The following is a 55,947-nucleotide window of genomic DNA, read 5'->3' as shown; positions in this document are numbered from 1 at the left end:
CAGGGTCGCCAAGCCCGCCGCCTGCGGGAGCGACTGATGGCGGCGGCCCCGGACGCGTCGGCGGTCGACGCGGACGCCCGGGCAGCCCTGGAGGACCTCGCGGTGACCCTGGTCGGCGAGGTCGGTGCGCTCATCCGGGACGAGCGGCCGGACGGGCTCGGGGTGGCGCACACCAAGAGCACCGACCTCGACGTCGTCACCGAGATGGACACCCGCGCCGAGGCGCTGCTGCGCGAGCGGCTGGCGCAGGCGCGCCCCGACGACGGCATCCTCGGCGAGGAGGACGGGATGACCGGGGGCACGTCCGGGCTCAGCTGGGTCGTCGACCCCATCGACGGCACCGTCAACTACCTCTACGACCTGCCCGCGTATGCCGTGTCCGTCGCCGTGGTCGTGGGCGACCCCACCACGCCCGGGGCCTGGGCGCCGGTCGCCGGGGCGGTCGTCAACCCGCGCACCGACGAGGTCTTCCACGCCCACCTCGGCGGGGGCGCACGGCTCACCTCGCGCGGCCGCACCCGGTCGCTCGCGGTCGCCGCGCAGCCGACGCTGGACGGCGCGCTGCTGGCGACCGGCTTCTCCTACGACCGGCAGGTGCGCCGCAGGCAGTCGGCCGTGGTCGCCGACCTGCTCCCGCGGGTGCGGGACATCCGCCGCATGGGCGCGGCCGCGCTCGACCTGTGCCACGTGGCGGCCGGGCGGGTGGACGGCTACTTCGAGCGCGGCACCCACCCCTGGGACGTCGCTGCCGGCCTGGTCATCCTCGGCGAGGCGGGCGGCATCGCCTCCGGCGCCGACCCGGGCAGCCCGGCGTCCACCGACCTCGTGGTCGCCGCCAACCCCGTGCTGCACCCGCTCCTGCGGGCCGAGATCGCCCGTCTGACCAGCGCCGACCCGCGCTGAGGGCATACCCGTTGACGGGCGCGCGCGCCGATAGGGCAGAATCCGCGCGACACGTGCGAGCGCGGCACGGCCTCGGGCACAAAATCGTAGGCCTCGGCGTTCACGCACGACGAGAGAGACTTCAGAGGTGAAAGAGGCGAGATGGCGACTGATTACGACGCCCCACGCAAGAACGACGACGAGCTCAACGAGGACTCGCTCGAGGAGCTGAAGGCCCGGCGCAACGACAAGTCCTCGGGCAGCGTCGACGTCGACGAGACCGAGCAGGCCGAGGGCTTCGAGCTCCCGGGGGCGGACCTGTCCAACGAGGAGCTGTCGGTGCACGTGCTGCCCCGGCAGCAGGACGAGTTCACCTGCTCCCGGTGCTTCCTGGTGCACCACCGCAGCCAGCTGGCCAAGGAGGTCGGGGGGCTGCCGGTCTGCACCGAGTGCGCGGCCTGAGGCCCGTGCGCCCGCCATGGTCGGTGCGGGACCGGACCGGGGACTACCCTCGGTGACGATGCAGCCCGAGCCCCAGACCGTCGCCGTCGCCCTGCGGCGCCTGGACCCCGACCTCCCCGTCCCGGTCCAGGCCCGCCCCGGCGACGCCGGCGTCGACCTGCACCTCCGGGAGGACGTGCGGGTCGACCCGGGTGAGCGGGTCCTCGTGGGCACCGGTGTGGCCGTCGCGGTCCCGGAGGGGTATGCCGCGTTCGTGCACCCCCGCTCCGGGCTGGCCGCGCGGCACGGCCTGACCATCGTCAACGCCCCGGGGACGGTGGACTCCGGCTACCGCGGGGAGATCCTCGTCAACCTGCTCAACACCGACCGTCAGGAGCCGGTGCACCTGCGCCGGGGAGACCGCGTCGCCCAGCTCGTGGTCCAGCAGGTCGCCCGGCCCGTGTTCACGGTGGTCGACGACCTCGCGGACTCCCCGCGCGGTGCCGGCGGGCACGGGCACACCGGCACCTCCACCACCCTCCCGGCCACGGCCGGGCCGACCCAGAAGGACTGAGCCACCAGTGGCACTCTTTGGCCGACGCAAGACCAACCGCCTCAGCGACGAGGAGCTGCTCGACCTCGAGGACGGCGACGAGGTCGTCGTGCGGCCCGAGCCGGCCGAGGGCGAGCCCGGGGTGGACCGCGACTGGGTCCGGCACGAGGACGGCCCCTACGACATCACCGAGTGGCGCGAGCTGGACGGCCGCATCGACCTGGGGGCGCTGCGCATCCCGTCCGTCAAGGGCATGCAGATGCGTTTGGACATCGAGCAGGGCTCGGGCCGGGTCATCGGCGCCACCCTGGGCTTCGGCGCCTCGCAGGCGCAGGTCCAGGTGTTCGCCGCGCCGCGCACCGAGGGCATCTGGGACGAGCTGCGCGCCGAGATCGCCCGGGGTCTGGTCGACTCCGGCGGGGCGGCCGAGACCGTCGAGGGACGCATGGGCAAGGAGCTGCGGGCCCGCATGCCCGGGCGCGCCCCGGACGGCCGCGTCGCCTACCAGCCCGCCCGCTTCCTCGGGATCGACGGTCCCCGATGGTTCCTGCGCGTCGTCGTCGGGGGGCCCGCGGCCTCGGACGACAACCAGGCCCGCGGCATCCTCGCCTTCGTGCGCCGGATCGTCGTCGACCGCGGCGACGAGCCCCGTCCGCCGCGTGAGGTCCTGACGCTGACACCCCCGAAGGGCTTCGCCGAGGCGGTCGCCAAGGAGGCCGAGGCCCGCCGTGAGCAGCAGGCCCAGGCCCGCCGTGCCGCAGCGGCCGACGCCCTGCACAAGGCGCCCACCGCCGGAGGGTCCACGGACGCGACCTCGGTCGCCGGCGTGGGCCTGGGCGGGGGAGCAGCGGCCACCGACGCCGCCGAGCCGCCCCGCCACCGGGCGCCGGAGCCGGCCCCCACGGACGCGCCGCAGGCCCCCCGCAACCCCGACTTCACCTGATGGCCCCGCCCACCGCGCCCGAGGGCCCCCAGCGCCGCCCGGCACCGGAGACCGCGGCGGGGGCCACCCTCGAGGAGACCGTCGAGCAGGTCATCCGCCGCCGGATCGGGGAGGCCCTCGGCGGGTGGTACGGCTCGCTGGAGACGGCGCTGCCGACGGTGGCCTTCGTCACGACCTGGCTCATCACCGACGCCGTGCGGCCGGCGGTGGTCGCCGCGGCCGCCCTGCTCGTCGTGCTCACGGTGATCCGGGGCTTCGCCGGCGGGTCGTGGCGCTTCCTCGGCTCGGCGATCTTCGCGACCGCCATCGCCGCCTTCTTCGCGCTCCGCTCCGGCGAGGCGCAGGACGCCTTCCTGCCCGGGATTCTCGCCAGCGCCCTCTACGGTGTCGGGGCCCTGCTGAGCATCGTGCTGCGCTGGCCGCTGGTCGGCTTCCTCGTGGCCGTGGGCGACCCGCAGTTCGCCGAGCGTCCGGGAGCCTGGCGCCGCGACCCCGGGCTGGTGGCCGTGTGCGCCCGGCTCACGTGGGTCCTCGTGGCGCTGTTCGCGGTGCGCGTGGCGGTCATGCTCCCGCTCTACCTCGCCGGCGAGGTGGCGTGGCTGGGCATCAGCAAGATCGTGCTCAGCTGGCCGGCCTACCTGCTGGCCGTGGTCGTCATGGGGTGGATCCTCGCGACCGGTCGCACCGCCGCGCAGCCGCAGGACGAGGCGAGCGGGACCGCGGCGATCGACCCGGGCCAGGGTCGCTAGGGTGCCCGCGTCCGTCGCGGGCGCGGCCCCCGGGGTGGGGGACCTGCTCGACCTGCGCGTCGGCCCCGTCGCGCACGGGGGCCACTGCGTCGCCCGGGTGGGCGACACCCCGCACGGGCAGGTCGTCTTCGTCCGGCACGCGCTGCCGGGGGAGCGGGTGAGCGCCGTCGTCACCGGCAGCGGGGGCGGGGGGCGCTTCCTGCGCGCCGACGCCGTCGAGGTCCACGAGGCCTCCCCCGACCGGGTGCCGCCGCCCTGCCCCTTCGCAGGACCCGGCCGCTGCGGCGGGTGCGACTGGCAGCACGCCGACCTGGCCGCCCAGCGCCGGCTCAAGGCCGAGGTCGTCCGCGAGCAGCTCGTCCGCGTCGGCGGGTGCACCGAGCAGGAGCTGGCCCGCGCCACCGGCCCGGCAGGTCTGGTGTGCGAGGCGCTGCCCGGCGACCAGGAGGGCCTGCGCTGGCGCACCCGGGTCGAGGTGGCCCTCACCCCGCGCCACGACGGGGACGGGGTGGCTGCCGGGCTCAGGGCGCACCGCTCGCACCGGGTGGTCCCGGTCGACGACTGCCTCATCGCGGCCCCGGGCGTGGTGGGGACGGGCGTGTTCTCGGACCCGCAGGCGCTCGTGGACGCGGCCCGCGTGCCGGTCCGCCAGGGGCGACCGGCCCCGCGGGTGAGCGCGCTCGACGCCGTGGCGCCCGGCGCCGGCGACCCGGTCGTCGTGCCGCTGGTCCTGCCGGGCGACCCGCCCCGCCGGCGGGGCCGCCGCCCCGCCTCCCGCCGCGGGTCGCGCCAGGCCCCGGAGCCGCTCGGCCCGGTGCCCGAGGTGGTCGAGACCGTGCGGGGCCACGACTTCCGCCTGTCCGCGCGCGGCTTCTGGCAGGTGCACCCCGGCGCCGCCGCGGAGTTCACCGCGCAGGTGCTGGACTGGCTCGACCCGCAGCCGGGGGAGCGCGCGCTGGACCTGTATGCCGGGGTGGGCCTCTTCGCCGTCCCGCTCGCCGAGGCGGTGGGGGACTCGGGCGAGGTGCTGGCCGTCGAGGCCGACGTCGCCGCGGCGGACGCCGCCGGACGGCACCTCGACCCCTACCCGTGGGCGCAGGCCCACGCCGGCGCGACCGAGGAGGCGCTGGCCGGGCTCGTCACGTCCGGCGGGTCGGCCGACGTCGTCGTCCTCGACCCGCCCCGCAGCGGCGCGGGCGCCGACGTGGTGCGTGCGCTGGCGGCACTGCGGCCGCGGGCCGTGGTCTACGTCGCGTGCGACCCCGCCGCGCTCGCCCGTGACCTCGCGACCGCGCGGGAGGCGGGCCTGGAGCTGGCTGCGCTCCGGGTGCTCGACGCCTTCCCCATGACCCACCACGTCGAGTCCCTGGCGCTGCTGCGCCCGGCGCCGACGACGACCTGACGCGACGACGACCCGACGCGACGACCTGACGGAGGACCTCGTGCCCGACCTGGACCAGCAGCTGGAGTTCGGGGTGTTCCCCACCCCGGCGGCCGACCGCATACCGGAGCTCCTGGCGCTCGTGCAGGTCGCCGAGGTGGAGGGTCTCGACCTCGTGTCCGTCCAGGACCACCCCTACCAGGACGGCTTCCTGGACACCTGGACCCTGCTGTCGGTCCTCGAGGCCCGCACGACCACCATCCGGCTGGCCCCGAACGTCGCCAGCCTGCCGCTGCGACCGCCCGTCCTGCTGGCCAAGGCCGCGGCCTCGCTCGACCTGCTCACCGACGGGCGGGTCGAGCTGGGCCTGGGCGCCGGTGCCTTCTGGGACGGCATCGTGGCCGCCGGCGGCCCGCGCCGCTCGCCGGGGGAGGCGGTCGACGCGCTCGCCGAGGCGGTCGAGCTCATCCGGGCCTTCTGGGCCGGTGGCACCCTGCGGTTCCGCGGCGAGCACTACCGGGCGCAGGGGCTGCACGCCGGCCCTCCGCCCGCGCACGACATCCCCATCTGGCTGGGGGCCTACAAGCCGCGCATGCTGTTGCTCACCGGCCGCCTGGCCGACGCGTGGGTCCCGAGCATGGGGTATGCCGACCCGCCCGACCTCCCCGCGCTCGCGGCCGTGGTGGACGAGGCAGCGCTGGCGGCCGGGCGGCCGCCGGGTTCGGTGCGGCGGATCTACAACATCACCGGGCGCTTCGGCACCGGCGGCGGGTTCCTGCGCGGCACCCCGGCCCAGTGGGCCGAGCAGCTGGCCGAGCTCACCGTGACCGTGGGGATGAGCAGCTACGTCCTCGGCACCGACGACGCCGACGTGGTGCGCCGGTTCGCCGCCGAGGTGGCCCCGGCGACCCGGGAGCTGGTGGAGGCCGAGCGGGCGCGGAGGGCGACGACGTCGCAGGAGACGCCGACGGGGGCTGCGACGACGTCCCAGGAGACGCCGACGGGGGCTGCGACGACGTCCCAGGAGGCGCCGACGGGGGTGGTGCTGCCCGGGCGCGCCGACGAGGGCCGGGGGAGCGGACGGCATACCGTCGAGCCGACGCCGGACGACGGGCGCCGGCTCTCGCCGACGATGCCCTGGGACGAGCCGAGCCGGCCGGTCGCCCCGGACGGTGCGCCGGGCCCGCACCCGGAGCAGGCCCAGCACCTCAAGGACATCCACGACGGGCTGCGCGGAGAGCTCGCGCAGGTGCGCGACGTCCTCGACCAGGTGCGCCGCGGCCACCTCACCGTCGGGGCGGCCCGCTCGGTGGTCAACACCATGACGATGCGGCAGAACAACTGGACCCTGGGCGCCTACTGCGAGTCCTACTGCCGGATCGTCACCGGGCACCACACCCTCGAGGACCGCAGCGTCTTCCCGCACCTGCGCCGGGCCGAGCCCGGCCTGGAGGCGGTGCTCGACCGGCTGGAGGAGGAGCACGTCGTCATCCACGACGTGCTCGAGCAGTTCGACCGGGCGCTGGTGCGGCTGGTGGCCGAGGACGGCACCGGACGGGCCGGCGAGGAGGTCCTCCAGGGCGTGCAGTCCTCCCTCGACCTGCTCACCGACACCCTGCTGTCGCACCTGGCCTACGAGGAGCGTGAGCTCGTCGGACCGCTGAGCCGGCACGGGCTGTCCTGAGCCCGCCCGCCCCACCTGACGCGGCGGCGGGTGGTGGGGCAGGATGGGAGCACCGGGTGCGGCGCGCCTCGTTGCGTCCCCCACCCACGGTGAGATATCTTGATGTCAAGATAAATAGCCAGCCAGCGAAGGAGCGATCACGTTGAGCCCCAATCCGAACAGCTTCGAGGCCAAGGGCACGCTGGAGGTGGGCGAGGCCAGCTACGAGATCTACCGGATCGGCGGGCTGGAGGGCGCCGACACCCTGCCCTACTCCCTCAAGGTGCTCCTGGAGAACCTCCTGCGCACCGAGGACGGCGCCAACATCACCACCGAGCACATCAACGCGCTCGCCGGCTGGGACGCCGACGCCGAGCCGGACACCGAGATCCAGTTCACCCCCGCGCGCGTCATCATGCAGGACTTCACCGGGGTGCCGTGCATCGTCGACCTGGCCACCATGCGCGAGGCCATGGGCGACCTCGGCGGTGACCCGACCAAGATCAACCCGCTCGCCCCGGCCGAGCTCGTCATCGACCACTCGGTCATCATCGACGTCTTCGGCCGCCCCGACGCCTTCGAGCGCAACGTGGAGATCGAGTACGAGCGCAACGAGGAGCGCTACCAGTTCCTGCGCTGGGGGCAGACGGCGTTCGAGGACTTCAAGGTCGTCCCCCCGGGCACCGGCATCGTCCACCAGGTCAACATCGAGCACCTGGCGCGGACGGTCATGACCCGCGAGTCCGGCACCGACGGCGCCCTGCAGGCCTACCCCGACACCTGCGTCGGGACCGACTCCCACACGACCATGGTCAACGGGCTGGGTGTGCTGGGCTGGGGCGTCGGCGGCATCGAGGCCGAGGCCGCCATGCTCGGCCAGCCCGTGTCCATGCTCATCCCGCGGGTCCTCGGCTTCAAGCTCACCGGTGCGGTGCCCCCCGGCGCGACGGCCACCGACGTCGTGCTCACCATCACCGAGATGCTCCGCGAGCACGGCGTGGTCGGCAAGTTCGTCGAGTTCTACGGCGACGGCGTCACGCAGGTGCCGCTCGCCAACCGCGCGACCATCGGCAACATGAGCCCGGAGTTCGGCTCGACCTGCGCGATCTTCCCCATCGACGACGTGACGCTGGACTACCTGCGGCTCACCGGCCGCCCGGACGACCAGGTCGCCCTGGTCGAGGCCTACGCCAAGGAGCAGGGCATGTGGGCCGACCCGCAGAAGGAGGCCCGCTACAGCGAGTACCTCGAGCTCGACCTGTCGACGGTGGTCCCCTCCATCGCCGGGCCCAAGCGCCCGCAGGACCGCATCGAGGTCTCCCGGGCCAAGGAGCAGTTCTGCTCCGACCTGGAGAACTACGCCGAGCCGACGCAGCTCACCGGGGTGGACCACGAGCTCGAGGACACCTTCCCGGCCTCGGACGCCCCCTCGCACGACGCCAGCGACGCCGGGGTGGAGGCGGACCGGCCGGTGCGCTCGGGCCGGCCCAAGGACGGCGACACCCGCCGCGCTTCGAAGCCGGTCACGGTGACGATGGGTGAGGAGACCTTCGAGATCGACCACGGCATCGTCGCGATCGCCTCGATCACCTCCTGCACCAACACCTCCAACCCCTCGGTGATGATGGCGGCGGCCATGCTGGCCAAGAACGCCGTGGACAAGGGCCTGACCGTGGCCCCTTGGGTCAAGACGTCCATGGCTCCCGGCTCCAAGGTCGTGACCGGCTACTTCGACAAGGCCGGCATGTGGCCCTACCTCGAGCAGCTCGGCTTCCATCTCGTCGGCTACGGCTGCACCACGTGCATCGGCAACTCCGGACCGCTGGTGGAGGAGATCAGCCAGGCGATCAACGACAACGACCTCGCGGTCACCTCGGTGCTCTCGGGAAACCGCAACTTCGAGGGTCGGATCAACCCGGACGTGAAGATGAACTACCTCGCGTCCCCGCCGCTGGTCATCGCCTACGCCCTCGCGGGGACGATGGACTTCGACTTCGCCACCGAGCCGCTCGGGCAGGACGCCGACGGCGACGACGTCTTCCTCGAGGACATCTGGCCCGCGCCGGAGGACGTCGAGCGGACCATCTCGGAGTCCATCAGCCGCGACATGTTCACCGAGGACTACAGCGACGTCTTCGCCGGCGACGAGCGTTGGCGGGGTCTGGACACCCCGGACGGCGACACCTTCGAGTGGGCCGACGAGTCGACCTACGTGCGCAAGCCGCCGTACTTCGAGGGCATGGGCGCCGAGCCCGAGCCCGTGGAGGACATCGCGGGTGCGCGGGTGCTGGCGCTGCTCGGTGACTCGGTCACCACGGACCACATCAGCCCGGCCGGGTCGATCAAGGCCGACAGCCCGGCGGGGAAGTACCTCTCCGAGCACGGCATCGACCGCAAGGACTTCAACTCCTACGGTTCGCGCCGCGGCAACCACGAGGTCATGATCCGCGGCACCTTCGCCAACATCCGGCTGCGCAACCAGCTGCTCGACGGCGTCGAGGGCGGCTTCACCCGCGACTTCACCAGCGGCGGCGAGCAGACGACGATCTACGACGCCGCGCGGGCCTACGCCGAGCAGGACATCCCGCTCGTCGTCCTCGCCGGCAAGGAGTACGGCTCCGGCTCCTCCCGCGACTGGGCCGCCAAGGGCACGCGTCTGCTCGGCGTCAAGGCGGTCATCGCCGAGTCCTACGAGCGCATCCACCGGTCCAACCTCATCGGGATGGGCGTGCTGCCGCTGCAGTTCCCGCAGGGCGAGACCGCGGAGAGCCTGGGCCTGGACGGCACCGAGACCTTCGACATCTCCGGCGTCACCGCGCTCAACGACGGTTCCACGCCGAAGTCGGTCAAGGTCGTCGCGACCAAGGACGGCGGCGAGACCGTCGAGTTCGACGCCGTGGTCCGCATCGACACCCCGGGCGAGGCCGACTACTACCGTAACGACGGCATCCTGCAGTACGTCCTGCGCTCGCTGGTGAGCGCCTGAGGCGAGCACCGGCATACCGCACCTCGGCGCCCCGTCAGCCCTCGGGCCGACGGGGCGCCGCTGTCGTCACGGGCCGATGAGCGTCCTCAGAGCTCCCCGGTGCGGAGCAGCTCGCGGAGGTGGTCCGCCTGCCGCATCGCGAGCGCCACGATGGTCAGCGTCGGGTTGGCCGCGCCGCCGGTGGTCATCACAGAGCCGTCGGAGACGAAGAGGTTGGGCACGTCGTGCGCCTGACCCCAGCCGTTGAGCGGTCCGTCCGCCGGGTCGGCGGCCATGCGGCAGCTGCCCAGGTTGTGCGTCGCCGGGTAGGGCGGCGTGTGGTGCACCCCGAGGGCGCCGGCGGCCCGGTAGATCGTGTCGGCGGCGCGGTAGGCGTGCCGCCGCATCGCGATGTCGTTCGGATGGTCGTCGAAGTGGACGTGCGGTGCGGGGAGGCCCCACTGGTCCTTGACGTCGGGGTCCAGCGTGATGCGGTTGGACTCCTGCGGCATGTCCTCGCCGACCAGCCACATACCCGCCGTGTGGGCGTAGGCATCCATGAGCCGGGTGAACTCGCGTCCCCAGCTGCCGGGCTCGACGAAACTGGCCAGGAAGGCCGGGCCGAGCGACAGGGTCTCCATGTAGTAGCCGCCGACGAACCCGCGGGACGGGTCGTGGACCGCCTCGTCGGCGATGATGCCGGCCATCGTCTCGCCGCGGTACATCCGCACCGGCTGCTCGAAGCGTGCGTAGGCGGACCCGGTCAGGTGCCGCATGTAGTTGCGGCCGACCTGACCGGAGGAGTTGGCCAGCCCGTCCGGGTGCGAGGGCGAGTCGCTCATGAGCAGCAGTCTCGGCGTCTCGATGGAGTTGCCGGCGACGCACACGGCGCGCGCCGCCTGCCGGTGCAGGTTGCCGTCGGCGTCGAGATACTCCACCGCGTCGGCCCGTCCGTCGGAGCCGTGGGTGATCCGCACCGCCTGGCAGAGCGGGCGCAGCTCGGCGTTCCCGGACTCCAGGGCCCGCGGGATCTCCCGGACGAGCGTGGACCACTTGGCGCCGGACTTGTCCCCCTGGAAGTTGAACCCGTCCTGCACGGTGGCGGGGCGGCCGTCGTAGGGCTCGGCGTTGGTGGCGTAGGGACCGGTGGCGTAGTACTTGTAGCCGGCGCGCTCGGCACCGTTCGCGAAGACCTTGTAGTTGTTGTTCGCCGGCATCGGCGGCCGCCCGTGCCGGTGCGAGGAGCCCATCGCCTTCTCGGCCCGGTCGTACCACGGCTCTATCTCCTCGAGCGTGACCGGCCAGTCCAGCAGGTTCGCGCCCTCCACCTCGCCGTAGGTGCTGCGGGCGGCGAACTCGTGCGCCATGAACCGCGGCGTCGCCCCGGCCCAGTGCGTGGTGGTCCCGCCGACGGCCTTGACGATCCACGCCGGAAGGTTGGGGAAGTCCCGCGCGACGCGGTAGGAGCCGGAGGTCGTGCGCATGTCCAGCCACGCCATCTGGTTGAAGGCGGGCCACTCGTCGTTGGTGTAGTCGTCGGCGGTCAGGTAGGGACCGGCCTCGAGGACGACGACCTTGACCCCCTCGGTCGCCAGGTCGTGGGCGACGGTGCCACCGCCGGCCCCCGAGCCGATGACGACGACGACCGGCTCGTTGAGCGGGATGGGGTTTCCGTGCGTGCTCATCGCTGCTCCTCCACGTCGCGCAGTTCGGTTCGGGGCTCACCGTCGTACTCGGTGATCCGCGGCTCGGGCAGCCAGTCCAGGTCGTCGAAACCCCGGTTCAGGTAGCCGCCCTGGTCGAAGCTCGGCCCCTCGTAGCCGAGCAGCTCCCACACCTCGCGGTCGTCGTACAGCGCGACCACCGCCACCCCGCGGATCTGTCGGAAGTAGGGCTCGTCGGCGTACTCCCGCAGCAGCAGCGTCGCCGTCTCGTCGGAGGCCCCGAGGAAGTCGCCGTCGCTGATCGTGTCGAGCATGTCCAGGTCGGGACCCAGGGTGGCGGCCAGGCGCCGGTCGTCGGCGGTCGCCTCGACGACGGCGTCCGCGGTGCGCTCGTAGGGGCCGTCGGGGAAGCTGTCGTGCGGGTAGGCCAGCCGGAGCACGCGCACCAGGATCTGGCGTTGACGTGAGGTGAGCGTGGCCGGGCCGCCCCTGAGCGCGGAGCTGGTGTCCCGCCTGATCGTCGCCGAGTCCTTGTCCGCCATGTCGTGGTCCTCCTCGTGCCCGCCGCACCGCGTCGTGCGACGGCACCACGCTAGGTCCGCCCCGGCGGCGACGGCTACCGGCGTTCTCAGTCGGTGAGAACGTCGGTGTCGACCCGGCGGAAGTACGCGGCGATGTCGCCCGAGGCCACCCGCAGCCGGTGCTCGACCCGCAGGTCGGGGCCGTCGAAACGACGGGCGTCGGCGGAGACGGCGACGCACCCGATCAGGCCGCCGTCCGGTCGTCGGACCGCCACCGCGGCGCAGCTGCTGCCCGGGATGAACTCCTCGAACTCCCACGCGACTCCGCGCCGGGTGACCTTGGCCAGGTGCGCGTCGAGCACGCCCGGGTCGGTGATCGTCCGGGACGTCAGCCCGGGCAGCCCGTAGCGCGCCAGCTCGACCTGGCGCTCGGTCTCGTCCAGGTCGGCCAGCAGGATCTTGCCGAAGGCGGTCGCGTGCGGCGCCTGGTGGAAGCCGAAGGTCATCGGTTCCAGCCGAGGGCACTCGGGCGAGTCGGCGACGAAGATGAGCGCCAGGGTGGCGCCCCGCCGCACGGTGAGGTATGCCGCGCACCCGGTGGCGTGGTGCAGGTCGACGATCCGCTGCCGCACCTGGGCGGACAGGCCGATCTGCCGGTGCAGGGCCAGGCCCAGACGGTGCGGCTTGTAGCCGAGCTCGTAGCGCCCCTCGCCGCGCAGGTGGACCAGGTAGTCCCGCGCCACCAGGTCACCGGCCAGCCGGTACACCGTGGACAGCGGCAGGTCGAGGTCGTCCGCGAGCTCACGGGCCGAGGCACCGCCGCGGTCGGCCACCGACTCCAACAGGTCGAAGGTGCGCTCCACGGTGCGCGCACCGGTGTGCGACGTGCTCACCGTCCCATCATCGGCAGCGGCGGGGCTTGACGTCCACCCGGGAGCCCCCCACCATCGGGCCATGTACTTCATCGTGGTCAAGTTCCCCGTCAAGCCCGAGTCCGCCGAGCGCTGGTCCGAGATCGTCGCCGACTACACCGCCGGCTGCCGCAGCGAGGAGGGCAACATCTCCTTCGAGTGGTCCCGGAGCCTGGAGGACCCGCTGCAGTACGTCCTCGTCGAGGCGTTCACCGACGAGGGCGCGGCCAAGCACGTCGAGAGCCCGCACTTCACCGAGGGCATCGAGGCGATGCGCCCGCATCTCACCGGCACTCCGCAGATCATCTCCCGGCAGGTCGAGGGTGAGGGCTGGGAGCCGATGGGCGAGCTGCAGATCGACTGAGAGTGCCGGCTAGCTGAGGTCCTGCTGGGAGCGGCGCTCCACGGGCTTGCCGGCCGCCTCCCCGACGGCGGCGGCGTGGTCGGGGACCGGCAGCTGCAGGCGTCGGTCGGTGCGCTGGTAGCCGGTCGAGTCCGGACGCTCCGGCATGGTCAGCTCGGCCTGCTCGACCTGCTCGTAGGGGATCGTCGAGAGCAGGTGGGCGATCATGTTGATGCGTGCCGAGCGCTTGTCGTCCGACGGCACGACGTTCCACCGGGCCTCGGGGATGTCGGTGTGGACGAACATCTCGTCCTTGGCCCGGCTGTAGTCCTCCCACCGGGTCAGCGACTCCAGGTCGGTGGGGGAGAGCTTCCAGCGCCGCATGGGGTCCTCCATCCGGGACCGGAAGCGGCGCTCCTGCTCGTCGTCGGAGACCGAGAACCAGTACTTGCGCAGCAGGATCCCGTCGTCCATGAGCATCCGCTCGAAGATCGGGGTCTGCTGCAGCCACCGCCGGTGCTCCTCCGGGGTGCAGTAGCCCATGACCCGCTCCACCCCGCCGCGGTTGTACCACGAGCGGTCGAAGAGCCGGATCTCCCCGGCGGCGGGCAGGTGCTCGACGTAGCGCTGGAAATACCACTGCGTCTTCTGCCGCTCGGTCGGGGTCGGCAGGGCCACGATCTGGGCATCGCGGGGGGAGAGGTACTCGGTGACCCGTTTGATCGCCCCGCCCTTGCCGGCGGCGTCGCGTCCCTCGAAGACGATGACGAGGCGGTGGCCTGTCTCCTTGATCCAGGTCTGCATCTCGACGAGCTGCTCCTGGAGCCGGAGCAGCTCGGCCTCGTAGACCTTCTTGTTCAACCGGGGCACGGTGTCCTTCCCGCGCCCGCCGGTGGAACCACCGGTCTTCGTGGCACTTGTGCGCTGGGACATCTGCTCATCGTGCCAGCACGAGCGCCCGGCGGGAAGGGGTCAGCTCTCCAGCGGCTCGTGGTGGTCGCGACCGGGGACGCCGCGCCGCCAGTAGCCGTCCACCTGCAGCGCGCTGGGCTTCAGTGCCTCGCCGCCGACGCCGAGCTCGGCCGCCGCACGGCGCACCTGGACCATCGTGCCGGCCTCGCCCGCGGCCCACACGTAGTCGCCCGGCTCCGGGGGCAGGGACCGCAGCGACTCGGCGAGCGTGCCCTCCTCCTCGTCCATGAGCCAGGTGACGCGGGCGTCCGCGCGCTGGGGCAGGGGCACCAGGCAGGTCGCGTCCGGGACCTGGACCACGACCTCCAGGGGTATGCCCGCGGGCGCCTCCTCGAGCCAGCGGCCGACGGCGGGCAGCGCGGTCTCGTCCGCCAGGCAGACGTAGCGCCGGGCGTCGGCCGGCTCGGTCATCGACCCGCGCGGGCCGAGCAGGCCGACGACGTCGCCCTTCCGGGCGCCGCTCGCCCAGGTGCTCGCCGGGCCGGTGCCGTGCACGACGAAGTCGATCGTCACCTGCTGGGTCTGGTCCGCGTCGTGGACCCCGCGCACGGTGTAGTCCCGGGTCACCGGGCGCTGCGCGCCCTCGGGGAGGCTGGGCCGGTCGTCGACGACGGTCGGGAGCGTGAGCTCGCCGGTGGTCGGGTGCGGGAAGGCGACCTTGACGTGGTCGCCGACGGCCAGCCTCACCCAGGGGATCGGCGGCGTGCCGGCCTCGAGCCCGAGGGTGATGCGCCGCATCCGGCCGCCGAGCTGCTCGACGTGGCTGACGGCGGCGCGGCGGACGTGGAGCGGGTGGAGCTGACGGCTCCGCTGCAGGGCGGCGGTGGCGGCGCTGGTCATGGTGTCCCGTTCGTCGAAATAGCGAAGATCTGCGTGCTCATAATAAGGGAGGCGTGCTGTGGATGGCGAGCAGCGGGGCGTGGGCGGGTCGTCGTACACTTGTTCGCATGAGCAGCGGACCGCCCGGATGGCCCGACCGGGTCCCCCCGGCCGGGGTCGCCGGCTGGGAGCAGGCCGCGGTCTCCTGGCTGCTCGACCAGTGCCCGGCCGACTACCGGGCGTATGCCGCGTGGCGGCGCCACCCGGCGGCGCTCGCCTGGGTGGCGACCCGGCACCTGGAGGCGCAGCTGGAGGCGATGCGCGGGGCGTGGCGCGACGTACGCCCGGAGCTGGGGCCGGCGCTGCCGCCGGGCACCCTCGGCGACGTGCTGGAGTCGCTGGCCCGCGAGGGCCTGCGGCTGCGGGCCAACCACCGCGCCGCCGGCCTGCTGCTGGAGGCGCTGCGCCTGCGGGCGCCGATCCGGTGAGTCGTCTAGCCTGACCCGATGCCCCACCGGTTCAGCCAGTACGACGTCTTCTCGACCCGCACCGGGGACGGCAACCCGCTGGCGGTGGTCCACGACGCCGACGACCTCGACGCCGCGACCATGCAGCGCTTCGCCGCCTGGACCAACCTGTCGGAGACGACCTTCGTGCTGCGTCCCGACGACCCGGGTGCGGACTACCGCGTGCGGATCTTCACCCCGACGACCGAGCTGCCCTTCGCCGGGCACCCGACGCTGGGCAGCTGCCGGGCCTGGCTCGACGCCGGAGGCGAGTCGCAGCAGGCCGGCACCGTCGTCCAGGAGTGCGGCATCGGGCTGGTCACCGTGCGAGCACAGGACGGCGCCCTCTCCTTCGCGGCCCCGCCGCTGCTGCGCTCCGGGCCCGTGGACGACGACCTCGCCACCCGCGTCGAGCAGATCGTCGGCCGGCCGCCGCTCAGCCTCCAGTGGGGCGACAACGGGCCCGGTTGGGTCGTCGCCGAGCTCCCCGATGCGCAGGCGGTGCGGGACCTGCGGCCGCAGTTCGCCCCGGGCGAGCAGATCTACCTCGGCGTCTTCGGGTGCCAGGGACAGCACGTCGACGACGGCTACGAGGTGCGGGCGTTCTTCCCCGGCGAGCACGGCATCTGCGAGGACCCCGCCACCGGCAGTCTGAACGCCTCGGTGGCGATGATCCTGGCGCAGCGTGACCAGGGATGGACCCGCTACACCGCACGCCAGGGCACCGCACTGGGTCGCGATGCCCGCATCGACGTGCGGCGCGAGGGCGACCGGCTGTGGGTCGGTGGCCGGGTCGTGGCGGCCGTCACCGGGTCCGTGCACCTCTGAGGCCATGCCGCACCTCGCTCAGCGTGCGGCCAGCCGCTCCCGCAGCAGGTCACCGAAGGCCGTGACGTCGCCGCCCGTGCCCTCCAGGTCGTCGGCGTCGAGGAGGACGTCGTAGCCCTGCCGCTCGAGGTCGGCGACCAGCACCACCGGCAGCCCGGCCTGCAGCGCCGCCGCGCTCTGCGCCGCCGTCAGCTCGTTGCGGTGCCGCAGCTCGACGGTCGCGTCGAGCCGCGCCACGAGGGCGTCCCACTCCTTCTTCCGGCGCACCGGGGAGTGGGTGATGTCGCACAGGGAGCAGTGGGCGGTGCCGCGCACCTTCCCCCAGAGGTAGGCCGCCTCACCCAGCACCCCTCCGTCCGCGTCGTAGACGCCGATGACGACCGGGGCGGCACGCTGGCTCATCCCCGCAGCGTAGCCGCCCCACCGCCCGACCCAGCGGCGTCCCAGCCCCGGCTGCGTAGACTTGACCCTCGACCGCACCGTCGCCGACCCCGGAGGAGTCCTGTGGCCCTCATGCGCACGATCACCGGACCGTCCGACCTCAAGGGGCTGACGCAAGGTCAGGTGGTGTCGCTCGCGGAGGAGATCCGCGCATACCTCATCTCCTCGGTCTCCCAGACCGGCGGTCACCTCGGGCCCAACCTCGGGGTGGTCGAGCTGTCGCTCGCGCTGCACCGGGTGTTCGACTCCCCGCGCGACACGTTGCTGTTCGACACCGGGCACATCTCCTACGTCCACAAGCTGCTCACCGGGCGGCACGACTTCTCGACGCTGCGCAAGCAGGGGGGCCTCTCGGGCTACCCCAGCCGCGCCGAGTCCGACCACGACGTCGTGGAGAACAGCCACGCCAGCTCCTCGCTGTCCTGGGCTATCGGCATCGCCACCGGCCGCAAGCTGCGCGGCGAGACCGACCGGCACACGGTGGCCGTCATCGGCGACGGCGCGCTGACCGGGGGCATGGTCTGGGAGGCGCTCAACAACATCGCCGACCAGCCCGACCTGCCGCTCATCATCGTCATCAACGACAACGAGCGGTCCTACGCGCCGACCCGCGGGGGGATGGCCGACTACCTCGCCTCGTTGCGGGCGACCCAGGAGTACGAGCACGTCCTGTCCTGGGGCAAGCGTCAGCTGTCCCGCACGCCCATGGTCGGCCGCCAGGTCTACGACACGCTGCACGGCATGAAGAAGGGCCTCAAGGACATCGTCAGCCCGCAGGGGATGTTCGAGGACCTGGGCCTGAAGTACCTCGGCCCGGTCGACGGCCACGACGTCGAGGCGATGGAGACCGCGCTGCGCCGGGCGCACGACTTCGGCGGTGTCGTCCTCGTGCACGTGCTCACCGAGAAGGGCCACGGCTATGACCCGGCCACCGCCGACGAGGCCGACCGCTTCCACGCCGTGGGCAAGATCAACCCCGAGACGGGGCTGCCGCTGGAGGTCTCGGGGCGGTCCTGGACCGACGAGTTCAGCGACGAGCTGGTGCGGCTGGGCCGGGAGCGTGACGACATCGTGGCGCTCACCGCCGCGATGCTCATCCCGGTCGGGCTGCAGCCCTTCGCCGAGCGTTTCCCCGACCGGGTCTTCGACGTGGGCATCGCCGAGCAGCACGCGGTGGCGATGGCCTCCGGGCTCTCGTTCACGGGGATGCATCCCGTCGTCTGCATCTACGCGACCTTCCTCAACCGGGCCTTCGACCAGCTGCTCATGGACTGCGCGCTGCACCGCCAGGGGGTCACCTTCGTCCTCGACCGGGCGGGGATCACCGGATCCGACGGCGCCAGCCACAACGGTATGTGGGACCTCACCCTCGTGGGGATCGTCCCCGGGGTGCGGGTGGCCGCGCCCCGCGACGGCCAGCAGGTCGCGCTCGCGCTGCGCGAGTCGGTCGACATCGACGACGGCCCGTCGGTGGTGCGCTTCCCCAAGGGCAGCGTGGGGCCCCCGATCGAGGCGGTCCGCCGGGTCGGCACCCTCGACGTCCTGCGCGACGTCCCGGCCGAGGGGTCGACGGCCGACGAGGCGCCCGAGCTGCTGCTCGTCGGGGTCGGGTCGATGGCCGCCACCGCCCTTCAGGTCGCCGACAAGCTGCACGCCGAGGGTCGCCGCGTCATGGTGGTCGACCCGCGCTGGGTGCTGCCGGTCAGCCCGGACCTGCTGGAGCTGGCCCGGGGGGCGGGCCGGGTCGCGGTCATCGAGGACAACATCGTCGGTGGCGGCATCGCCAGCGCCGTCTCGCGGGCCTTCGACGACGCCGGTGTCGACGTCCCGGTGCACGGGTACGGCATACCCCAGGAGTTCCTGGACCACGGCTCGCGCGACCAGGTGCTGGAGCGGATCGGCCTGACGCCCGACGCCGTGGCGACGTCGCTGTCGGCCCGGCTGGTCTGAGAGGCCCCCGGGCCGTGGGCTCGGTCGCGCTGGTCCTCAACCCGGCCGCGCGCGCCGCCGACGCCGCGCGCCGGGCGGTCGAGGAGGCGTGCCGCGAGGCGGGCGCCCCGCCACCCCTGGTGCTGCTCACCACCCCGGAGGAGCCCGGCGCGGCGCAGGCCCGCGAGGCCGTGGACGCCGGGTGCTCCCGCGTCGTCGTGGCCGGGGGGGACGGCACCGTCCGCGAGGTCGCCGGCGTCGTCGGGACGCGCGCGACCCTGGGCATCGTGCCGATCGGCACCGCCGACCTGGCCGCCCGCAACCTCGGCCTGCCGCTCCGCAGCCCGCGGGCGGCGGCGCGGCTCGCGGTGTCCGGGCGCGGGCGCGAGGTCGACCTCGGTCGGGTGGAGCTCCGGCGCGCGGACGGCTCGGTGCGCACCCTGTCCTTCCTCGTCGTGGTCGGGGTCGGCCACGACGCCGAGATCCTCGCCGGCCTGTCGCCCACGGCCAAGGCCCGGACGGGGTGGTGGGCCTACGTCACCCCGGGCCTGCGGCGACTGGGCAGTCCGGGGATGCCGGTGCGGGTCCGGCTCGACGACACCGAGGAGCGGGCCGAGACCGCCTGGAGCGTGCTCGCCGTCAACGGTGGCCGGCTCCCGCTCGGCGCGCGCCTGGTGCCGGGCCGGGGGGCGCTCCTGGACGACGGCCTGCTGCACCTCGCCGTGGTGAGCCCGCGGCGGGTGCGGGACTGGACGTCGATCGGGGCCACCGGGCTGGGGCTCCGACGGCGGGCGCACCCCGCGCTGAGCTACCGCACCGGCACGTCCGTGGTGGTCGAGCTGCCGACGCCCGGCCCGGTGCAGGTCGACGGGGACGTGCTCCCGGATATGGTGCGGGTATGGATCGAGCTCCTGCCGGCGGCCGTGAGGGTGGCGACGCCGGGAGGGAACCGGTGAGCGCCAGCGTGCCGACCGAGCTGCTGGCCCGGCTCATCGGACCGTTGCACCGGGGACGGGTGACGCGCGAGGACCAGGAGGCCATCGTCGACACGATGACGGCCCTGGAGGGGGCCGCCTTCCACGACCTGAAGTACCGACTCAACGCCACCGGGGACCACCACGACCTGGAGCACCTGGTCTTCGACCACCTCGACGAGGACCTGCAGGACACCCTGCTGGAGCACATCGCCGCGCAGGCGAGCGACCAGCCCGCCTCCGACCTGCGGGTGCTGTGCGACATCGACGACACCGTCAAGAGCGCCATCCACGACGAGCGCTTCCCGCGCGGCACCGTCTACCCCGGCGTGGTCGCGCTGCTCACCGAGCTGGACAGGGGCGCGACCGCCGACCCGGGACGGGTGGGCGACCTCACCTTCGTCACCGCTCGCCCGGGTGGTCCGCTCGGGCTCGTCGAGCAGTACACCCGGGACGACCTCTCCGAGCTCGGCATGCCGACCCACACGGTGCTCGGGGGGTCGCTGCTCAACCTGCACACCAAGAACGCCATCGCCGAGCGCAAGCTCCAGAACATGGAGCGCGACCACCTGCTCTTCCCCGAGTGCCGCATGGTGTTCATCGGTGACAGCGGTCAGGCCGACGGCGACGTGGGCGCCGAGATGGCCGTCCGACCCCACGACCACGTCGTCGGGACGCTGCTGCACGACGTCACCGGCCTCGACGCGGCGGCACGCGACGCCTGGGCGCAGCGGCGGGTCCACGTCTTCGACACCTATGCCGGGGCCGCGGCGCACGCGGTGCGGCTGGGACTGCTGAGCCCCGAGCAGGGCCGCACCGTCGCGCAGGCGGTGCAGACCGAGCTCGGGGCCCTGGAGCTCGCGCAGGAGCAGTCCGTCCGGGTCGCCGCCCTGCTGGAGGCGGACCTGGCGACCCTGGAGTCCGTCAGTCGGGGATGACGTCCATCTCGTCGGGGTGCGGGCCGCGGCGGCCGTCCTCGCCCTTGTCCAGCCCGTCGACGGCGCTCATCTGGTCCTCGGTCAGCTCGAAGTCGAAGATCTCAAAATTCTGCTGCATCCGGCCCGGCGTCACGGACTTGGGGAAGATGATGTCGCCGCGCTGGAGGTGCCACCGGAGCGCGACCTGGGCCGGGGTGCGCCCGTGGGCCTCGGCGATCCCGAGCAGGACCGCGTCGTCCAGGACGGCGCCCTGGGCGATGGGCGACCAGGCCTCGACCAGCCCGCCGTGCTCGTGCGTGGCCTTCCGGGCCGCCTCGTTGGCGAAGTAGGGGTGCACCTCGATCTGGTTCACCACCGGAGCGCTGCCGGTGGCCTCGACGATGCGCTCGAGGTGGTCGGGCTCGAAGTTGGAGACGCCGGCCGAGCGGGTCTTGCCGGCCCGCTGCAGCTCGAGCATGGTCTCCCACGTGGAGACGTAGTCACCGTCGTAGCGCGTGGGCAGCGGCCAGTGGATGAGGAACAGGTCGACCTGGTCCAGGCCGAGGCGGTCCAGCGACTCGTCCAGCGAGCGACGGGCGTCCTCGGGACGGTGGAACCCGTTGTTGAGCTTGGTGGTGACGTAGATCTCGTCGCGCGACAGCCCGGACTCGGCGATCGCCTCTCCGACACCCGCCTCGTTCTGGTACATCTGCGCGGTGTCGATGTGGCGGTAGCCGAACTCGAACGCCTGCAGCACCGCCTGCTTGGTGTCCTTCGGCGGGATCTGGAAGACCCCGAAACCGAGCTGGGGGATGGTCGTGCCGTCGTGAAGCTTGAGTGTCGGAACAGTCATACCCGCTCCAGCGACGGACCCTGGCACAGAATTCCCGGTGGCGTGCCCGCCAGGTGGCCGCGCCCACCGCCCTCCGGAGCAGGACGGCCGAACAGGACGGGGCGCGCACCTCGAGGTTAGGCTCAGCGCAGCCGATCCCCGCACGGCGACCCGTCACCGTTCCTCCTCACCCACGGAGTCACCATGCGACTGTCCCGACGCTCGTTCCTCGCTGCCCTGGGCGCGGCGGCGACCCCCGCGGCCCTCGGTGGCTGTGCCGGCTTCTCGACCGGGTCCGGCTCGGCCTCGACCGAGGGCTCGCTCACCTTCACCACCTGGGGCACCGACGCCGAGCTCGCGGCCCTGCGGTCGGCCATCTCGGCCTTCGAGGCCGCCAACGACGGGGCCAGCGTCGAGCTCAACGCCGTGCCCTACGAGCAGATGTTCACCAACATCGACGCCCAGCTGCAGGCCGGGAACCCGCCGGACGTGTTCCGGGTGCCCTACTACACCTTCGGCAGCTATGCCGGGCGCGACCAGCTCCTGGACCTCACCCCGCACCTGAGCGACGGGTTCGCCGACCGGTTCACCCCCCAGGCCTGGGCCGCGGTGCAGAACGGCGGCTCGCCCTACGGCGTGCCCCACCACACCGACACCTCGGTCATCCTCTACGACGTGCAGGCGCTCGCCGACGCCGGCATCGACTCGGTGCCGCAGACGCTGGAGGAGGCCTGGACCTGGGAGGAGTTCGCCGACGTCGCGCGCCGGCTCCAGGAGTCCCTGCCCTCGGACCAGTCGCCCTTCGCCTACAACTGGCAGGGCAACGGGGTGACCCGGTGGCTGAGCTGGCTCTTCGAGGCCGACGGACGCTTCCTCGAGGAGGACCTCGTGACGCCGGCGATCAACTCCGACGCCGGGGCCGCGGCCGTGGAGTTCACCACCAGCTTCTTCCGGGACAACCTGGTGCCGCGCAACAACTCCATCAGCTCCTCGACGTATGCCGCGGACAGCTGGTTCGCCGGTACCGTCCCCATGGTCTTCGCCGGGGCCTTCCTCGTCCCCGACGCGGAGGCGACCTACGAGCGGGAGTGGGCGGCCACCTTCCCGCCCCGCAACGAGCGCTCGGCCGGCGACTTCGGCGGCAACGCCCTCGTGGCCACGGCGCAGACCGAGCAGCCGGAGCTGGTCGCCCGGTTCCTGGAGTTCGTCACCGAGGCCGAGCAGATGCGCGAGTTCTGCGCCGGTTCCTCCCTGCTGCCCACCCGGGCCGACCTCGTGGAGGAGGGCATCGAGTTCGAGGTGCGTCCCGAGCTGTCGCAGGTCTTCCTGCAGCAGTCCAGCGCGGTGCTGCCGCAGGACTCGGGGCAGGTCGCCTCCCCGGACATGTCCTCGATCATCACCGTGCTGCAGGACGGTCTGGAGGCGAGCTTCCTCGGCGACGCCGACGTGGAGACGACCCTCGCCACGCTCTCCGACGGCATCGAGGCTGCGACGCAGTGACGGCGCGCGTCCGCGAGGCGTGGGCGGGCTACGCCTTCGCCGCGCCCACGCTGCTGCTGCTCGGGGTCTTCGTGCTGCTGCCGCTGGGTGGCGCGATGGTCATCAGCCTGCAGGAGACCAACGGCTTCGGCGAGGGGACCTTCGTCGGCCTGGACAACTACCGGCGCCTCGCGCAGGACCCCGTCTTCTGGCGGGCCACCCTCAACACCGCGCTCTACACCGTGCTCGTGACCCCGGCCGCGATGGCGATCGGCCTCGGGCTGGCCCTGCTGCTGGACTCCGCGCTCCCGGCGCGCGGCGCCCTGCGCTCGGTGCTCATCCTGCCGATGGCGATCTCCGGGGTCGCGACCGCGCTCATGGGCGTGCTCATCTTCGACGAGAACAGCGGCTTCCTCACCGAGGTGGCCCGGGCCCTGGGCCTCCCGCAGGTGGACTGGCAGACGCACGGGCCGGCCGCGTTCGCCTCCGTGGTCATCATGACCCTGTGGTGGCGGGTGGGCTTCAACATGCTCATCTACCTGGCGGGGCTGCAGGGGGTGGCGACCGAGCTCTACGAGGCGGCGCGGCTGGACGGCGCCAACGCCTGGCAGCGGCTGCGCCACGTCACCGTGCCCCAGCTGAGCAACCAGTCGTTCTTCCTGGTCATCCTCAACATCATCTACTCCTTCCAGGTCTTCGACATCGTCTTCGTCATGACCGGTGGAGGACCGGAGCGGGCCACGACCGTGCTGGTCACCTACGCCTACGACACCGGGTTCGTCACCCGGGACCAGGGGTATGCCGCGGCCATCGGCGTCGTGCTGCTCGCCGTCACCCTCGCGGTGACCGCGCTGCGGTGGCGCGCGCAGCGCCGGCGGGAGGAGACCGAGTGAGCACCCCTGTCACCCGTCGCCGGACAGCTGCAGGGCTGCGCCTGCTGGGCGCCCTGCTGGCCGCGGCGGTCATCCTCTTCCCGCTCTACTGGATGGTGGTCGTCGCCTTCTCCACCCGGTCCTCGCTGTCCGGGGGAGGGCTGCGGCTGTGGCCGGAGCAGGCCACGCTGGACAACTTCCGGCGGGTCCTCGACTCCTTCCCGGTGCTCACCTGGTTCGGCAACTCGGTGGCGATCGCCCTGGTGACCTCGGTCATCATCGTGCTCGTCAACCTGCTCGCCGGGTATGCCTTCGCCCACCTGCGCTTCCCCGGCTCGGGGGTGCTGCTGCTGGTCGCGCTGTCCACGCTCATGCTGCCGGTGCAGGTCATCATGGTCGGGCTGTTCCGGCTCGTCACCGACCTCGGCCTCTACGGCAGCTACTGGGCGGTGATCCTGCCGACGGCGGCCTCGGCCTTCGGGGTCTTCCTCGCCCGGCAGTTCATCCTCACCATCCCGCGCGAGCTCATCGAGGCGGCCCGGATCGACGGCGCGACGCACCTGCAGATCTTCTGGCGCATCGTGCTGCCGCTGTCGCGGCCGCTCATCGCGGTGCTCTTCTTCATGAGCATGCTGCAGGTGTGGAACGACTTCGCCTGGCCGCTCATCGCGCTGCGGGAGAACGCGCTCTACACCCTGCCGGTGGGGCTGCTCTTCCTGCAGGGCCAGTTCGGCCCGGACTACGGCGCGACCATGGCCTTCGCCCTCATCACCGTCGCGCCGATGGTGCTGGTCTTCCTCCTGGCCCAGCGCTGGTTCGTCCAGGGCTTCTCCCGCAGCGGGCTGCGATGAGCGGGGGCGCCCACCCGGTGGACAAGACCTGCGTGTCCTGCGGCCGGACGATCACCTGGCGCAAGAAGTGGGAGCGGGACTGGGACCAGGTGCGCTACTGCTCCGCCGCCTGCCGGCGCCGGGGGGTGGGTGAGGTCGACCACGAGCTCGAGGACGCCATCGGCGCGCTGCTCGACCAGCGGGCACGGGACGCCACCATCTGCCCCTCGGAGGCGGCGCGTCAGGTGGCCCGGGACCGTGGGCTCGAGGAGTGGCGCGACCTCATGGAGCCGGCCCGCCGTGCTGCCCGCCGGCTCGTGGCCGCCGGGGAGATCGAGATGGTCCAGCAGGGTCGGGTCGTGGACCCGTCGGCGGCTCGCGGGCCCATCCGCATCCGTCGCGCCTCGCGCGGTGGTTACCGGCTAGTCTGACACCGCATCGTCGGGAACGCGGAAAGGACAGGTCAGCGCGTGGATGCGGAGGGATCGACTCTGGTGACCGAGGACGACCGGGTGGGGGCGTTGCAGCGCCTGGACGTCCTCGACGCACCCACGGAGGGGCGTTTCGACCGGGTGATCCGGCTGGCCCAGCAGCTCTTCGACGTCCCGGTCGTGGCCGTCAACATGGTCGACGCCCAGGCCCAGCACACCATCGCCGCGCTGGGCATGGACTGCGGCTCGGTGCCCCTCGCCGACTCGTTCTGCGCGCACACCATCCGGCAGGCGGAGACCCTCGTGGTCCCCGACGTCATGCTGGACGCGAGGTTCCGGCACACCGCCCTCGTGGCCGGTGACCCGCACGTGCGCTTCTACGCCGGCCACCCGCTGCGCGCTCCCGGCGGCCAGGCGGTCGGCTCCCTGTGCCTCGCCGGGCCGCAGGCCCGCCAGTTCGACGCCACCCAGCAGCGGCTGCTGGCCGACCTGGCGAGCTGGGTCGAGGAGGAGCTCGTCCGCTCCGACGACCGGCTCGAGGCCGAGCAGGGTCCAGCGTCGGCTGGTGCCGCGTCGTCCGCTCGGGCTGGAGGGCTATGACGTCGCGGGCGGCGGCGCCCCCGCACGCTCGGTGAGCGGTGACTTCTACGACTGGCACGAGCTGCCCGATGGTTTCCAGGTGGTGCTGGCCGATGTCATGGGCAAGGGGTTGACCGCCGCCATCCTCGCGGCCGGGCTGCGAGCGGTCCTCCGGGGTGCCTCGCGCTACAACACGCTGGCCCAGGCCCTGCGACGGGTGGCCGCGAGCATGGCCGACGACCTGAACGAGACCGGCGCCTTCGTCACGATATTCGCCGCCCGGTTGACCCCGGAGACCGGGGCGCTGGAGTACGTCGACGCCGGGCACGGGCTGGCGGTCATCATCGACGCGACCGCCTCGAGCGCGCGCCTGCTCACCTCCGAGGACCTGCCCATCGGGGCCGTGGACGACGACACCTGGGAGAGCCACGAGGACGTCCTGGCCCCCGGGGAGACGCTCGCCGTGGTCAGCGACGGGATCCTCGACCTGTTCGACGAGCCCTGGGACGCCGTCGAGACGGGTCGTGAGCTGTCGGGGGTCAGCGCCACCGCGCAGGACCTGGTGGACGAGATCCTGGCGCGAGCGGCCCACCACGTGGTGACCGACGACGTGACGGCCCTCGTCGTCCGGAGGGACCGCTGATGGGCCGCCAGCTCCTCGTGCGCGTGCTCGTCGTGCTGACGCTGGTGCTCGGCACGTCCTACGTCGGGTGGCGCTGGCTCTACTCGGTCCGGTGGGAGAACTGGTGGATCGCGGTGCCGCTCGTCCTGGCGGAGACCTACGCCCTCGTGGACTCCTACCTGTTCGGCCTCACCGTGTGGCGGCTCAAGCGGCGGGGCGAAGCCCCCGAGCCGCCCGAGGACGCCACCGTCGACGTGCTCATCACCACCTACAACGAGCCGGTCGAGATGGTGGTCGCCACCGCGCGGGCCGCCGTGGGCATCCGTCACCCGCACCAGACCTGGATCCTCGACGACGGCGACCGACCCGACATGCGGGAGGCGGCCGACCGCCTGGGCGTGGGCTACCTCACCCGTACCGAGGACTGGTCCGACCGGCCCCGGCACGCCAAGGCCGGGAACCTCAACAACGCGCTCTTCCTCACCGAGGGCGAGTTCCTCCTCATCCTGGACGCCGACCAGATCCCCGCGCCGGAGATCCTGGACAGCACCCTCGGCTGGTTCCGTGACCCCGAGGTCGCCCTCGTGCAGACCCCCCAGTGGTTCACGAACGTCACCGACTCCGACCCCCTGGGCAGCCAAGCCCCGTTGTTCTACGGGCCCATCCAGCAGGGCAAGGACGGCTGGAACGCCGCCTTCTTCTGCGGCTCCAACGCCGTCCTGCGTCGCGAGGCCCTCATGCAGCTGGGCATCGTGGGGTATGTGCGAGAGGTCGAGGAGGGCGTGCGCGACGCCCTCGGCGCCTCACGCCGGATCCTCGCCAGAGCCGCGCGATCGGCGCGCCAGCACGGTCCGGCCGCGGTCGCCGCGGTGGACGAGCTGCGGACCGCCGCCCAGCAGGCCTCCGTCGCCCTGCGGCGCGGCGAACCGGTGGGCGAGGTCACCTACGCCTTCCAGAGCGCCGCGGACCGGGCGGCCCGCGGGCTGGTGGAGAGCGACCTGGAGCAGACCCGGGCCGACCTGGCCGAGCTGCCCCCCGCCATCGACGTGGACGAGGAGACAGGGGTGCTGCTCGTCGACGACGAGGCACTGACCCTGCTCAGCGAGCGCGAGCTCTCGCCGTTGGCCGCGATCGAGTCGGTGCGCCAGCTCCTGCGCGCCGTCGACGTGGACCGCGCCGACGAGGCGCAGCCCTTGATGCCGATGGCCACCGTCTCGGTGACCGAGGACATGGCGACGTGCATGCGGCTGCACAGCCAGGGGTGGCGCTCGGTCTACCACCACGAGATCCTCGCCACCGGTCTCGCGCCCGAGGACCTCGGCACGATGCTGCAGCAGCGGTTGCGCTGGGCCCAGGGCACCCTGCAGGTGCTGCTGCGGGAGAACCCGCTCGTCCAGAAGGGGCTCTCCGCCGGCCAGCGGCTCATGTACTTCGCCACCATGTGGAGCTACCTCTCCGGCTTCGCCGCCGTCGTCTTCATGGCGGCCCCGGTGTTCTACCTGTGCTTCGGCGTCCTGCCCGTCGAGGCGTTCGGGCTCGACTTCCTCATCCGCTTCGTGCCCTACTTCCTGGCCAACCAGATCCTCTTCATGGTGGTCGGGTACGGCGTGAAGACCTGGCGCGGCCACCAGTACAGCCTGGCGCTCTTCCCGTTGTGGATCCGTGCCTGCCTCACGGCCGCGGCCAACGTGTTCGGCAAGCGCCCGCTCGGGTTCGTCGTGACGCCCAAGACCCGGCAGCAGGGGCTCAGCCGCTTCCCGATCCGGTTGGTGTGGCCCCAGCTGCTCGCCTGCACGGTGCTGGCCGTGGCGGTCGTCGCCGGGCTGGTGCGCCTGTGGACCGGTGCGGCGAGCAGTGAGATCGGCACCGGGGTCAACGTCCTCTGGGTGGCCTACGACCTCCTCATCCTCAGCGTCATCTTCGAGGCCGCCCTCTACCGTCCCGCCGACGGCGCGGACGAGGACAGCCTGGACCCGTCCCCCGACAGCAAGGAGCAGATCACGTGAGCACCATCGAGGTCCGGACCGAGGGTCGCCGCGCCGTGGTGACCGGCCCGCCCCGGCTGAACATGACCGCCGCCCCCCAGCTGCGCGAGGTGCTCGCGCGGGCCGTCGCCGAGGGGTCGCCGCAGATCGTCGTCGACCTGGGGGAGACCACCTTCGTCGACTCCTCCGGCCTGGGCGCCCTGGTCGGTGGTCTGAAGACGGCGCGTCAGGCCGGGGGAGACCTCCGGCTGGCTGCGGTCTCCGAGCAGGTCATGACCGTGCTGACGCTGACCAGCCTGCACCGGGTGCTGCGTCCGTTCCCCACGGTCGAGGACGCCAGTCGTGAGTGGTGACTACGCCCTCGAGGGGCTCTCGGTCCCGGAGAGCCTGGACCAGCTGCACGACCTGCTGCAGCAGGTCGCCGAGGAGCACCACGGTGTCTCCTCCACCGACCTCATGCTCTTCGAGACCGCGGTCATCGAGATCGCCGGCAACGTCGTCGAGCACGGACGTCCGCAGGGCACCGTCGCCTGGTCCTTCACCCTCGCGGTGCTGCCGGACCGGCTGGCCGCGGTCCTCTCCGACGACGGGCAGGAGTACGCCGTCGCGGAGGACCAGCTGGCCGACGGCCGGTGGGCGATGCCCGAGGACGCCCTCGCCGAGGGTGGCCGGGGCCTGGCGCTGGCATCGGTGGCCCTCGACGAGCTCGACTACCAGCGCACCGGGGGCATCAACTCCTGGACGATGGTGCGGCACCGCCGCGAGGACCCGGCTCAGTAGTACACGGCCAGCGGCCCGTCCGGGCCCTCGATGACCTTGACCGGGGTGTGGAAGACCCGGGTGAGGGTCTCGTCCGTGAGGATCTGCGAGGGGGGTCCGAACTCGGTGATCCGGCCCTCGTTCATCGCCATGATCTGGTCGGCATAGCGGGCCGCGAAGTTGATGTCGTGCAGCACGATGACGATCGTCCTGCCCAGCTCGTCGGCCGCTGCGCGCAGCTGGCGCATCATCTGCACCGAGTGCTGCATGTCGAGGTTGTTGAGGGGCTCGTCCAGCAGCACGTAGTCGGTGTCCTGGGCGAGCACCATGGCCACGTAGGCCCGCTGCCGCTGCCCGCCGGAGAGCTCGTCGAGGTAGCGGTGCTCGAGCCCGGTGAGGTTGAGGAAGTCGATCGCCTCGCTGATGTGCCGCTCGCACTCCGGCGTCAGCCGCCCGTGGCTGTGCGGGAACCGCCCGAACCCGACGAGCTGGCGCACCGTGAGCCGGGTGATGAAGTGGTTCTCCTGCCGCAGGATCGACAGGATCTTCGCGATCGCCTTGGAGGGGGTGTGGACCACGTCGTGGCCGGCGACGGTGATCCGGCCCTCGTCCAGCCCGAGCAGCCGGCCGATCATCGTCAGCACCGTCGACTTGCCGGCACCGTTGGGGCCGATGAGCGCGGTGATCCCGCCGGTGGGGATCTGCGTCGTCACCGGCCCGATCCGGGTCTCGGTGCCGTAGGTCTTGGCGACGTCGACGAGCTCGATCACAGGCGGCCCTTTCGCATGATGTAGACGAGGAAGGTCAGCCCACCGATGAGCTCGATGATGATGGTGACCATGCCCTGCGCGTAGAAGACGTGCCGCAGCACGAAGTAGGCACCGGACAGCACGACATACCCCAGGAGGAAGGCCATGGGCAGCAGCAGCCGGTGGCTGTAGGTGTCGGCGAGCTGGTAGGTGAGCATGGCGACGAGGAAGCCGAGGAAGGTCATCGGCCCGACCAGGGAGGTGGTCATCGCCATGAGCAGGGAGACGAGGACGAGGACGACGATGACCTCGCGCTTGTGGTCGAGCCCGAGGTTGGTCGTCGCGTCCCGGCCGAGGGCGAGCACGTCGAGGCGCCGGGCCCGCCAGAACAGCGTGCCCCCGGCGGCCAGCGCGATCGGGATGGCGTAGGGCAGGTAGTCCGCGTCGGCGTTGCCGATGTTGCCGAAGAGCCGCGCGGTGAGGATGTCGAACTCGCTCGGCGTGAGCAGCCGCTGCATGAAGGTCGACAGGGCGCCCAGGCCGCCGCCGAGGATGACCCCGACGAGCAGCATGACGTGGATGTTGCCGAAGCGCCCCGAGAGGAGCCAGCCGTAGAGGATCGTGGCCACGATGACCATGAGCGCCGCCTGCAGGAGGAACTGCGTGGTGCCGGTGACCATGGCCACGCCGGAGGCGCCGAAGACGAAGACGGCACCGGTCTGCACCACGACGTAGAGCGCCTCGAAACCCATGATCGAGGGGGTGATGATCCGGTTGCTCGTCGCGGTCTGGAAGCTCACCGTGGCGAAGGCGTGGCAGAAGGCGACGACGAGGATGACCGCGATGCTCGTGACGCGCAGCTCGGCGATGCGCCAGAAACCGTCGCTGCCCACCGGCATCGGGTTGTCGTAGGCGAGGATCCCGGCCGTGGACCCCACGGCGAGCACGGCCAGCACGACCATGATGACCGCATACCGCAGCCGGTCGCGGCCGCGCACGAAGGGGCCGGTGCGTCGCGGCGCCCGACCCGGGGTCGGTGGCGGCGTGGTCGCCGAGGGACGGGGTGCGGCGGTGCGGGTCTCAGCCACGGCGCTGCCTGATGACGAGCAGGGCGATGAAGAAGAAGGCGCCGAGGACGCCGAGGATGAGCGAGACCGGCACCTCGAAGGGCATGATGATCGTGCGCCCGATGATGTCGCAGATCGTCACCACCCAGACGCCGAGAAGACAGACCCAGGGCAGGTTGCTGCGCAGGTCGTCACCGCGGATGAGGGAGACGACGTTGGGGACGATGAGACCGAGGAAGGGCAGCGAGCCGATGACCACGGTGACGACGCCCGTCGCCACCGAGACCATCGCGACCCCCATGAGGATGATCCGGTCGTAGTCGAGCCCGACGTTGGTCGCGATGTCCTTGCCCAGGCCCGCGACCGTCAGCCGGTCGGCGAGCAGGAAGACCAGCACCGTGACGGCCAGGACGATCCACAGCATCTCGTAGCGTCCTCGCACCACCGAGGTGAAGCTGCCGGCGAACCAGATGCCCATCTGCTGCAGCATGTCGGTGGACATGGCCAGGTAGGTCGAGACGGCACCCACGACGGCACCGATCATGATGCCGACGACGGGGACGATGAGCGAGGACTTCAGGGAGACCCGGCGCAGGAAGAGGAAGAACACCATGGTGCCGATGAAGGCCATGAGCACCGCGCCGCCCATCCGGGCGAGCAGGCTGGCCCCCGGCACGAGGATGAGCACGAGCAGCAGGCCGAGCCCGGCCCACTCGGTCGTGCCCGTCGTGGTCGGCTCGACGAAGCGGTTCTGGGTCAGGAGCTGCATGACGAGCCCGCACATCGACATGGCGGCGCCGGCCAGCACGAGCGAGATGGTGCGGGGGACGCGCGTGATGCCGAACATCGCCCAGCCGTCCTCACCGCCGGTGATGTCGTAGACCCCCACCGACAGCGACAGGAGCAGCAGCCCGGCCGTCAGCAGCACCGCGACCGGGAGCGTCCACGGCGAGGACCTCCGGCCCGCGCCCCGACCTCCCGGTGTGGCGGGGCCGGTGGGCAGGGCGGGGCCGGAGGTCGGCCTCGAGGAGGTGTCCGAGGTCACGTGGGGGGAGGGCTCAGCGCGCCGACCCCATGGCGTCGGCCATGGAGGTGAACAGCTCGGTGTAGGCCTGCATGTCCTCGGTGAGGTAGAAGTCGGCGGGGAGGTAGACGATCTGGCCCTCCTGGACCGCGGTGACGTTCTGCAGGGCCTCGGACTCCTCGATGAGCTCCTCGGCGCTGGAGTACTCATCACCCTCCGCGGCGATGGCGGCGTCGCGGTCCATGACGACGAGCCAGTCGGGGTCGGCCTCGGCGATCGCCTCGACCGAGATGTCGTCCCCGTGGCCGCTGTCGCCACCCTCCTGCTCCAGGGCGGGGGTCAGCCCGAGCACCTCGAAGACCGGGCCGATCGACCGGCCGGTCACCGGGGCGACGTAGGAGATGTCACCGCCGGAGGTCAGCAGCCCCATGACGGTCTGCTCGGGGTCGTAGGCCCGGGCAGCCTCGTCGATGGCGCCCTGGAACTCCTCGACCATGGCCTGCGCGTCCTCCTCGTGCCCCAGCGCCTGCCCGACCAGCTCCAGCTGGCGGATGAGCTCCTCGTCCAGCGGCTGCGCCTCGTCGGTGGTGGTGTCGACGACGGCGGCGTCCGGGACGAGGTCCTGGATGTCGCCGTAGTAGTCCTGGAAGCGGTAGCCGGTGAGGACGAGGTCGGGGTCGGCGGCGACGACGGCCTCCAGGTCGGGCTCGCCGTGGTTGCCGAGGTTCACCACCGAGTCGTCCTGCGCGTAGGACAGGTCGCCGGGGAAGATGTCGAGGGGGGCGGCCACGATCTCCACCCCCCACTCGTCCATGGCCCGGACCACGCGGTTGTCGGTGACCATGACGCGCTCGGCGGGCATCGGGACCTCGACGGTGCCCTGGACGTCCGTCACCTCCACGGTCCCGGACTGCTCCGAGCCCTCCTCGGCGCCGGTCGCGTCGGCGTCTCCGGACGACCCACCGCCAGCGGCCGTCTCCTCGGAGCCCTCGTCGCTGCCGCAGGCGGCCAGGATGAGGGCGGCGGCGGTGGCGACGGCCACGAGGCCGGCGCGGGGACGAGCGATGCGCATGGGGTTCTCCTCCAGGGTTCGACAGGCGCCGGATCGGCAAGGTAACCCTAACCTCACTTCTATTGAGGACTGGGTCCATGCGCATAATTGTGGTCAAGGTCACGGGAGGATGGCGACCGGGCGGACCGCGCGCGGTGCGTCAGAGGGCGAGCGCCAGGGCCTCGGCGAAGAGCGCCTCGCCGTCGGCGTCCATCCCGCGACCCGCGAACCACGCCGCGACGTTGCTGCAGTCGCGGTGCAGGAGCGAGGGGCCCTGGGGGTTGGTGACGACATCGACGACCTGGGGGAGGTCGATGACGGTCACCGTCTCGTGGTGCACGAGGAGGTTGTAGGCCGACAGGTCGCCGTGGGCCCAGCCGTGCTCGGCGAGCTGCAGCACGACCGTGCGGACCTGCTCCCACAGGTGCCCGAGCAGGGGACCGTCGGCCTGCGCCTGGGCCAGCCGGGGAGCGGCCAGACCCGTCGGCTCACCGACGAACTCCATGAGCAGCTCGGTCCCCGCCAGCGAGACGGGATAGGGCACCGGTATGCCGTGCTCCCAGGCCCGGCGCATCGCCTGCCACTCGGCCTCCGCCCAGCGGACCGCCGCGACCTGCCGGCCGTAGCGGCTGCCCCGGGCGAGGGCGCGCTGGTCGCGCGACCGGCGCACGCCGCGGCCCTCGGCATACACCGCGCTGCGGTGGAAGGTGCGGTGGTCGGTGTCGCGGTACCGCTTGGCGGCCAGGAGGCACGCCACGTCGGTGGTGTCGAGCGCGCTGGTCTCGACCTCGGTGGTGGTGGTGGTGGTGGTGGCGCGCTCGAGCAGGAAGACGTCGGCCTCCTTGCCGGTCTTGAGGACGCCGAGCTCGGTGTCGACGGCGCCGGAGTCCTGGACGAGCCAGGCCGGGACCGGGGCGGGCCCGCGGTGGCCCGCCTCGACGTCCCAGTAGGTGGTCAGCCGCTGGCCGTCGGCGAGGTGCTCGAGACCCTCGAGCGGGGTGTAGTCGAAGGTGAAGAACGGGTCGAGGTCACCCGTGGGGGAGGAAGGCTGCACTGGTGCTCCTGATGCGAGGGGTGGGGCGGGCCGTGGCGGTGCTCGAGCAGGCCATGTCGTCCCTCCTTCCTCGTCCGGGAGCACGACGGCTGTCGTGCGCGTGAGGGGAAGCATCGCGCCCCGCGCGCCCGACGGCAACGGGTTTTCCCGACTTGACCTCGCCGGGCCGCAGGGCGAGCCTGGGCGGATGTACCTCATCGTGGTGAAGTTCCCCGTCAAGGCCGAGTCCGCGTCCCAGTGGCCCCAGATCGTCTCCGACTACACCGCCGCCGTGCGGTCCGAGGAGGGCAACCTCTTCTTCGAGTGGTCCCGCAGCCTGGAGGACCCGCTGGAGTTCGTCCTCGTCGAGGGGTTCACCGACGACGGGGCCGCCGCCCACGTCGAGAGCCCGCACTTCACCGAGGGCATCGAGGCGATGCGCCCGCACCTCACGGCCACCCCGCAGATCCTCTCGCGCCAGGTCGAGGGCGAGGGCTGGGACGCGATGGGCGAGCTGCAGATCGACTGAGCGGGTCGCCACTCCCGGCTCAGGTGCCGGCCCGGCTCGCCTGCTCCTCGTCGGGGATCTCGTCCTCGAGCCGCTGCAGCACCGTCTTGCCGAGGAGGGCGAAGGCGACCACGCCCACGAGCAGGACGCCGAAGCCGAGCCAGCCGTTGCCCGTCGCGGCGAAGGTGACGTACCCGAGCAAGGCGATGACGGCCCCGGAGATGGCGTACGGCAGCTGGGTGGTCACGTGGGTGATGACGTTGCAGCTGGCGCCGGTGCTGGACAGGATCGTCGTGTCGCTGATCGGCGAGCAGTGGTCGCCCCAGACGGCCCCGGCGAGCACCGCTCCGAAGGCCGCGAGCAGCAGCTCGTCGCCGCCGCTGACGTTGTTCATGATGTCGCCGGCGATCGGCAGCAGGATGCCGAAGGAGCCCCACGAGGTGCCGGTCGAGAAGGCCATGGCCCCGGCCAGCACGAACATGACCGGGACCAGCCACTGCGGGGCCATGTCGGCGCTCTCGACGAGGCCACCGAGGTACTCCCCGGTGCCCAGCTCGCTGATGAGGCCCCCGAGGACCCACGCCAGGAGCAGGATGTAGACCGCCGGGAGCATGGACTGCAGCCCGCTGACGACTCCGCGCCCCAGCGTGCCGGCGGAGAACTTGGGGTTGGACGTGGTGTAGCGCACGTAGTAGTAGAACGCCGAGGCCAGGCCCAGCACGGCGCCGTAGATGAGGGCCTGGGTGACGTCGGTCGAGGCCATGATCTCCAGGACGCCGACCCCGCTGCCCGCCTCGTAGTCCTCGGCCGTGACGGTGCCTCGGTAGCCGGTCCAGACGATGCCGCCCAGCACCCCGACGACGAGCAGCAGGAACGGGATGACGAGGGCCCGCTTGTGACCGGGGGAGTGCACGGGCAGGTCCTCGGCGATCTCGCCGGGGATCTCCTCGCTGGCGTCGTAGGTCTCGCCCTCGGTGATGGCCCGGCGCTCCTGGCCGCGCATCGGGCCGACGTCGATGCCGAACACGACGACGACCCAGACCAGCAGCACGGCCGTGATGGCGTAGTAGTTCATGCCGGCCGCCCCCACGAAGGCGCCGACGTCGCTCACCGTCAGCGCCGAGGCGGCGACGAGGGGGGCCATGATGCCGATGATGCTCGCGCCCCAGCTGGAGAAGGGCACGAGCACCGCCACGGGAGCCGAGGTGGAGTCGATGAGGTAGGCCAGCTTGGCGCGCGCGACGTGGTGCCGGTCGGTGACCGGTCGGGCCACCTGCCCGACGGCCAGGGCGTTGAAGTAGTCGTCGATGAAGATGGCGATGCCCAGCCCGGCGGCCAGGCCCTGGGCGCCCCGGCGGGTGCGGATCCGTTGGATGGCCCAGTCGGAGAAGGCCTGGCTGCCGCCGGACATGAGGATGAGCGAGGCGATGACGCCCAGCGCCAGCGTGAAGAGCAGGATGTAGACGTAGTAGGTGTTGACCGCCCCCTCCTCCCAGAAGATGGCGGCGAAGCCGGTCCCCACGAGGCGCAGGGTCTCCAGGGGGTTGAAGTTCGCGACGAGCAGGGCGCTGGCCAGGACGCCGGCGCCCAGGCTGAGCAGGACCTTCTTGGTCGCGATGACCAGCGCGATCGCGATGATCGGCGGCAGGAGGGTCAGGATCGGCAGGTCCTCGGTCATGGTTCCTCCTCAGCGGCGGTGGTGCTCAGGGTAGACCCGCTCAGACGTCGGCGCCCCGACGTGCGCGGAGTTTCGCCCGCACGGTGACGACGAGGACGACGGCGAGGATGCCGTAGAGCAGCCAGGTGATCCAGCTGCTGACCAGCACCGCGTAGTCGCCGTCCGAGGACAGCAGCGCCTCGCGCAGCGAGCTCTCGGCGAGCGGACCGAGCACGATGCCGATCATGAGCGGAGCCAGCGGCACGTCGTAGCGCCGCATGACGAAGCCGACGACCCCGATGAGCAGCAGCAGGTAGAGGTCGAACTGCGCGGCGGACAGGGCATACACCCCGAGACCGCAGAACATCGTGATGCCGCCGTAGAGGTACGGAGCGGGGATGAGCAGCAACTTGGCCCACAGCTGGGCGAACGGCAGGTTGATGATGAGCAGCACGACGAGCGCGACGAAGAAGCTCGCCAGCAACGACCACACCAGGTCCGGTGCCCGGTCGAAGAGCAGCGGGCCGGGCTGCAGGCCGTACTGCTGGAACGCAGCGAGCATGATGGCCGCCGTGGCCGAGACGGGGAGGCCGAGGGCCAGCAGCGCGCCCATGGCGGTGCCGGTGGTGGCGTTGCCCGCCGCCTCGGGGGCCGCCAGGCCGCGGATCGCTCCCTTGCCGAACATCGGCCGGGGGCGCTTGCGGTCGATGCGGCGCTCCAGGTCGTAGGCCATGAAGGTGGGCACCTCCGAGCCGCCCACCGGGATGATGCCGAAGGGCAGGCCGATCGCCGTGCCCCGGGCCCACGCCGGCCCCGCCTCGCGGAACTCGGCGCGGGAGAGCCAGGCCCGGCCGCCGGCCTTCATCGCCACCGTCTTGGGGTCCCGACGGACCCGGGAGGCGATGTGGAAGACCTCGCCGAGCGCCAGCACGGCGACCGTCACGGTGACGAGGGAGACGCCGTCGAAGAGCTCGGGCACCCCGAGGGTCGCGCGCTCGGTGGCCGAGATCGGGTCCATGCCGATGGTGGCGATCCCGAGACCGACCACGAGCGCGGCGACCCCCTTGACGACGGAGTCGCCCACGATGGAGGAGGTCGCCACGAAGGCGAAGACGGCGAGCGCGAAGTACTCCGCGAACCCGAAGGTCGCCGCGAAGTCGGCGAGCGAGGGAGCGAGGAAGACCACCACGACCGCGGCGCTGAACCCGCCGAGGAAGGCGCCCAGGGCGGCCGTCGCGAGGGCCTGAGGGGCGCGCCCGTCCTTGGCCATGCGGTGCCCCTCGAAGGTGGACGCGATGGCCGAGGCCTGGCCGGGGGTGTTCATGAGGATGGCCATGGTGGAGTCGCCGAAGAGGCCACCGAAGTAGACGCCGGCGAACATGATGAAGGCCGCGGTCGGCTCCAGGGCGAAGGTCATCGGCAGGAGCAGGGCGACGGCCATGGAGCTGCCCAGACCGGGCATGACGCCGACCGCCGTCCCGAGCAGGCAGCCGACGACGACCCAGAGCAGGTTCATCGGGGTCAGGGCGCCGGCGAAGCCCTCCATGAGCAGCGACAGGGACTCCACGTCAGAACCTCCCGAGGATGCCGGCCGGCAGGTTGAGGCCCAGCCCCTGCGCGAACCCTAGGTAGACCAGTGAGGAGACGAAGAGGGCCAGCGAGGCGTCGAAGAGCGGCCGCGTCGAGCCGATCCCGCGGGCCACGCACCAGAAGAGGACGGCGGCCGCCAGGATCCAGCCCAGCAGCTCGATGGTCAGGGCGAAGACGAGGAAGCCCCCGACGCACCAGGCGACCGCCCGCCAGTCGGTGAAGGTGCGCCACCGGCCGCCGTCCTGGTCCCCGGTGTCGACCGGCTCCGGGTGGCGCAGGTAGTGCAGGACGAGCAGCGCCGAGAGGAGGTAGCCCAGGACGATGAGGATGAGGGGGAAGAAGCGCGGCCCGGGGAAGTCGGTCCCCTCGGGCACGTCCATCGTCAGGACCCCGACGAGCAGGTAGGTCGTGAAGGCGGCCAGGAGCCCCGGCACGACGAGCCCGGAGCGCCCGCGCCAGAAGGCCGCGTCGATCACAGCCCCAGCTCCTCGACCAGCGCCTCGTTCTGGCGCGTGTCCTCCTCGATGAAGTCGATGAGGTCGGGTCCGGTGAGGAAGACGTCGGACCACCGGTTGCGCTCCATGGCCTCCTGCCACTCCTCGCTCTGGGCCGTCTCGGTGACGATCGCCTCCAGCTCGGCGAACTCCTCGTCGGTGATGCCGGCGGGGGCGAGGAAGCCGCGCCAGTTGGTCATCGAGACGTCGTAGCCCTGCTCGATGAGGGTGGGCAGGTCGATCCCCTCGACCCGCTCCGGGGAGACGATCGCGAGGCCGCGCATCCGGCCCGCCTCGATCTGGTCGGCGAACTCGTTGTAGCCCGAGACCGCCGCCCGGGCGTCGCCCGAGGAGATGACCTGGATGGCCTCGCCTCCCCCCGACTGGGGGATGTAGGTGATCTCCGTGGGGTCGATCCCGGCCCGGATGGCCAGGTCCGCGACGATGAGGTGGTCCAGCCCCCCGGCCGACCCGCCGGTGAAGGGGAAGGCACCCGGGTCCTGCTCCCAGTCGGCGATGAGGTCGTCGATGTCCTGGTAGGGCGAGTCCGCGGGGACGACGATGATGTCGTACTCTTCGCTGACCCGGGCGAGCGGCCGCACGTCGGTCATGGCGACGGGGGAGTCGTTGAGCGCGATGGCGCCGCTCATGACGGTGCCGGTGGTGAGCAGGTTGGTGGCCTCGCCCTCCAGCGTCGAGAACGTCCCGAGCCCGATGGTCCCGCCGGCGCCGGGGATGTTGAGGACGGTGGCGTTGTTGACGATCCCGTTGGCCCGCATCGCGGCCTGCTGCTCCCGGGTGAAGGTGTCCCACCCCCCGCCGGCTCCCGCCGGGGCGATGAGGGTGAGCGTGGAGCGCAGGTCCGAGCCCTGCTGCGCCGACCGGGCCGAGAGCGTGAACGCCCACCCGATCACCAGGACCGCGACGACGGCATACACGACCATCGCCCATCGTGGCCGGCCCGTGCGCGCCGCGTCCTCGCTCATCCTGCTCCTTCGCTGGTGGTCAGCGACTACTATCACTGACGCAACGTCACCTGACAAGCAACCAGGACGGGAACCGCCATGACCGTAGTGCTCGCGTGGACGACCACGCCGGAGGGACGGGCCGCCGAGGAGACCGCGGTGGCCGAGGCGCGGCGCCGCTCCCTGGACCTCGTCGTCGTGCCGATGCAGGAGGGGACGCCGCAGGTCGCGGCCGACGGGGTGCAGGTCCGGGTGCACGAGCCGGACGAGCGCGACCGGGACCTCGCCGGTGACTTCCTCGACATCGCCGCCGAGGAGGACGCCACGCTCATCGTCATCGGCGTCCGGCACCGCTCCGCGATCGGCAAGCTCATCCTGGGCTCCACCGCCCAGCAGGTGCTCCTCGAGGCGGCCGCCCCGGTGCTCGCCGTCAAGGCGGCCCGCTGAGCGACCGCGCCGCACGGGCGCGCCACGGGTCATGACAGGCTGGTGACGTGACGAGCACCCTGGGCACCGACCACGTCCTGCGCCTCCTGCAGGAGGTGGCCGACGCGGTGATCACCCCGCGGTTCCGGTCCCTGGACGAGGACGAGATCTCCTCCAAGACCCACCCCGGTGACCTGGTCACCGTCGCCGACCGGGAGGCCGAGGTGATCATCACCCGGGAGCTGTCCGCGGCATACCCGGACGCGGTGATCCTCGGCGAGGAGGCCTTCGCCGACGACGCCAGCAGCATGGCCGGCTTCCGGCGCGCCGAGCACGCGTTCACCGTCGACCCGGTCGACGGCACCCGCAACTTCGTCCACGGCTCCCCGGACCACGCCGTCATGGTCGCCGAGACCCGGGGCGGGCGCACCGTGCGCGCCTGGATCTGGCAGCCGCAGCACGAGCTCGCCTACGTCGCCGAGGTCGGCGCAGGCGCCACCCGCAACGGGGAGGCCCTGCCGCGGCTCGAGCCGGGCACCGACCCCGCGCGCTGGCGGGTGCGGACCTCCGCCCGTCGCCGGGTGGGGGAGCAGGTCGGTCCGCTGGCCCCGCTGGAGCTCAGCTGGGTGAGCTGCGGGATCGACTACCCCAAGCTCGCCGAGGGGGAGTGCGAGGGCCTGCTCTATCACGGCACCCGCCCGTGGGACCACGTCCCCGGCGCCCTGCTCGTCAGCGAGCTCGGCGGGGTCGTGGGGTCGGACGAGGGCGAGGCCTACGGCCCCCGCAGCGAGCCGGGGCGCATCCTCGCGACGGCGGGCCGCGGCGTCTACGACGGGCTGCGTCGCGAGCTCTGACCCCGTGGGCCGTCCGGGTCGCCGTGCTCCGCGGGGCTGTGCCCGCTCGCGCCGTGCTGGGTGGTGTCGTGCCCGGGGGTGTCGTGCTCGGTGGTGTCGTGCTCCGTGGTGTCGTGCACCGCGGCCCGCAGGGCGAGCTCCCGGGCCAACGTCGTGACCTGCTGCTCGAGCTCGCGCATCCGGCGGTAGGAGGCCGCGACGTAGCCGAGGAAGACCACGGTGAGGCCGTAGAGCAGCAGGTCGGCGCCCCGGCCCACGCCCAGCAGCTGCGCGACCTGGGTGAGGACGCGCGGGAAGAGGATGGCGATCGCCGCCAGCACGACGAAACCGACCAGCAGCAGCCGGCGCACCGCCTGGTGCCGGACCCCGGCCGTGGAGCGGGTGAGCATCGAGGTGACCACGACGACGCTCAGCAGGAGGACGAGCTTGATGAGGGGTTGGTCGAGCACGTCAGCGCCTCCGCTCGGTGGTGGTCGGGGTGGTCGTGGTGGTGGTCGTCGTCTCGGGCATCGGCACCGGACCTACTTGAGGATGGTGTCGACGAGGATGTTGACCGAGTTCATGAGGGACTGCCCCTTGGCCCGGCTGTAGTCGGTGTAGAGCACGTGCACCGGGTGCTCGGCCCACGGCAGCCCGGTGCGGCCGAGCTGCAGGACGATCTCGGTGGCGTGCGCCATGCGGTTCTGCCGCAGGTCCAGACGGACCGCCGCGTCGCGCCGGATGACCCGCAGGCCGTTGTGCGCGTCGGTGAGCTTCATCCCGGTCTGCTGGTTGGTCAGCCAGACGGCCGCCTTGAGCACGAGCTTCTTCAGCAGCCCGGGACGGGTGCGGCGGTCGAGGAAGCGGGAGCCGAAGACGATCGCGAGGCGCTCGTCCCGGGCCCGCTGCACCATCTCGGCGGCGTCCTGCGGCCGGTGCTGGCCGTCGGCGTCGAAGGTGACGAGGTATGCCGCGTCCGTCGCCTCGAGCACGTAGCGCATCCCCGTCTGCAGCGCCGCCCCCTGCCCGAGGTTGAACGGGTGCTGCACGACGACCGCCCCGGCCGCCCGCGCCCGCTCGGCGGAGTGGTCTCGCGAGGCGTCGTCGACGCAGACGACGTGCGGGAAGACCGCGCGCGCCTCGCGCAGGACGTCCTCGACGACCCGGGCCTCCTCGTAGAGGGGGATCACCAGCCAGGCGTCCTCCTGCACGGGCGTTAGAGTCATGGGTGCATTGTCCCTCACCACCCCTGATGGGAGTCCCGTGACGACACGCATCGTCGACAGTGCCGACGTCGCGCCGAGCGCGAGCATCGGCGAGGGCACCTCGGTCTGGCACCTCGCCCAGGTGCGCGAGGACGCCGTGCTGGGCGCCGGCTGCGTCATCGGACGCGGCGCCTACGTCGGCACCGGGGTGCGCATGGGCGACCACTGCAAGGTGCAGAACTACGCGCTGGTCTACGAGCCTGCCGAGCTCGGGCGCGGCGTCTTCGTCGGCCCCGCCGCCGTCCTCACCAACGACACCTTCCCCCGCGCGGTCAATCCCGACGGGTCCCTCAAGGCGGCCGACGACTGGGAGCAGGTGGGGGTGAGTATCGGCGAGGGGGCCTCCGTGGGGGCCCGCGCCGTGTGCGTGGCGCCGGTGCGCGTCGGCGCCTGGGCCACCGTGGCCGCCGGGGCCGTGGTCACCAAGGACGTCCCGGACCACGCCCTCGTCGTCGGGGTGCCGGCCCGCCAGGTCGGCTGGGTCGGGCACGCCGGCCGTCCGCTGGAGCCGACCGGCGTCCCGGGTGAGTGGCGCTGCCCGCAGACGAGTGCGACATACCGAGAGAGCGACGGCGGACTGCGCCGCGCCGAGCCCGACGGAGGACAGTCATGACCGAGCAGCCGATGATCCCCGCGGCCAAGCCGCTCATCGGGGAGGACGAGCGGGTGGCGGTGGACCGGGTGCTGCGCTCGGGGATGGTGGCGCAGGGGCCGGAGGTGGCGGCGTTCGAGGGGGAGTTCGGGGCCCAGCTGGTGGGTGGGCGCACGTGCGTGGCGGTGAACTCGGGGACCTCGGGGCTGCACCTGGGGTTGCTGGCGTGCGGGATCGGGGAGGGGGACGAGGTGGTGGTGCCCTCGTTCACCTTCGCGGCGACGGCGAACGCGGTGGCGTTGACGGGGGCGCGGCCGGTGTTCGCGGACATCAGCGCGGACACGTTCACCCTGGACCCGGACTCGGTGCGGGAGGTGCTGAGCGACCGGACGGCGGCGGTGATGCCGGTGCACCTGTACGGTCATCCCGCGGACCTGGAGGGGTTGCGGGCGGTGACCGCGCAGGCGGGGGTGCAGCTGTTCGAGGACGCGGCGCAGGCGCACGGGGCGACGTTCCGGGGGGAGCCGGTGGGCGGCTTCGGGTCGTTCGGGATGTTCAGCCTGTACCCGACGAAGAACATGACCTCGGGTGAGGGCGGGATGGTGGCGTGCGCGGACGAGGAGATCGCGCGGGGGGTGCGGTTGCTGCGCAACCAGGGGATGGAGAAGCAGTACGCGAACGAGGTGATCGGGTTGAACAACCGGATGACCGACATCCACGCGGCGATCGGGCGGGTGCAGCTGACGAAGGTGGGGGCGTGGACGCAGGCGCGGCAGGCGAACGCGGCGTGGTTGGACGAGCACCTGGCCGGGGTGGCCGGGGTGGTGGTGCCGACGGTGCGGGCGGGGTGCACGCACGTGTACCACCAGTACACGGTGCGGATCGACGGTGCGAGCGGCGCCCAGCGGGACGAGGTGGTGGCCGCGCTGCGGGAGGAGCACGGGGTGGGGTCGGGCGTGTACTACCCGACGCCGAACCACGAGCTGGTGTCGTTGTCGCGGTTCGCGCCGGCGTGGGAGCTGCCGGAGACGGCGCGGGCGGCGGCCGAGGTCATCAGCCTGCCGGTGCACCCGTCGCTGACGCCGGGCGACCTGGAGCGGGTCGCGGGTGCGGTGGCGGCCGTGGTGGGGGCGGGCGCATGAGCGCGCGGCTGCTGCCGGAGGGCCGGACGGTCCGGATGGGTCTGATCGGGCTGGGCTCGATGGGGCGTCACCACGCCCGGGTGATCCGTGAGGTGGAGGGGATGGAGCTGGTGGCGGTCGCCGACCCGGTGGGCGACAGGCACGGGGTGGCGGGGGCGTTGTCGGTGCTGCCGGACGTGGAGGGGTTGATCGCTGCCGGGATCGACGCGGCGATGGTGGCGGTGCCGACGTACCTGCACGAGGAGGTCGCGCTGGCGCTGGCCGAGGCCGGGGTGCACACGATGGTGGAGAAGCCGATCGCGGCGACCGCGGAGTCGGGTCGTCGGGTGGCGCAGGCGTTCGAGTCGGCGGGGCTGGTCGGCGCGGTGGGGTACGTCGAGCGGTGCAACCCGGCGTTGCTGGAGATGCGACGGCGGATCGCGGCGGGGGAGCTGGGCGAGCTCTACCAGATCACGACCTCGCGGCAGGGGCCGTTCCCGGCGCGGATCGCGGACGTGGGGGTGGTCAAGGACCTCGCGACGCACGACATCGACCTGACGGCGTGGATCGCGCGCTCGGAGTACGCGAGCGTGTCCGGGCAGGTGACGCACCGCTCGGGTCGTGAGCACGAGGACATGGTGGTGGCGACCGGGCGGCTGCGCGACGGGACGATCGTCTCGCACACGGTCAACTGGTTGAGTCCGCTCAAGGTGCGCGAGACGGTCGCGACGGGAGAGCTGGGCGCGTTCGTGGCGGACACGCTGCAGGGTGACCTGACTTTCGTGGCCAACGGTGACGTGCGCAGCGAGTGGGAGCGGGCGGCGACCTTCCGCGGGGTCTCCGAGGGCGACTCCATCCGGTATGCCATCGCCCGCCGGGAGCCGCTGCGCGTGGAGCAGGAGAACTTCCGGGACGCCCTGTGGGGCCGGCCGGCCGACGTCGTGTCCATGGCCGAGGGCGTGCACACCCTCGAGGTCGTCGAGGCCATCCTCGACTCCGCCGCCACCGGGCACACCCGGACCCTGTGACCCACCGGGCGCCGCGGGTGGTTGCCCAGGCTCCCACCGAGCGTCGCGGGTGGTTGCCCAGCCGCGCACCGAGCGCCGTGGATGGTTGCTCAGGCTCCCACCGAGCGTCGTGGATGGTTGCTCAGGCTCCCACCGAGCGCCGTGGATGGTTGCTCTGGGGCCGACCGAGCGTCGTGGATGGTTGCTCAGGCTCCCACCGAGCGCCGCGGGTGGTTGCTCTGGGGCCGACCGAGCGCCGTGGATGGTTGCCCGGTGACTGAGCAGGCACCGCTGGTGGTCCTGGCCACCCGGATCTACGCACCCGAGGCCGCGGCCGCGACCTTCCGCCTCGGTGCCCTCGTGCGCTCCCTGGCGGGACGGGCCCGCGTGCGGGTGCTCACGACGACGCCGCCGCCGGCGCTGCGCCCACCACAGGCGACGCCCGGTGGGACCCAGAGCAACCACATACGGCGCTCGGTGGGGGTGGAGGGCAACCACACGCGGCGCTCGGTGGAGATGGGGGGCGACGGGCGGGAGGCGCCGGGCGGAGCGCCTGCGGCGACGGGCGACACCCGGGTGGACGTGCGCCGGTGGCCGGTGCTGCGGGACGCGAGCGGCTACGTCCGGGGGTACCTGCCCTACCTCTCCTTCGACCTGCCGCTGGCCGCGCGCCTGCTCACCGGGCCGCGGCCCGACGTCGTCGTGGTCGAGCCGCCGCCGACGACAGGAGCCGTGACGAGGGTCTCCCTCGCGCTCCGGTCGACCCTCGGCGCGCCCATCCCCTACGTCTACTACGCCGCGGACGTCTGGTCGGACGCCACCGCGTCGATGGGCGCACCCGCCGTCGTGACCGGCCTCATGCGCACCCTCGAGCGGTTCGCGCTGCGCGGCGCGCGCGGGGTCGTCGCGGTCAGCGACGGCGTGGCCGAGCGGGTCCGCGTGCTGGCCGGGGAGGACGCCCCGGTCACCGTCGTGCCCAACGGGATCGACACCGACGTCTTCACCCCCGACGGCGAGCCCGCGCAGGACGCGCCGGGCACGCCATACCTCGTGTATGCCGGGACCGCCTCGGAGTGGCAGGGCGCCGAGGTCTTCGCCGAGGCGATGCGGCGGGTCGTGCGGGGGGTGCCCGAGGCGCGGCTGATCTTCCTCGGGCAGGGCTCGTCCTGGCCCGAGCTGCGGCGCATCGCGGGCGAGCTGCCCGAGGGCGCGCTCGAGCTGCGGCCCCTGGTCCCCGCGCAGGAGGCGGCGGCCTGGCTGCGGGGCGCGGCCGCAGCCCTGGTGGGCGTGCGGCCGGGGGTGGGGTACGACTTCGCCTACCCCACCAAGGTCGTCGCCGCCCTCGCCTGCGGGACGCCGGTGGTGTTCGCCGGGCCCGGGCCGGCCGCGGCGGACGTCCGGGCGCACCGGCTGGGCGCGGCCGTCGAGCACGACGTCGACGCGGTGGCCGAGGCGATGGTCCGGGCGCTAGGGGCCGGGCCGGACGAGCCGGAGCGGGCGCGCCGCGTGGCCTGGGTGCGCGAGCACCGCAGCCTGAGGTCCACCGGTGACGGCGCGGCGGCCGTGGTGCTCGGTGTGCGAGGCTGAGGACCAGCAGCGACGAAGGAGGCAGGGCCATGAGCAGGTGGGGACGGCCGGGGGAGCGGCCGGGTGCGCCGCGGGCGGAGGAGGAGCTGCGCGAGCAGGTCGCCGACCACGAGGAGCAGGCGGCGCAGGAGGGTGCGGCGCAGGGTGAGCCGGGCCGGCAGGCCCGACGGGACCGCCGCCCCTCTGCCGCGACCACCGCCCGCGCCGTGCAGTCCTGGGTGGACCAGACCATCGACCAGGCGCAGCGACAGGGCGCCTTCGACAACCTCCCGGGAGCCGGCAAGCCGCTGCGCGACGTCGACACTCGCGCCGACCCGGACTGGTGGGTCAAGGACCTCGTCCGCCGCGAGCAGCTCGACCTCTCCGGGGCCATGCCCGGGGTCATGCAGCTGCGCCGCGAGAAGGCGACCTACCCCGAGGCCCTGCTCGGCCTCCCGGACGAGGCGGCGGTACGCGCCCGGGTGGAGGACTTCAACGAACGGGTGCTGGCCGACCGCCGACGCCCGCACGTCGGCCCGACCTCGCCGCCGGTCGTGGGGCGGCTCGACGTCGAGGAGATGGTGCAGCTCTGGCGGGACGCCCGCCGGGGCTGAGCAGACACGGGACCGTGAGGTGCCGCCGGGTGCGACCCCGCCGGTGCCGGCCGTCGTCGCTCAGGACCACGACGGTGGTCGGTGCCGCCCCTCGACCGGCCACCACCGCCAGAAGTGGTGCACCGGTCCGGGGCCCTGACCGACGCCGAGGTCGGAGCCGTGGGCCAGCGCCCCGGTCAGCCACTGCTTGGCCTCGCCCACCGCGGCCAGCCACCCAGGACGCTGCGGCACGAGCGCCGCGACCGCGGAGGACAGCGTGCACCCGGTCCCGTGGGTGTCACGCGTCCGGACCCAGGCGGCACGCACCGGTGTCACACCGTGCTCGTCCGCCCACAGGTCGACGCACGTGGCCGGCCCGGTGCCGGGCCCGACATCGAGGTGCCCACCCTTGAGCAGCACCCGGCGCGCCCCGAGCTCCCGGAGGCGGCGCGCGTGCTCGTGCATCGTCTCCAGGTCCCGAGCCTGGTCGGTCGGGTCCAACCCCAGCAGCACGGCGGCCTCCGGGAGGTTCGGGGTGACCACGTCGACGTGCGGCAGCATCGTGCGCACCGCGTCGACGGCGTCGTCGTCCAGGAGCCGCGAGCCGGCCGTGGACACCATGACCGGGTCCAGCACGGCCCGGGGGAGCGCTCCCTCCCGGCACAGGTCCGCCACCTCGCGGGCGACCTCGGCGGTGCCGAGCATGCCGACCTTGGTCGCGGCCAGGTCGACATCGGCGACCAGCGTCTCCACCTGCTCGCGCACGAACGACGCGGGGACCGGGTGCACCCCGGTGACGCCCTGCGTGCTCTGGGCCGTGAGCGCGGTCAGCACGGCGCACCCGTAGGCGCCCAGAGCACTGAAGGTCTTGAGGTCGGCCTGGATGCCGGCCCCGCCGGAGGGGTCGGACCCGGCGACGGTGCAGACGACCGTGGTCACCGGTACCTCCCGGCTGCGTGCGCCGGGCCGGCAGGGCTGGCCGGCGCGGCATCGCCGGGCGGGGACGACCCAGGGCACCCGCGCGCGGCCGCCCACGTCGTGCGCAGGCCGGTCGCGGCGGCCTGCGGGTCCGCAGCCGCGCAGATGGCGCTCACCACCGCGAGCCCGTCCACCGGCGTCTCCGCCACCCCCGCGGCCCGCTCCCGCGTGATGCCGCCGATGGCCACGGTCGGCACACCACCCGCGGCCTCGGCCAGCTCGCGCAACCCGTCCAGCCCCAGCGGGGCGGCGTGGTCGGGTTTGCTCGCGGTGGGCCAGACGGGCCCCAGCCCCAGGTAGTCGACGGTGCCCGGTCCGAGCGCGGTCGCGGCCCGCACCTGCTCCACCGTGGTGCACGACAGGCCGAGGTATGCCTCCGGCCCGAGCCGGCGCCGCGCCTCCTCGACCGGCAGGTCGCCCTGGCCGATGTGGGCACCAGCGGCGCCGATCTCGCGGACCAGGTCGACGCGGTCGTTGACGATCAGCGGGACGCCGCTGCCCAGCAGGGCCTCACGCAGCACGACGCCCAGCGCGACGAGCTCGTGGTCCGTGGCGTGCGGGTCGCGCAGCTGCACCGTCGTGACCCCACCGTCCACGGCGGCCCGGACCGACGACGCGAGGCGGCGCCGGCCGAGCAGGGCGGTGTCGGTCACGAGGTAGAGCGCCAGGCCCGGGCAGGACGGTCTCATCGCAGCTCCGCCCTGGCCGCGAGGGTGTCGGGTTCCAGGGCGGCGAGCTCGTCGAGGAGAGCCACCGCGAAGCTGCCGGGCCCCCCGGACCGCTCGGCGGCCCCCTCGGCAGCGAGGGTGAGGGCGAGGGTGGCGGTCGTCGCGGCGACCAGGGAGTCGTCGGTGACGGCGCGGCAGGCGGCCATCAGGGCCCCCAGCGCGCACCCGACACCGGTCACCCGGGTCATCCAGGGGTGACCGTGCCCGACCCGGACGACCCGTCGGCCGTCGGTCAGGTGGTCGACCGGGCCGCTCACCGCGACCACGCACCCGTGCCGCGTGGCGAGACGTGCGGCCTCCTCCGCTGCTGCTTCGGGCCCTGCCGTGCTGTCCACCCCGCGACCGCCGGCACCACCGGCGAGCCCCAGGATCTCCGAGGCGTTCCCCCGGATCAGCGCGGGCGTCGCGACGGAGAGCAGGTCGTGGGCGACGTCGGTCCTCCAGCCCAGCGCGCCCGCGGCCACGGGGTCGAGGACCCACGGCGTCCCCGCCGCGGCTGCCGCCCGGACGGCCGCGTGCATACCGGCCACGGAGCCGTCGGACAGGGTGCCGAGGTTGACCAGGACACCCCCGGCGACGGCCGCGAAGTCGCCCGCCTCGTGCGGGTTGTCGACCATCGCCGGTGCTGCCCCGGCGGCCAGCAGCAGGTTGGCCGTCGACGGTGCGGCCACGATGTTCGTGAGGCACTGGACCAGAGGGGCCTCTTCGCGGACCCGCGCCCAGCACGAGCCGTGGTCGGTGGTGGGTGGTGACGTCGTCGACATCTGACGTTCCCTTCGCTAGTACGAGCTAGATCAGGTTCGACGGGTGTGATCTCAGCCGCACAGCGGCACCCCGCGTCCACCGTCAGGCTAACGCGAGGTGTGCGGGGTCGCAGAGCGGGGCGCGGTGGTCCCCGGCGCCCTCAGGTCGAGAGGAGGACGCGGTCGAGGACCTCGGCGGCGCGGGTGCCGTCGTGGTGACGGCGCGCCCAGGCGGGTCCCCGCGCCGCCAGCTCGGTATGCCGTCCCCGCTCGTCGAGCACGCCCCGCAGCACCTCCTCGAGGGTGTCGGGGTCGGCGTCGAGCACCGGCACGACCCCGTCGCCGCCGCGGTCGCGGTCGGACCGCGCCATGCGCTCACGCACGCCCGGCGCGAGGTGCGCCACCGCCAGCCGCCCGGCCGCGAGGGTCTCGGCCAGCAGCACCCCGGGGTTGCCGAGGACCACCTGGTCGACGACGACGTCCGCGTCGCCCACGAACGCCGCCATCCGCGCGTGCGGCACCCCGGTGAGGCGGCGGTACTCCACCAGGCCGGCGGCCTGCATACCCTCCAGCACCCGTTCCACCGCCTCGGTGCCCTTGAGCCGCGGGTTGGACGGCGCGTGCAGCACCACAGGGCGCGGACGCTCCAGGACCGGCGCCCCGGCCGCCCCCGCGAACCGCTCGACCTCGACGACCAGCGGCAGCCACGTGGCACCGGGCAGCACGTCGAGCAGGTCCGGGGTCGAGACGAGCACCGGCCCCGCGTAGTCCGCGAGGTCGCGCCTGTTGCGCTCGACGACGCCCTGCAGCGTGCGCAGGTAGTCGTCCCAGGGGCCGTGGAACGGGCTGTGCGCGTAGGCCTCGGCGTGCGCCCGCAGGTCCCGGATCTCGCTGCCGTGGAAGAGCACCGCGTGCCGGATGCCGGCCGCCTCGAGCTCGGGCACGTCGGCCAGCATCGACCCGGCGTGGAGGTCGGCGAGCACCGGGCGGCCGGACTCGAAGACCACGTGCGTGGCCTCGCGGAGCACCCGCGCCCCGTGGATCTCGCGCACGTGACCGCGCTGGGCGAGCGCGGAGAGCGCCTGGTCGGCGGGGTAGCGGAAGGTCCCGGCCGCCGCCGAGCGGTGGGCCGCGAGGTTCTGCGCCGCCACCCCCGGCAGGTGACGCTCGACGGCGCGCGCCCAGGCATACGCCTGTCCGGCGGTGTTCCACGGCCCGAGGTAGAGCCGGCGCTCGGCCGCCGGCATCGGGGCGAGGGCCCGCAGCTCGGCGTCGGCGCGCCGACGCACCGGCAGGGTCGCCACCTCGCGCACCGGCGCGGGCAGCGCCGCCAGGCCGCGCCAGGCGAGGCGCCGCAGGCGGTTGACGGGGGAGACCACGCCCGCAGCCTACGATGGGGCGCATGAGGAGGCCGCCCGCGTGATCCGCCTGCTGCGGGCGCTGCGGCGCCTCCTTCCCCTCCTGCCGCCGAGCACCCGGTGGTTCCTCATCGGGTATGCCGTGGCCTCCAGCATCCTGGCCGTCGTCGACATCCTCGCGCTGTCGCTGCTGGCCTTCACCCTCGCCCCGATGATCCAGGGCGACCCGGTGCAGCTGCCGGTCCTCGGCGCCGTCGCCCCGGACCGCTACGCCTGGCTGCTGGGGGCCATCTGCGCCCTCGTCGTCGTCAAGGGGCTGGCCACGGTCGCCCTGCAGTGGGCGGTGGCGAAGCGGCTCGCGGCCTACGACCTCGTCATCGGCGACCGCCTCTTCGGCGCCTACATCCGCGCCCCGTGGACCGAGCGCCTCAAGCGCAACACCTCCCAGCTGGTGCGCCTGGCCGACGTCGGCATCGCCAACACCACCACCGGGCTGCTGCTGCCCGCCGCGTCGCTGCCGGCCGAGCTCGCGACCTTCGCCGCGGTGCTCGTCGTGCTGCTCGTGGCCCAGCCCGTCACCGCGGTCGTGACCTTCGCCTACCTCGGCGGCCTGGCGCTCCTCATGTATGTCGTCATCTCCCCCCGCGCGGTCGTCGCCGGACGGGTGGGTCGCGACTACTCCTTCGTCGTGGCGGGGCTGATGACGGAGATGATGGGCGCGCTCAAGGAGGTGACCCTGCGCGGCAAGGCGCAGGAGGTCGCCGACGAGGTCCACGCCAACCGGGTGCACGCGACCCGGGCCCGCTCGCACCTCATGTTCCTCAACACCGTGCCCAAGTTCGTCACCGACACCGGGCTGGTGCTGGGCTTCGCCATCGTCGGGGGCGTGGCCTACCTGCTCGGCGGGGCGCAGCAGGCCTTCGAGGCGATCGCGCTCTTCGCGGTGGCCGGGATGCGGATGATCCCGAGCGTCAACCGCTTCCAGTCGATCATCACGCAGACCGCCTCGACGCTGCCGCACGCGGAGGCGGTCATCACCGACATCCGGGACGCCCAGGGCTACGTCGACGCGGCGGAGCAGCTGGGCCGCGAGCCGCTGCCGGACCACCCGCGGCTGCTGGCGCTGCGCGAGGTGTCCTTCTCGTACCCCGGGTCGGCCGAGCCGGCCCTGCGCGGTGTCGACCTCGACGTGCCGCTGGGCTCCTCGGTCGCCCTGGTGGGGGCCTCGGGCGCGGGCAAGTCGACGCTCGTCGACGTGCTGCTGGGCCTGCTCACGCCGTCAGCCGGCGAGATCAGGGTGGACGACCGGCCGCTGCCGGAGGTGCTCGGCGCCTGGCGGGCCCGGGTCGGCTACGTCCCGCAGGAGGTCAACCTCTTCGACGGCACCATCGCCCAGAACGTCGCGCTGACCTGGGGCGACGACATCGACGAGGCAGCGGTCACCCGCGCGCTGGAGCGAGCGCAGCTGCTCGACCTGGTGGGGGAGCGGGGCGGGCTCTCCACCCGGGTCGCCGAGCGCGGGCTCGCGCTCTCCGGCGGGCAGCGGCAGCGCCTCGGCATCGCCCGCGCCCTGTATGCCGACCCCCTCGTCCTCGTCCTCGACGAGGCGACCTCGGCGCTGGACACCGCCACCGAGGACGCCGTCGCCCGGGCCATCCGCGACCTGCACGGGCAGGTGACCGTGGTGGCGGTGGCGCACCGGCTCTCGACCGTCCGCCACAGCGACCAGGTGTGCTTCATGAAGGACGGGACCATCGTGGCCCGGGGCAGCTTCGAGCAGGTCGTGGCGGCGCACCCGGAGTTCGCGACCCAGGCCCGGCTGTCGGGGTTGGCATGAGCGGGGCCCTGCCGGGCGTGGATCTGGACGTCGTCGTCGCCGTGCACGACCCGTCCCGGCCCGTCGAGCGGGCCGTCGCGTCGGCGCTGCGGGGGGCGGACCTGACCGGCGTGGTCCCGGGCGGGCACCGGGTGCGGGTGAGCGTCGTGTGCCACGAGCTCGACGCCAACGAGGTGCGTCGCGCCGTGGCCGAGCGCCTCGAGGAGGACGTCGCCGACACGGTCGGGGCCCACACCCGCTTCCTCGAGGTCCGGGACGGGCTGGGCAGCCCGTCCGGCCCGTTCAACGCCGGCCTCGCCGCGGCGACCGGACGCTACGTGTGCATCATCGGCAGCGACGACTGGTTCGCCGACGGGGCGCTCGGCAGCTGGGTCTCCCGGGCCGACCGGCTGGGCTCGGACTGGCTGATGGCCCGGCTGGAGACCCAGGACGGCGAGCACGTCGCGACGCCGCGGGTCCGGCCGGGGCGCACCACCCGGCTCGACTTCGTGCGCGACCGGCTGGCCTACCGCACGGCGCCGCTCGGGCTCCTGCGGCGGGAGGCGCTGGACCGTCTCGGGCTGCTGCCCGGTGACGGGACCGGTCCGCTCACCCCGGGCATGCGCACCGGCGGTGACGTCGCGCTGTCGCTGCGGCTCAGCACCTCGGGGCTGCGGATCGACTACGCCTCCGACCTGCCCGCCTACGTCATCGGCACCTCCGGGACCGACCGGATCACCGAGGCGGTCCGTCCGATCACCACGGAGCTGACGGCGTTGGCCCACCTGCTGGACGAGCCCTGGGTGGCCGAACTCCCCGAGGACGTCCGCCGGGCGCTGGCGGTCAAGACCTTGCGCATCCACGTCCTCGGAGCCGTCCGCCGCCGCACCTCACCGGTGCTCTGGGAACCGGGCGAGGCGGCCACCGTGCAGGGCCTCGTCCGCCGCTGCCTCGACCTCGCGCCCGGCGTGGGGCGGGCGCTGCACCGGGCCGACGAGGCGCTGGTGAGCGACATCGCGGCGGCCCGCGACGTCGACGACCTGGCGGCTGCCGCCGTGCGGCGCGGGGAGGCCGGCCGCCTCGACATCCTCCTGACCTCCGACCCGCTCGCCAACCTCGACCGGGAGTCGACCGTGCGGGCGCACGCCGCGGCCGCCGTGGCCGGAGCGCTCCCGGCCATCGCTCGTCCCGGCCGGGGCGGGCCGTCCGCCACCCGGCGGAGCACCGTCGGGGCCACGACCGGCCGCCCGCTGGAGGGCCTCCGGGTGCTGGTGCTGGCCTTCAGCCCGCTCGCCGGCGACGCCCGCGTGCTCAAGCAGGTCCGGCACCTCGTCGCAGCCGGCGCCGAGGTCGTGACCTGCGGCTACGGCCCGGCGCCGGACGGGGTCAGGGCGCACGTCGAGGTGCCCCCCGGGACGACGAACGAGCTGGATGGCCGGCTCATCACCGCCCACGCCTACCGCGCCGCCTACTGGGCGCAGGCGGCGACGCGCTGGGTGCGTCGCCGGATCGAGCCGGGCTCCGCCGACGTCGTCGTGGCCAACGACACCGACACCCTGCCGCTGGCGCACGCGCTGCGGCCGCGGCTCGGCGTGCACGCCGACCTCCACGAGTTCTGGCCGCTGTGGCGCGAGGAGTACCCGGGGTGGAAGGCGCGCATCGGCCCCTATCAGGAGTGGATCTGCCGCACCCAGCTGCCGAGGGCGCGCTCGGTGACGACGGTCAGCGACCGCATCGCGCAGGAGTACACCCGACGTTTCGGGGTGCCGGTCGAGGTGGTCACCAACGCCACGCCGTATGCCGTGCTGGCACCGGGCCCGGTCGGTGCGCCGCTGCGACTGGTGCACACCGGCGCGGGGCTGCGCAGCCGGGCGATCCACGTCATGGTGGAGGGCGTCCGGGTCGCCGCACGCGCCGGCGCGGACGTCACCCTCGACCTCTACCTCACCCTCAACGACCCGCCGTACCTGGCCGAGCTGCGCAGGTCCGCCGAGGAGTCCGGGGGCGTGGTCCGGGTGCACGACCCGGTGCCCTACGCCGACCTCATGCCGACGCTCAACGGCTACGACGTCGGCATCTTCGTCCTGCCGCCGGTGAACTTCAACTACGCCAACGCCCTGCCCAACAAGGTCTTCGACTTCGTCCAGGCCCGGCTCGGCGTCATCGTGGGTCCCACCCCCGACATGGCGGAGCTCGTGCGCGAGCACCGTCTGGGGGTCGTGGCCGAGGGGTTCGACACCGCCGCGGTGCGGGCCGCCGTGCTGGCCGCGGTCGGCTCGGACGTGGCCGCGTGGAAGCAGGCCTCGCACGCCGCCGCCGCGGAGCTGTCCGACGCCCGCCAGTCCCGCCGGTGGGTGGACGCGGTCGGCCGCTGGGCCGTGGACGGTGGCTGAGGTGCGCGACCCCCGTCCCCGGCTGCTCATCATGGCGTGGAGCCGGTTGCGCTCCGACGCCCGCGTGCTGCGCCAGATCTCGCTGTTCTCCCGTCGTTACGCGGTGACGACCCTCGGCTACGGCGAGGCCCCCGACGGGGTCGTGGAGCACCTGCGCCTGCCCGACGACGTCGTCTCCTGGCACAAGGACCGCCGGCTGCTCGTGCAGCGGCGGTTCGAGACGGCATACCGTCGGGCCCCGGTGACGCGGGCCGCGGCCGAGCTGCTGGCCGGGCAGCGGCGCTTCACCGTCGTCCTCGCCGACGACGTCGACACCCTGCCGCTCGCGCTCGACCTGTCGCCGACCGGCGGCGTGCACGCCGACCTGCACGAGTACCACCCTCGCCAGAACGAGGAGTCGTGGCGGTGGCGGGCCTTCGTCGCGCCCTACTACCGCTGGCTCGTGCGCCGCTACGGCCCGCTGGCCGACTCGGTCACCACCGTCGGCGAGGGGATCGCCCGGGAGTACCGCCTGCGCTTCGGGCTGCGCGCCGGCGTCGTCGTCAACGCCCCGCAGCACGTCGACCTCGAGCCCGGGCCGGTCGGCGACCCGCTGCGTCTGGTGCACTCGGGCAACGCGCAGCGGCACCGGCTCGACGTCATCCTCGAGGCGATGGAGCTCGTCCGAGGGCCGATGACCCTCGACCTCTACCTCATGCCGAACGACGAGGCCTACCTCGCGCAGCTGCGGGAGCGGTATGCCGCCTCGGACCGGGTGCGGATCCACCCGCCGGTCGCGCCGCACGAGCTGCCGGCGACGCTCAACGCGCACGACGTGGGCGTCTACGTGCTGCCGCCGGTGTCCTTCAACCACCTGTGGGCGCTGCCCAACAAGGTCTTCGACTTCGTGCAGGGGCGGCTCGCGCTGGTGGTGGGGCCGAGCCCGGAGATGGCCGCGCTGGTGCGGCGGCACGGGCTGGGGGTGGTGAGCCCGGACTTCACCGCGCAGGCGCTGGCGGAGACCCTCGACGGCCTCGACGCCGAGAAGGTGACGCGCTTCAAGGCGGCGTCCCACGCGGCCGCGGGGGAGCTGTCCGCGGAGCAGCAGGTGCGCGGCTGGGAGCGCGCCGTCGACACCCTCGCCGCCAGGGTGGGTGGCTGACCGAGGCTGCGAGGGAGTGACGTAGGCGTACGGGCGGTGTGGGGAGCTCAGCCAGGTGGGGCCAGGTCCGGTGAGGCTGCGGTCAGCAGAGCGGCGGCAGCGGCCCGGGACGACACCCCGAGCGTGGCGTAGACGTGCATCAGGTGGGTGCGCACCGTTCCCTCGGCGATCCCCAGCTCGCGTCCGATGGCGTGGTTCGTCCGACCCTGCACCGCCAGGGCGAGCACCGCCCGCTGCCGGGGCGTCAGGGCGGCCACGCCGGTCCCGTGCTGCCGATCACGGGCCGACTCGGCCCGGTGGAAGGCCATGAGCAGGTGCGGGCGCAGCAGCTCCAGCAGGAAGCGGTCGTCGTCGCCGAAGTCCGGTCCGTCGAACCGGACGCACAGCAGGCGCAGGGTGCGGTCGGGGGACCCGCGGCCCCAGACCGTGGACATCTCGAACTCGGGAGGAGGACCCTC

Annotated in this window: 58 protein-coding genes and 1 riboswitch (2 of these 59 running past the window's edge); of the genes, 35 read left to right on the top strand and 23 right to left on the bottom strand. The window is 73.0% G+C overall.

The features are described 5' to 3' along the window. The 9 genes from AVL62_RS09130 to AVL62_RS09090 all read left to right on the top strand — a co-directional run. Window positions 1–37, top strand: partial view of a ferrochelatase gene (locus tag AVL62_RS09130; RefSeq protein WP_083518834.1) — the 3' end only. It extends 1,205 nt beyond the left edge of the window; 37 of the gene's 1,242 nt are visible here — the last part of the coding sequence; its start codon lies off the left edge, out of view; the stop codon is at window positions 35–37. Beyond that, window positions 37–903 carry an inositol monophosphatase family protein gene (locus tag AVL62_RS09125; protein WP_058891339.1) on the top strand — a complete coding sequence of 289 codons (867 nt, stop codon included), beginning with the start codon at window positions 37–39 and terminating at the stop codon, window positions 901–903. The genes AVL62_RS09130 and AVL62_RS09125 overlap by 1 nt, the downstream gene beginning before the upstream one ends. A 141-nt stretch (window positions 904–1,044) precedes the next feature. Then, a complete protein-coding gene (locus tag AVL62_RS09120) occupies window positions 1,045–1,344 on the top strand; it encodes a DUF4193 domain-containing protein (protein WP_058891338.1) in 300 nt (99 codons plus the stop codon). A gap of 58 nt (window positions 1,345–1,402) precedes the next feature. Then, window positions 1,403–1,897 (top strand): dUTP diphosphatase, encoded by a 495-nt coding sequence (gene dut / locus AVL62_RS09115; RefSeq protein WP_058891774.1) that lies wholly within the window; start codon window positions 1,403–1,405, stop codon window positions 1,895–1,897. 7 nt (window positions 1,898–1,904) lie between these two features. After that, entirely contained in the window at window positions 1,905–2,819 is a 915-nt protein-coding gene (locus tag AVL62_RS09110; RefSeq protein WP_058891337.1) for a DUF3710 domain-containing protein, read from the top strand. Beyond that, complete coding sequence (locus AVL62_RS09105) at window positions 2,819–3,568, top strand: DUF3159 domain-containing protein (RefSeq protein ID WP_058891336.1); 750 nt, start codon at window positions 2,819–2,821, stop codon at window positions 3,566–3,568. The genes AVL62_RS09110 and AVL62_RS09105 overlap by 1 nt, the downstream gene beginning before the upstream one ends. Before the next feature lies 1 nt (window position 3,569). Beyond that, window positions 3,570–4,970, top strand: a complete 1,401-nt coding sequence (locus AVL62_RS09100; RefSeq protein WP_235585639.1) for a class I SAM-dependent RNA methyltransferase — start codon at window positions 3,570–3,572, stop codon at window positions 4,968–4,970. Window positions 4,971–5,010: 40 nt separating this feature from the next. Continuing rightward, window positions 5,011–6,633 carry an LLM class flavin-dependent oxidoreductase gene (locus AVL62_RS09095; protein ID WP_058891335.1) on the top strand — a complete coding sequence of 541 codons (1,623 nt, stop codon included), beginning with the start codon at window positions 5,011–5,013 and terminating at the stop codon, window positions 6,631–6,633. Between the two features lie 142 nt (window positions 6,634–6,775). After that, entirely contained in the window at window positions 6,776–9,598 is a 2,823-nt protein-coding gene (locus tag AVL62_RS09090; protein WP_058891334.1) for an aconitate hydratase, read from the top strand. An 86-nt stretch (window positions 9,599–9,684) separates the two neighbouring features. On the opposite strand, the gene AVL62_RS09085 is transcribed toward AVL62_RS09090, so the two are convergent. From AVL62_RS09085 to AVL62_RS09075, 3 genes are all read right to left on the bottom strand, one after another. After that, window positions 9,685–11,262, bottom strand: a complete 1,578-nt coding sequence (locus tag AVL62_RS09085) for a GMC family oxidoreductase (RefSeq protein ID WP_058891333.1) — start codon at window positions 11,260–11,262, stop codon at window positions 9,685–9,687. Beyond that, window positions 11,259–11,783, bottom strand: a complete 525-nt coding sequence (locus tag AVL62_RS09080) for a hypothetical protein (RefSeq protein WP_235585638.1) — start codon at window positions 11,781–11,783, stop codon at window positions 11,259–11,261. Before AVL62_RS09080 ends, AVL62_RS09085 begins: the two co-directional genes overlap by 4 nt. A gap of 86 nt (window positions 11,784–11,869) precedes the next feature. Next, window positions 11,870–12,655: an IclR family transcriptional regulator gene (locus AVL62_RS09075; RefSeq protein WP_058891332.1), complete on the bottom strand. Its 786-nt coding sequence runs from the start codon at window positions 12,653–12,655 to the stop codon at window positions 11,870–11,872. A gap of 61 nt (window positions 12,656–12,716) precedes the next feature. Here AVL62_RS09075 and AVL62_RS09070 point away from each other — a divergent pair, with 61 nt between their 5' ends. Beyond that, complete coding sequence (locus tag AVL62_RS09070; protein ID WP_022923752.1) at window positions 12,717–13,037, top strand: putative quinol monooxygenase; 321 nt, start codon at window positions 12,717–12,719, stop codon at window positions 13,035–13,037. A 9-nt stretch (window positions 13,038–13,046) separates the two neighbouring features. Here AVL62_RS09070 and ppk2 read toward each other — a convergent pair whose 3' ends face one another. Beyond that, entirely contained in the window at window positions 13,047–13,949 is a 903-nt protein-coding gene (gene ppk2, locus AVL62_RS09065) for a polyphosphate kinase 2 (RefSeq protein ID WP_235585637.1), read from the bottom strand. A 39-nt stretch (window positions 13,950–13,988) separates the two neighbouring features. After that, window positions 13,989–14,828 carry a siderophore-interacting protein gene (locus AVL62_RS09060; RefSeq protein ID WP_058891330.1) on the bottom strand — a complete coding sequence of 280 codons (840 nt, stop codon included), beginning with the start codon at window positions 14,826–14,828 and terminating at the stop codon, window positions 13,989–13,991. Window positions 14,829–14,935: 107 nt separating this feature from the next. Here AVL62_RS09060 and AVL62_RS09055 point away from each other — a divergent pair, with 107 nt between their 5' ends. Next, entirely contained in the window at window positions 14,936–15,295 is a 360-nt protein-coding gene (locus AVL62_RS09055; RefSeq protein ID WP_058891329.1) for a hypothetical protein, read from the top strand. An 18-nt stretch (window positions 15,296–15,313) separates the two neighbouring features. Further along, window positions 15,314–16,141 (top strand): PhzF family phenazine biosynthesis protein, encoded by an 828-nt coding sequence (locus AVL62_RS09050; RefSeq protein ID WP_058891328.1) that lies wholly within the window; start codon window positions 15,314–15,316, stop codon window positions 16,139–16,141. 18 nt (window positions 16,142–16,159) lie between these two features. On the opposite strand, the gene AVL62_RS09045 is transcribed toward AVL62_RS09050, so the two are convergent. Then, window positions 16,160–16,543 carry a hypothetical protein gene (locus tag AVL62_RS09045; protein ID WP_058891327.1) on the bottom strand — a complete coding sequence of 128 codons (384 nt, stop codon included), beginning with the start codon at window positions 16,541–16,543 and terminating at the stop codon, window positions 16,160–16,162. Between the two features lie 102 nt (window positions 16,544–16,645). Between AVL62_RS09045 and dxs the strand changes: the two genes are divergently transcribed. Genes dxs through AVL62_RS09030 form a run of 3 tightly spaced genes read left to right on the top strand, consistent with a single transcriptional unit; the run spans window position 16,646 to window position 20,423 of the window. Continuing rightward, window positions 16,646–18,532: a 1-deoxy-D-xylulose-5-phosphate synthase gene (gene dxs, locus AVL62_RS09040; protein WP_058891326.1), complete on the top strand. Its 1,887-nt coding sequence runs from the start codon at window positions 16,646–16,648 to the stop codon at window positions 18,530–18,532. 14 nt (window positions 18,533–18,546) lie between these two features. Then, window positions 18,547–19,467: a diacylglycerol/lipid kinase family protein gene (locus tag AVL62_RS17290; protein WP_058891325.1), complete on the top strand. Its 921-nt coding sequence runs from the start codon at window positions 18,547–18,549 to the stop codon at window positions 19,465–19,467. Then, window positions 19,410–20,423, top strand: coding sequence for a phosphatase domain-containing protein (locus AVL62_RS09030; protein WP_153011733.1), 1,014 nt, complete (start codon window positions 19,410–19,412; stop codon window positions 20,421–20,423). Before AVL62_RS17290 ends, AVL62_RS09030 begins: the two co-directional genes overlap by 58 nt. Here the strand turns inward: AVL62_RS09030 and AVL62_RS09025 are convergent. Further along, window positions 20,410–21,255, bottom strand: coding sequence for an aldo/keto reductase (locus AVL62_RS09025; protein ID WP_058891323.1), 846 nt, complete (start codon window positions 21,253–21,255; stop codon window positions 20,410–20,412). The genes AVL62_RS09030 and AVL62_RS09025 overlap by 14 nt on opposite strands. Window positions 21,256–21,438: 183 nt before the next feature. Between AVL62_RS09025 and AVL62_RS09020 the strand changes: the two genes are divergently transcribed. The 9 genes from AVL62_RS09020 to AVL62_RS08980 all read left to right on the top strand — a co-directional run bounded on the left by AVL62_RS09020 (window position 21,439) and on the right by AVL62_RS08980 (window position 28,812). Next, complete coding sequence (locus tag AVL62_RS09020; protein WP_058891322.1) at window positions 21,439–22,734, top strand: ABC transporter substrate-binding protein; 1,296 nt, start codon at window positions 21,439–21,441, stop codon at window positions 22,732–22,734. After that, entirely contained in the window at window positions 22,731–23,606 is an 876-nt protein-coding gene (locus AVL62_RS09015) for a carbohydrate ABC transporter permease (protein ID WP_058891321.1), read from the top strand. The genes AVL62_RS09020 and AVL62_RS09015 overlap by 4 nt, the downstream gene beginning before the upstream one ends. Next, on the top strand, window positions 23,603–24,436 hold the full coding sequence (locus AVL62_RS09010; RefSeq protein ID WP_058891320.1) for a carbohydrate ABC transporter permease: 834 nt from the start codon (window positions 23,603–23,605) through the stop codon (window positions 24,434–24,436). The genes AVL62_RS09015 and AVL62_RS09010 overlap by 4 nt, the downstream gene beginning before the upstream one ends. Beyond that, window positions 24,433–24,846, top strand: a complete 414-nt coding sequence (locus AVL62_RS09005) for a DUF2256 and DUF3253 domain-containing protein (RefSeq protein WP_058891319.1) — start codon at window positions 24,433–24,435, stop codon at window positions 24,844–24,846. Before AVL62_RS09010 ends, AVL62_RS09005 begins: the two co-directional genes overlap by 4 nt. 63 nt (window positions 24,847–24,909) lie before the next feature. Beyond that, entirely contained in the window at window positions 24,910–25,446 is a 537-nt protein-coding gene (locus tag AVL62_RS09000; RefSeq protein WP_058891318.1) for a GAF domain-containing protein, read from the top strand. Beyond that, window positions 25,412–26,068 carry a PP2C family protein-serine/threonine phosphatase gene (locus AVL62_RS08995; RefSeq protein WP_058891317.1) on the top strand — a complete coding sequence of 219 codons (657 nt, stop codon included), beginning with the start codon at window positions 25,412–25,414 and terminating at the stop codon, window positions 26,066–26,068. The genes AVL62_RS09000 and AVL62_RS08995 overlap by 35 nt, the downstream gene beginning before the upstream one ends. After that, window positions 26,068–28,053, top strand: a complete 1,986-nt coding sequence (locus tag AVL62_RS08990) for a glycosyltransferase family 2 protein (protein WP_058891316.1) — start codon at window positions 26,068–26,070, stop codon at window positions 28,051–28,053. The genes AVL62_RS08995 and AVL62_RS08990 overlap by 1 nt, the downstream gene beginning before the upstream one ends. Window positions 28,054–28,058: 5 nt before the next feature. Next, complete coding sequence (locus AVL62_RS08985) at window positions 28,059–28,385, top strand: STAS domain-containing protein (protein ID WP_083518898.1); 327 nt, start codon at window positions 28,059–28,061, stop codon at window positions 28,383–28,385. Further along, window positions 28,375–28,812: an ATP-binding protein gene (locus tag AVL62_RS08980; RefSeq protein ID WP_058891314.1), complete on the top strand. Its 438-nt coding sequence runs from the start codon at window positions 28,375–28,377 to the stop codon at window positions 28,810–28,812. Before AVL62_RS08985 ends, AVL62_RS08980 begins: the two co-directional genes overlap by 11 nt. Here AVL62_RS08980 and AVL62_RS08975 read toward each other — a convergent pair. From AVL62_RS08975 to AVL62_RS08955, 5 genes are all read right to left on the bottom strand, one after another. Beyond that, window positions 28,806–29,561, bottom strand: a complete 756-nt coding sequence (locus AVL62_RS08975; RefSeq protein WP_058891313.1) for an ABC transporter ATP-binding protein — start codon at window positions 29,559–29,561, stop codon at window positions 28,806–28,808. The two genes, AVL62_RS08980 and AVL62_RS08975, sit on opposite strands and share 7 nt — an antisense overlap. Continuing rightward, complete coding sequence (locus AVL62_RS08970; protein WP_419177488.1) at window positions 29,558–30,628, bottom strand: iron chelate uptake ABC transporter family permease subunit; 1,071 nt, start codon at window positions 30,626–30,628, stop codon at window positions 29,558–29,560. Before AVL62_RS08970 ends, AVL62_RS08975 begins: the two co-directional genes overlap by 4 nt. Beyond that, window positions 30,621–31,610: an ABC transporter permease gene (locus AVL62_RS08965; RefSeq protein ID WP_058891770.1), complete on the bottom strand. Its 990-nt coding sequence runs from the start codon at window positions 31,608–31,610 to the stop codon at window positions 30,621–30,623. The genes AVL62_RS08970 and AVL62_RS08965 overlap by 8 nt, the downstream gene beginning before the upstream one ends. Window positions 31,611–31,665: 55 nt before the next feature. Continuing rightward, the gene (locus tag AVL62_RS08960; RefSeq protein ID WP_058891312.1) at window positions 31,666–32,703 is read right to left on the bottom strand and encodes a siderophore ABC transporter substrate-binding protein; all 1,038 of its coding nucleotides are present in this window, start codon (window positions 32,701–32,703) and stop codon (window positions 31,666–31,668) included. 139 nt (window positions 32,704–32,842) lie between these two features. Further along, window positions 32,843–33,736 carry a serine protein kinase RIO gene (locus AVL62_RS08955; protein WP_058891311.1) on the bottom strand — a complete coding sequence of 298 codons (894 nt, stop codon included), beginning with the start codon at window positions 33,734–33,736 and terminating at the stop codon, window positions 32,843–32,845. A 187-nt stretch (window positions 33,737–33,923) separates the two neighbouring features. Here AVL62_RS08955 and AVL62_RS08950 point away from each other — a divergent pair, with 187 nt between their 5' ends. Then, window positions 33,924–34,244, top strand: coding sequence for a putative quinol monooxygenase (locus tag AVL62_RS08950; RefSeq protein ID WP_058891310.1), 321 nt, complete (start codon window positions 33,924–33,926; stop codon window positions 34,242–34,244). A gap of 19 nt (window positions 34,245–34,263) precedes the next feature. Here the strand turns inward: AVL62_RS08950 and AVL62_RS08945 are convergent, their stop codons facing one another. The 4 genes from AVL62_RS08945 to AVL62_RS17065 are packed head-to-tail and all read right to left on the bottom strand — an operon-like array spanning window position 34,264 to window position 38,950. Continuing rightward, a complete protein-coding gene (locus tag AVL62_RS08945) occupies window positions 34,264–35,901 on the bottom strand; it encodes a Na+/H+ antiporter NhaC family protein (protein WP_058891309.1) in 1,638 nt (545 codons plus the stop codon). A gap of 40 nt (window positions 35,902–35,941) precedes the next feature. Further along, window positions 35,942–37,447, bottom strand: a complete 1,506-nt coding sequence (locus AVL62_RS08940) for a tripartite tricarboxylate transporter permease (protein WP_058891308.1) — start codon at window positions 37,445–37,447, stop codon at window positions 35,942–35,944. A 1-nt stretch (window position 37,448) separates the two neighbouring features. Continuing rightward, window positions 37,449–37,946, bottom strand: coding sequence for a tripartite tricarboxylate transporter TctB family protein (locus tag AVL62_RS17070; RefSeq protein ID WP_058891307.1), 498 nt, complete (start codon window positions 37,944–37,946; stop codon window positions 37,449–37,451). Then, the gene (locus AVL62_RS17065) at window positions 37,943–38,950 is read right to left on the bottom strand and encodes a Bug family tripartite tricarboxylate transporter substrate binding protein (protein ID WP_235585636.1); all 1,008 of its coding nucleotides are present in this window, start codon (window positions 38,948–38,950) and stop codon (window positions 37,943–37,945) included. Before AVL62_RS17065 ends, AVL62_RS17070 begins: the two co-directional genes overlap by 4 nt. 78 nt (window positions 38,951–39,028) lie before the next feature. Here AVL62_RS17065 and AVL62_RS08925 point away from each other — a divergent pair, with 78 nt between their 5' ends. Then, entirely contained in the window at window positions 39,029–39,376 is a 348-nt protein-coding gene (locus AVL62_RS08925) for a universal stress protein (protein ID WP_058891305.1), read from the top strand. A 47-nt stretch (window positions 39,377–39,423) separates the two neighbouring features. Next, complete coding sequence (locus AVL62_RS08920; protein WP_235585635.1) at window positions 39,424–40,209, top strand: inositol monophosphatase family protein; 786 nt, start codon at window positions 39,424–39,426, stop codon at window positions 40,207–40,209. Here the strand turns inward: AVL62_RS08920 and AVL62_RS08915 are convergent. Together AVL62_RS08915 and AVL62_RS08910 are read right to left on the bottom strand one after the other, a co-directional pair. Next, entirely contained in the window at window positions 40,182–40,658 is a 477-nt protein-coding gene (locus tag AVL62_RS08915; RefSeq protein WP_153011730.1) for a DUF2304 domain-containing protein, read from the bottom strand. The genes AVL62_RS08920 and AVL62_RS08915 overlap by 28 nt on opposite strands. A 72-nt stretch (window positions 40,659–40,730) precedes the next feature. Next, a complete protein-coding gene (locus AVL62_RS08910) occupies window positions 40,731–41,414 on the bottom strand; it encodes a glycosyltransferase family 2 protein (RefSeq protein ID WP_058891304.1) in 684 nt (227 codons plus the stop codon). Between the two features lie 37 nt (window positions 41,415–41,451). On the opposite strand from AVL62_RS08910, the gene AVL62_RS08905 reads away from it, so the two are divergent. The 5 genes from AVL62_RS08905 to AVL62_RS08885 all read left to right on the top strand — a co-directional run bounded on the left by AVL62_RS08905 (window position 41,452) and on the right by AVL62_RS08885 (window position 46,353). After that, the gene (locus AVL62_RS08905) at window positions 41,452–42,066 is read left to right on the top strand and encodes an acyltransferase (RefSeq protein WP_058891303.1); all 615 of its coding nucleotides are present in this window, start codon (window positions 41,452–41,454) and stop codon (window positions 42,064–42,066) included. Next, window positions 42,063–43,187, top strand: coding sequence for a DegT/DnrJ/EryC1/StrS family aminotransferase (locus tag AVL62_RS08900; RefSeq protein WP_058891302.1), 1,125 nt, complete (start codon window positions 42,063–42,065; stop codon window positions 43,185–43,187). Before AVL62_RS08905 ends, AVL62_RS08900 begins: the two co-directional genes overlap by 4 nt. Continuing rightward, window positions 43,184–44,194: a Gfo/Idh/MocA family protein gene (locus AVL62_RS08895; protein WP_058891301.1), complete on the top strand. Its 1,011-nt coding sequence runs from the start codon at window positions 43,184–43,186 to the stop codon at window positions 44,192–44,194. The genes AVL62_RS08900 and AVL62_RS08895 overlap by 4 nt, the downstream gene beginning before the upstream one ends. 252 nt (window positions 44,195–44,446) lie before the next feature. Further along, complete coding sequence (locus tag AVL62_RS08890) at window positions 44,447–45,760, top strand: glycosyltransferase (protein ID WP_058891300.1); 1,314 nt, start codon at window positions 44,447–44,449, stop codon at window positions 45,758–45,760. 29 nt (window positions 45,761–45,789) lie between these two features. Further along, window positions 45,790–46,353, top strand: a complete 564-nt coding sequence (locus tag AVL62_RS08885; protein WP_058891299.1) for a DUF1992 domain-containing protein — start codon at window positions 45,790–45,792, stop codon at window positions 46,351–46,353. 60 nt (window positions 46,354–46,413) lie between these two features. Here AVL62_RS08885 and thiD read toward each other — a convergent pair whose 3' ends face one another. From thiD to AVL62_RS08865, 4 genes are all read right to left on the bottom strand, one after another. Further along, window positions 46,414–47,271 carry a bifunctional hydroxymethylpyrimidine kinase/phosphomethylpyrimidine kinase gene (thiD, locus tag AVL62_RS08880; protein WP_058891298.1) on the bottom strand — a complete coding sequence of 286 codons (858 nt, stop codon included), beginning with the start codon at window positions 47,269–47,271 and terminating at the stop codon, window positions 46,414–46,416. Next, window positions 47,268–47,999, bottom strand: coding sequence for a thiamine phosphate synthase (thiE, locus tag AVL62_RS08875; protein WP_083518829.1), 732 nt, complete (start codon window positions 47,997–47,999; stop codon window positions 47,268–47,270). The genes thiD and thiE overlap by 4 nt, the downstream gene beginning before the upstream one ends. Beyond that, entirely contained in the window at window positions 47,996–48,802 is an 807-nt protein-coding gene (gene thiM, locus AVL62_RS08870; RefSeq protein WP_058891297.1) for a hydroxyethylthiazole kinase, read from the bottom strand. Before thiM ends, thiE begins: the two co-directional genes overlap by 4 nt. After that, window positions 48,793–48,884: riboswitch (TPP riboswitch) on the bottom strand. It overlaps the preceding gene by 10 nt. A gap of 58 nt (window positions 48,885–48,942) precedes the next feature. Beyond that, on the bottom strand, window positions 48,943–50,160 hold the full coding sequence (locus AVL62_RS08865) for a hypothetical protein (protein ID WP_058891296.1): 1,218 nt from the start codon (window positions 50,158–50,160) through the stop codon (window positions 48,943–48,945). Window positions 50,161–50,200: 40 nt separating this feature from the next. Here AVL62_RS08865 and AVL62_RS08860 point away from each other — a divergent pair, with 40 nt between their 5' ends. From AVL62_RS08860 to AVL62_RS08850, 3 genes are read left to right on the top strand one after another with little or no spacing between them, the layout of a single operon-like run. Then, a complete protein-coding gene (locus tag AVL62_RS08860) occupies window positions 50,201–51,976 on the top strand; it encodes an ABC transporter ATP-binding protein (RefSeq protein WP_058891295.1) in 1,776 nt (591 codons plus the stop codon). After that, entirely contained in the window at window positions 51,973–54,348 is a 2,376-nt protein-coding gene (locus AVL62_RS16600) for a glycosyltransferase (RefSeq protein WP_083518828.1), read from the top strand. Before AVL62_RS08860 ends, AVL62_RS16600 begins: the two co-directional genes overlap by 4 nt. A 1-nt stretch (window position 54,349) precedes the next feature. Further along, window positions 54,350–55,489, top strand: coding sequence for a glycosyltransferase (locus AVL62_RS08850; RefSeq protein ID WP_083518827.1), 1,140 nt, complete (start codon window positions 54,350–54,352; stop codon window positions 55,487–55,489). 47 nt (window positions 55,490–55,536) lie between these two features. On the opposite strand, the gene AVL62_RS17825 is transcribed toward AVL62_RS08850, so the two are convergent. Further along, window positions 55,537–55,947, bottom strand: partial view of a helix-turn-helix transcriptional regulator gene (locus AVL62_RS17825; protein ID WP_235585634.1) — the 3' portion only. Its footprint extends 390 nt past the window's final position; the window shows 411 of its 801 coding nt (coding positions 391–801); the start codon falls outside the window, past its right edge — the gene reads right to left on this strand; the stop codon is at window positions 55,537–55,539.

It is taken from the genome of Serinicoccus chungangensis (genome assembly GCF_001483745.1).
GTDB classification, from domain to species: Bacteria; Actinomycetota; Actinomycetes; order Actinomycetales; family Dermatophilaceae; genus Ornithinicoccus; species Ornithinicoccus chungangensis_A.
Note: the sequence above shows the minus strand (reverse complement) of the source record. Positions and strands in the feature narration are given on the sequence as shown.

Excerpts from the sequence above, each read along its gene's own strand:
- AVL62_RS08895 (WP_058891301.1), top strand. The coding sequence starts at position 43,184 with ATGAGCGCGCGGCTGCTGCCGGAGGGCCGGACGGTCCGGATGGGTCTG.
- AVL62_RS08990 (WP_058891316.1), top strand. The coding sequence starts at position 26,068 with ATGGGCCGCCAGCTCCTCGTGCGCGTGCTCGTCGTGCTGACGCTGGTG.
- AVL62_RS08900 (WP_058891302.1), top strand. The coding sequence starts at position 42,063 with ATGACCGAGCAGCCGATGATCCCCGCGGCCAAGCCGCTCATCGGGGAG.
- AVL62_RS09120 (WP_058891338.1), top strand. The coding sequence starts at position 1,045 with ATGGCGACTGATTACGACGCCCCACGCAAGAACGACGACGAGCTCAAC.
- thiE (WP_083518829.1), bottom strand. The coding sequence starts at position 47,999 with ATGAGACCGTCCTGCCCGGGCCTGGCGCTCTACCTCGTGACCGACACC.
- AVL62_RS09105 (WP_058891336.1), top strand. The coding sequence starts at position 2,819 with ATGGCCCCGCCCACCGCGCCCGAGGGCCCCCAGCGCCGCCCGGCACCG.
- thiM (WP_058891297.1), bottom strand. The coding sequence starts at position 48,802 with ATGTCGACGACGTCACCACCCACCACCGACCACGGCTCGTGCTGGGCG.
- AVL62_RS08960 (WP_058891312.1), bottom strand. The coding sequence starts at position 32,703 with ATGCGCATCGCTCGTCCCCGCGCCGGCCTCGTGGCCGTCGCCACCGCC.
- AVL62_RS09005 (WP_058891319.1), top strand. The coding sequence starts at position 24,433 with ATGAGCGGGGGCGCCCACCCGGTGGACAAGACCTGCGTGTCCTGCGGC.
- AVL62_RS09085 (WP_058891333.1), bottom strand. The coding sequence starts at position 11,262 with ATGAGCACGCACGGAAACCCCATCCCGCTCAACGAGCCGGTCGTCGTC.
- AVL62_RS09030 (WP_153011733.1), top strand. The coding sequence starts at position 19,410 with ATGGATCGAGCTCCTGCCGGCGGCCGTGAGGGTGGCGACGCCGGGAGG.
- AVL62_RS09060 (WP_058891330.1), bottom strand. The coding sequence starts at position 14,828 with ATGACCAGCGCCGCCACCGCCGCCCTGCAGCGGAGCCGTCAGCTCCAC.
- AVL62_RS08925 (WP_058891305.1), top strand. The coding sequence starts at position 39,029 with ATGACCGTAGTGCTCGCGTGGACGACCACGCCGGAGGGACGGGCCGCC.
- AVL62_RS09080 (WP_235585638.1), bottom strand. The coding sequence starts at position 11,783 with ATGGCGGACAAGGACTCGGCGACGATCAGGCGGGACACCAGCTCCGCG.
- AVL62_RS09045 (WP_058891327.1), bottom strand. The coding sequence starts at position 16,543 with ATGAGCCAGCGTGCCGCCCCGGTCGTCATCGGCGTCTACGACGCGGAC.
- AVL62_RS09055 (WP_058891329.1), top strand. The coding sequence starts at position 14,936 with ATGAGCAGCGGACCGCCCGGATGGCCCGACCGGGTCCCCCCGGCCGGG.
- AVL62_RS09070 (WP_022923752.1), top strand. The coding sequence starts at position 12,717 with ATGTACTTCATCGTGGTCAAGTTCCCCGTCAAGCCCGAGTCCGCCGAG.
- AVL62_RS17065 (WP_235585636.1), bottom strand. The coding sequence starts at position 38,950 with ATGAGCGAGGACGCGGCGCGCACGGGCCGGCCACGATGGGCGATGGTC.
- AVL62_RS08885 (WP_058891299.1), top strand. The coding sequence starts at position 45,790 with ATGAGCAGGTGGGGACGGCCGGGGGAGCGGCCGGGTGCGCCGCGGGCG.
- AVL62_RS16600 (WP_083518828.1), top strand. The coding sequence starts at position 51,973 with ATGAGCGGGGCCCTGCCGGGCGTGGATCTGGACGTCGTCGTCGCCGTG.
- AVL62_RS08950 (WP_058891310.1), top strand. The coding sequence starts at position 33,924 with ATGTACCTCATCGTGGTGAAGTTCCCCGTCAAGGCCGAGTCCGCGTCC.
- AVL62_RS09020 (WP_058891322.1), top strand. The coding sequence starts at position 21,439 with ATGCGACTGTCCCGACGCTCGTTCCTCGCTGCCCTGGGCGCGGCGGCG.
- AVL62_RS09025 (WP_058891323.1), bottom strand. The coding sequence starts at position 21,255 with ATGACTGTTCCGACACTCAAGCTTCACGACGGCACGACCATCCCCCAG.
- dut (WP_058891774.1), top strand. The coding sequence starts at position 1,403 with ATGCAGCCCGAGCCCCAGACCGTCGCCGTCGCCCTGCGGCGCCTGGAC.
- AVL62_RS08910 (WP_058891304.1), bottom strand. The coding sequence starts at position 41,414 with ATGACTCTAACGCCCGTGCAGGAGGACGCCTGGCTGGTGATCCCCCTC.
- AVL62_RS09125 (WP_058891339.1), top strand. The coding sequence starts at position 37 with ATGGCGGCGGCCCCGGACGCGTCGGCGGTCGACGCGGACGCCCGGGCA.
- AVL62_RS09050 (WP_058891328.1), top strand. The coding sequence starts at position 15,314 with ATGCCCCACCGGTTCAGCCAGTACGACGTCTTCTCGACCCGCACCGGG.
- AVL62_RS08945 (WP_058891309.1), bottom strand. The coding sequence starts at position 35,901 with ATGACCGAGGACCTGCCGATCCTGACCCTCCTGCCGCCGATCATCGCG.
- ppk2 (WP_235585637.1), bottom strand. The coding sequence starts at position 13,949 with ATGTCCCAGCGCACAAGTGCCACGAAGACCGGTGGTTCCACCGGCGGG.